Source organism: Acinetobacter celticus (genome assembly GCF_001707755.1).
GTDB lineage: Bacteria > Pseudomonadota > Gammaproteobacteria > Pseudomonadales > Moraxellaceae > Acinetobacter > Acinetobacter celticus.
In genome coordinates this window covers 1-57671 of record NZ_MBDL01000008.1, presented here as the reverse complement: position 1 = coordinate 57671, position 57671 = coordinate 1, and the positions used below count along the sequence as shown (strand labels likewise).

Sequence of the window (57671 nt, the reverse complement as noted above, 5' to 3'; positions counted from 1 at the left end):
TGGATCAAATGAATTCAGTGTTATAGATGATCGTGATTTTGCATCTTTAGTGTTTAAGGTTAATTTTTAACTTCAATAGGCTTTGGTGCACAAATAGGCTTATTCAGTAATATAATTACAACATGAATAAGCCTACACCTAAAGTCTACCGTACAACGAATTGGTCCTCTTATAACCGAGCATTAATAAATTGAGGAAATATTTCCATTTGGTTTGATCCAAAGACTCAGTGCTATGCTCACCCACAAGGCAAACACGAACGAAATCAAACTTATTCTGACGTAGCCATCCTTGGTTAGAGCTCTAGGCTTTTCTATAATTTATTTTTTAGGAAATCAGCTATATTATCATTTAGTGCAATTAACCAATCATGTAATTCAATTAAATCTAAACGTCTTTCCAAATTTTCTACTTTTGCTATATATGATTGATGCTTTTTCAAAGACGTAGCAAGTTGTACCTGAGTAATATCTTTAGACTCACGTAGTTTAGTTAATTCGTTAATAATTGTCCTATATCTAGGATCGTGTATTGAGCTCATGTCTCAAAATGTTGTACTATTTCTTCAAATATCCCAAAATGGGATATTTTTTATGGAAATTTAGCGGTGGAATTTATGTCTTTAAATCATGAGCTTAATTATAGTTTGATAGTTTATTTGTCAAATATTGAGCTTAAAAATAGTGAGTTTAAAATAATATATAAAGGTTTTACAACAGCTTATCCTAGTTTTTCAACTGATGTCTATTATCAGTATATCTATCGTACTGTAAGAAATTTAGCCGATTGTGGATTATTAATTATTCAACAGTTCGACTATTTTTGTAAATATACTTCAAATTATAGTAGTGAGGAACTTTATAATTTTTTGTTAAGGAAAGGTATAAAATTGAATTTCGCAACGGAATTAAATAATGAGGCGAATAAACTTCATATTAATCTTGAAAAAATGCGTTTAGAAATAATATTTTTTGATAAATACATAAAAGAATTTCCATTACTCAAAGATACTATTTTAAAAGTTAAAGAAAATAGTGAACAACAATTAGTTTATTTGGAATCTCAAATTAATGTGCTTAACAAAATTAGGTCGCAAGTGTAAGTCTCTCTCAAGAAGTTACCTTAAGTTTGAAAGTGCTTATCAAATCTGCTACTTATCATTGAATATAGTATAACGTCAAAGGGTAATACTATCGGTAAATAATTGAGCTTAAAAGTAAGAAAATCGAATAACCCTTATCCATTGTGTTAAAGGCGAAACACATGAAGCGACTATGCTAATTTCAAATCCTACGCATAGTGGTGATGGTACGCACCAGATTAAAGAAATACTGTGTAATGGGATTTCTTCCATTTTCTTTTAACTATTTCATCAATTTACGGTATGGAGATCGGTTTTTACAAGAGAGTGCCAAAGGCATCAAATGCTATTACTTTGGGGCATTCATTCATACAATTTTAAGATCAATATTAAAGTTTATTTTGATTTAATGATCAACGGCATCTAAACACACACAAATGTCGCATCTCATTAAACATTACTTAAAAGATAGATATTTTTTTAGAAGATGTGGAGCTAATAAATGATCAACCTTCAAATTGGTTCGTAACTTTACTTCCTCGATAATATCGATAAGAGTTTCAGTATTTTGATGAAGTTGTGATTCTAGTTCATCAATTTGAGTGCGTAAATTTTTATTGGTATTAGTAAGAGCCTGTCTTGTTTTTTTATTCACGTAAAGCTGCTGTTCTTTGGCCTTTAGGTTCAATGGTAAAATTTGCTCTGCCATATAAAGACTAATTAATTTTTTGCGTTCAGAAGAGCTTAAGGTACTCAATCCACCAGATATATAACCTTTGGCTGTTAATCGATCATGTAAAGTCTTATGAGAGGGTAAAATGTCACAGAATCCGATGATTGTTGATTTAACAACGCATGGACATCAGAACAAAGACATTGTTTTAATGACTCAAGACCCTGAGCGATTAAACAAGGGTATTCGCAAGCTCGTTGAAAAAATGTATCTCGTTAAGCGTCCGATTCAAAAACCGCCTTTTGCTACGATCTATGAGTTTGAGCGTTGGCTTCGTGATCCGTGGCAAGCTGCTGCTTCAACTCGTTCTGTTAACTATCAAGATAGTTATAAATTCTTTTATAAGAAAAAATGGCAAGACATGTATACCAGTGCGTCTGCACATACATCAGTTAACTTTAAGATTCAAAGAAAGTTTATCTATGCAATTATTGCAATTGTTTGTTTGATGTCGCTGAGTTACTTCTTATTTATGAAATCAGGTGGCGATAAACTAGCACGTACAGCGGTTGGTGGTTTAACAGGTCAAAAACCTGAAAGCCAAGCATCTGAACAGCCACAAGAAACCGCTACTGGAGACATTACACCGATTCAAAATTTAGATGTAGAGTGTAGAAAAGGTGCAAATGTTGAAAAGCCTGAATGTGTAAAATGGTTCAATGAGCTATCGAAAAGCAATGGCTCTGTAAAATCAACAGATAGAATGCAAACGGTTGCATATAACCCAAATAGTCCATTTGATGATGCTGATATCGTTCAAAACTTGTCTTATGAAGTCAGTGCTAAACCTGTATTTTCGGGTTGCACACATTTCAATGGTCAATATACGGCATACACACAGCAGGGCACACGCTTAAAAGTGTCTGCATCAGACTGTAAACGCTTGATTAGTGATGCTGATCGACCATTTAACTACTTTGCCAAAGAACAGCCCAGTAAAGAGCCTACAAAGCCTGAAACAGACAAAGACGAAGAATCCAGTGAATACAAAAAAGCATTCCGTGAAAATCGCGCCAGAATTGATGCAGAAAAAATGTATCTTGCTCAACATGCACAGGTTAAACCTGAACCATTTGAAACCAATCATGTTGAAACGAAGTATTTAGATTCTGTGAATAGGTTTTAAGTCTGCAATAATTTCAGCTTGGCTTGGAACTTTTGCATATTTGATCAGTTGTTTAGTTTTAATCGTTATAGGTAGTTTGTTGATTTCAAGGCTTTTTATGAGTGAACCTTTTTTACTTAAACTACTAATTTCATAAATTAAAATTTGATTTCCACGTTTGATTACATGTTTTTCGAGTAATGCATTTTTAGCGTGTTTGTACAATAAATTAGTATTTGATATATATCTGTTTTTGTTGAATAGATTTTCTAGCATTGTTAGCTCCCCAGTAACTGTGCTTTTGAATCGAGATCGATGTTTTTTGTTAACTAGCAACGTCTGTTAACTAAAAATATGGATCATTTGAGGCATTAGATTAGTAATTGGTCTTTTTGTAAAGTTGAAAGTTCTGCTTTTGCTTTTGATGTTGCGGAATTGGAGTTTTTAAAGATCAGTCATATTTTAGGAAATTAGTTAAATGTCAATATCATATCTCTGATATGTTATTGTTATTTAATCTGATTTTCGTTAATAAATATGTCTTAGCTCTTAAAAACAGATAGATAGGCATGAATAAGATGCCGGTAAAGATTAGGTGATATATGTCAGCATTAGCAGATTTTGTACTTCAAAACACTTGTGCACAATATGTTTCAATTCCTGTTTTTATGATTGGCTCTTATTTGCTTATGAAAATTGGTTCAAATGAAGAATAGACACATCTACAGCACCACCAGTTACGACCGAAAAAAGGGTTCATTAAACAAAGATGATTATGTGTATATGCGCGATCTACTGGAGACCGTGCTAGTGCAGTTGCAAGAATCGAATTTAGATCGTGATGAAGAAATCACAAAGTTAAAAATATTGTTCATACGATTAGATCATCACATTGATAGAATCCGCGCGTAGATTTCGGCATAACGTATATTATGTTACTTCACGGTAATCAGCATCGTGAATGATACTGGCGCAGATTCACGATGCTGATCTGTGGCAACAACTGAGGTTGTATAGGCCACAGCCTTTGGTATCGGATTTAACATAATATACATTATGCGAAATTGGTATAATTAAGATTTTAAACCTACAGGCTTTTTTGTAATTTGCAATTGTTTACCATCACCAGTTGTCTTGTAGAAAATATTCATACCATTCATTTGAGTTGATTGCTCAATCGGAAAATAAATTTCTTTACCCTTATAACAAAGATAAAAATCTTTCATATATAGTGATCCTCAATGACTTTGACGTTTTGTGAACATGGCACCATTTGTTCTAAACCACGGTCATAACGTTGTAATTCAAAGATCAAACACGCATGTTTAAGCCTTTTTCACCCATTACGTTCAAATTAAATTTATTACAGAAAATATTAAATTTGACAATAAATATTGTCATAAATAAGCTAACGCTATATCTCTTTTATATTTTTTGTATATTTAAGTCAAAAATAAGGAATTCATATGGATATAGATGTCCAAAAATCAAAACGAATACATGCATTTACCAACGATGATGTACTCTCAGACTTTGATGCAGTTAAATTATCAGAACTACTTAAAAATAAAGAAATTTCCGTATCAGAAATCGTTCAAGCATCGATTGATCGAGCAAAAAAAGTCAATCCACAATTAAATGCTATTGTTTCAGAATGCTTTGAAAATGCATTAATACAGCCTAAATTTAGTATTAATAGAACATTTTCAGGAATTCCCTTCTTCTTTAAAGATAATATTGACTATGCTGGATTACCCTCTTTACATGGCTCAAAAGCCATTAAACATAATGATATTAATAAAAACCCTAAACTTAGCCAACAATTATTAGATCAGGGTTTTATTGTTCTGGGTAAAAGTACTTTGCCTGAATTTGGCTTAAATGCCAGTACAGAATTTAAGGATGGATTAGCAACAATTAACCCATGGCACAGTGATTATTCATGTGGTGCCTCATCTGGCGGTTCGGCGGCATTGGTTGCAGCAGGCGTAGTTCCAATTGCTCATGCAAATGATGGTGGCGGTTCAATACGTATTCCTGCTGCCTGTTGCGGTTTAGTTGGTTTAAAGCCCAGTCGTGGTCGCACTCTAGATAGTGATGCCTCTAAAGTTTTGCCCATTAATATTATTTCTGAAGGTGTAGTTACGCGAAGTGTTCGTGATACAGCTTACTTTTTTGCAGAAATGGAGAAAAGCTTTAGTAATCCAAAGCTAGCTAAAATTGGTTTAATTAAACATGCATCTAAGCGAAAATTACGGATTGGTTTAGTAACGCAGTCCATTACTGGCACAGTCGATCAAGAAACAACTGAAACGCTGTATCAGACAGCGCAACTTTTAGAAGGTTTAGGTCATCACATTACTGAGTATAAACTTCCCATTAGCACTGGTTTTGTTGATGATTTTAGTCATTATTGGGGCATGTTAGCCTTTATGTTACAACATTTAGGAAAGCAGGCTTTTGGTCAGGGTTTTGATGCAAAAGAATTAGATCATCTGACCTTGGGGCTATCAAACCTGTACAAAAACAATTTTTATAAAACACCTGCATTCTTATATTGCTTGAAAAAAGTCCAAACAGATTACATGAACATTTTTAACCACTATGATGTATTACTCTCACCAGTCGTTGCGCATACGACGCCTAAGCTAGGATATCTATCTCCACAGCTTCCTTTTGATGAACTATTTGAGAGGATACAAAATTTTGTGACGTTTACTCCTATACAAAATATTGCGGGTGCACCTGCTATGTCAATCCCGATGGGGATAACTCAAATTGATGGGCTTCCTATTAGTATGCAAATATCAGCCAATGTAGGCGATGAAAAAACCTTAATTGAATTGGCTTATGCGATTGAAGAGGCTCAACCTTGGCGTAAAATTTATGATTGATGTAACGATTATACGTTAATATTTTTTGAAATTCCGTATGAAAAATCATCTTCTTTATGGCTTTTCATACGAGAAATAATCGAAATATTTTATCTTTAATTACAAGACTTCAAACTCAATTCGTCTATTTTTTTTACGGCCATCTGCTGTTAAATTATCAGCTACAGGCTTTGTCGAGCCTAATCCCTCTGCTGTTAATATTTCTACAGGAATAGTTTTTGAAATTAAATAATTTTTAACTGCTCTAGCACGTTCTTGGCTAAGGGATAAATTTTTATTGGCATCGCCAGAACTATCCGTATGGCCAATAATTTTTATTTTATTCGCATTAACTTTCTGTAAAGCCACAATCATCTCATCCAAAATTTGAATCCCTGATGGTGCTAAGACCGCACTACCTGATTCAAACTCAACAATTCGGTTTTTTAGTGTCGCATCAATTAGCTGTTGCTCGGTCGTATTCACCGATAGTTGTGCATTTAATTTATAGTCTACAGGTAGCAAACTTTGCACCTTATTTGTTGTGATTTGGATGTCTTCTTGCTTTGGAACCTTTCCTCTCAAATCTACCTGCATACCTTTTATTGAGAGTTTCCCCTGCTTTATGCTTTTTAAATCTTCAGAAATCACATGATTAACCGCCGTACTCCAACCGTTCGGTGCAGTCACTGCGCGTATTTGAATTTTATCAATAACATTCGTTTGCCCATAAGTGACATATAATTTATTCAAAATATCTTGTTTCGTTGCCACATTGGGCACCATGCCTTCAACGACAATAGGCTGTTGTGCAAAAGAATTAGCACACAACACCATAACAGCTGAAAATATGAAGGTATAAGATAAGGTTTTTTTTAATATATTTTTCATTTTTCTTCTATAAAAGTTTGTCGAAAGAGTTTAATCGCTTGCATCAGACTCATCTGACGCTCACTCAAAGCTTGTTCTAAGGTTGCTAAACCCGCATTTTGCTCCAAATATGGGTTAATCCAATGTGCATCAATCAAAGATACCCAGTGTTCACTCTGCATATCTTGTGTAAAAATTTTACTTAATGCGGTGATATCTGCTCCCTGAAAGCCAAAGAGCAATATTGGTGAATCTTCATGTAAAATCCCAATCAATAATTCTGCATTTTGATGTTCTACAAAATGACTGATTAAATTCACCCAAAAAGTAGCAATTTCATAACAATAGCTAATATTATGAGTGGGCAATATAAGTACTTTATTTAAACGCGACGTTCCTTGCCGAATGATTGGTTGTAACAGCAGACCTAGGCCAATCATGCTTTGTGCGAATTGATAAGGGGTGAAATTTAGTAATTTGGCAAATGAGTGGACGGTATGTTGCTCATAAAAAGTTATCGTTTCTTCTGTAGCAAAAATTTGAATTTCATTTGGTAATTTACTTAATTTATCTAGAAGAATTTCTGGGTTCTGAATCGAATGTATAATTCGATTCCTTTGATAAAGATCGATAAAAACTTGTTTATACCGATATGGTGCATACAATATATTCTCGAACGGATCATCCAATTCCAGTAAATGACACAAAATCATTGGAAATGGTCGACCCGAGCTATCTTCACTGCTGATTAAATTAGCCACTAAAAATCGCTTATCTTGTGGACTCGCAATAACAAAATCTAAAGCAGCTAAAGTTGAATACGCTTCTTTAAAGTGTGTGACTTGCATTGCGAACTCTAAAGCCTCTGTTATCCATTGGTCAATGAGCTGAATTAATGCATATTCGCCATGCGTTCTTAAAAAATCGCCTCGTGCTGGACACTTACCATAATAAATTGGCGTGGTTTTTATTTTGTACATAAAGGCCCCTTTAACATAAGCTGATATCGACTGAATATCATTATGGAAGCACTCCGGTATTGAGCTGCTGTTGGCCAGCTAAAGCGGACGTTTCTGGTTTAAGCTGGTTTAATGACACAGCTTGTGCAGCGACAATCCGAGCTACTTTATTCATGACTACTTGATTGCTTAAAAGTAGACCTTTATAACTAGGATTAGCACCAATTCCTCCTCCAGTATTACCACTCACTAATCTAAAATTAACTTTCACCAAAACATTGGCATCTTGTGGGCTACGCCAAATCATTTCAAATAAACTATCTTTTTGAGTGCGCTGAGCACCTTCAACAAGACGATTAATACCGTATTCGCCTGGTTCATCCAAAATCGTATGTGTTTTTCCTTCTAAATCGACTGCCGTAATTCGAGCGCCTGGAATAGCACCTTTATTTGGCCAAATAAAGCTAACCCATTGCTGTACACCATTTTCAAAGACCATACGTTGTCCATCAATATCAATGGTATAAGACTGTAGATTCGGGTTTTCGAGGGGGAAAAATTGAAAATTAGACTGTCCAGATACCGAAGTCGTAGCAGGTTGATTCAATTCACCAGTGGCCACTCCATTGCTTGGTGCAACATAATTTTGAAAATTTGCCAAAAATTGTGGATTAAGCCCCACCCCTAAATTCTGCCAAGTTTTAGATGTTAAGGTATAGCCACGACGGATGACGAATGGATCAAGATAATCTTTGACAAAGCGTGCAATGCTGCCACTTTCACCAAAAATTTGATTAATTTCAGTACTCGTAGCTTGTAAGGATGCATTGGTATTAAATGGATATTTATTTGATAAATTTGCACTATAAGGTTGATATGCCTGCATCATCCATAACTTATTAATTTCATCCTGTGCAGGTGTCAGTAAAACCTCAAAAGACTGTGTAATTGGATGAATCAGTAATTTTTGTAAAAGCTGATGATCCGCTTCTTTTAAACCAACAGCCATTTTTTCATCCACAAATTTCTGGGTCATATTAAACACAGAATTTTGGTCAGTGATGGTCTGTTTGGCTAATGCCATACTTGCAGGCCCAACATCGCCTGCACTTCGTAAGTCATTTAATTTACTTCTAATTTGGCTTATAGATTGCATATATTCATCTAACAATGATTTATTTTGCTGATCATCTCGCTTACGCACAATTTGATAAAAGATATGAAATTCTTTTGCAATGACACCTTGCGTGACAGTAGATACATTCTGCTGTGCAAATAAATCATCATGACGTTTTAAAAATTTTCGCTTAAACCATGCCACAAAACCCTTTTTCGGTGTTTCTAATTCTGCTTGAATAATAGGATTATCCCAGTTGGTTTCTTGCGCAACGCGGTTAAACACAGCTCTTATTGGCGAATTTTCTGGTTCTCCTAAACTGTCAATGTATTTTGTTTGCTGTTTAAAATCAGGGCTTTTAGCATAGTGAATACCGTTTAAAAATTTTCGCCATTCAACAATATATTCTTGTTTATATAAGTCGGTGAGTTGCTTACGAATTTGCTCTGGGCTACCGCTAAATGTTAAATCTTCAGATTGATTTAGATTCAGCACCCAATCTTTACTATCCGTTGGATGATTGGCTGCCTGTGCGATGGCATCTTTTACATATTCATTCCATGCCTGATAACTAAAGATTCCTGATAAAGCATAACTACCTAACATACTGTTTTGATTCGACTCTCCAACTATTTGTTTGACAGTCAATGTAGGAAACCGAACTGATGCACGCATTTTTATTTCATTATAAACGCGGTCACGTGCAGGAATACCTGTAGTAATTGTGTTTAAAATCTGACGGGTTTGTTCGACTAAATTCGAATCCGCTTCTATTCGTGGAAATTTAGGATCATTTGCTAAAGTCATGGTGTAAGAAAGCAATTGTTCTGCTTTCGAAAGCATATCATTGCGTGGCATTTCTCCTCGATTCGCATCTAACCATGAACGCCAAAATCGCGTTACTTGGTCGCCTAAATGACTGGCGTCCATATATTGTGGATTACTCAACATTAAATAGGCTTTTAGCGTATTGTAAGCATCTTGAGGATTACTCTCGACAGGCTCTGAATAAGGTTGATTTGAACGATTTTTTTGATTTAACTTCACATTAATATGATTGTCTTTTAAGACCGATTCATTATTTTTTACTCGTTGTAAATATTGCGCCATATTCTGCTGTGTGGGTTGTAATATTATTTTTTGAATGCCTTTTAAATATTCAGTTTTCAGCTTTTCACGAATTTCATTTCCATGGTAAAGACCAAAACGATATTTTAATGGCCGATCCTGATCAAAATGATCCAATTGTTGTAAGTGACCTTGTAAAATAAGCAAAGCATCAAATTGAGTCGATAGCTCATTGCCAGAACGCGCTTCCATTTGTACCACTTTGTTTAAATCAGCCTGTACTTCTGCGATCAATTGCTGATTATTTCGATAAGACCAAACCCACAAACTTAAAATTACCGCGACCAGACATAAAGTTGTAATAAACAATAAAAACCGTTGGCGCTTACGTGCAGGATTAATATGTTGTTTAACCAAATTTTTATCTTTTAAAATCACACTGGAAAATAATCCTTTGAGAAAATAACCGTGATCTTGTGAAATAGAATGTGTTGGAATACCGAAATGACTATCAGGACTTTTAACTAAATGAAAATCCTCAGCAATCTGCTCAGTCATTGGACTTTCAATGCTACCTTCCTGCAAAGCACTGGTAAAATAAAAGCCCCGAAAAACAGGTTTAAATTGATATGGGTTATCTTGAAATAATGTACCAATAAAGGTTTTTAATACCGGTTTTAAACTTTTGAACTCGAGTGGAAATGTCATTACACTCGGTGAAATATTCTGTGAATGTCGACGACTAAGATGAGTTGTACTTACACTTTTCAAACCATCGTATAAAAGACCATAATGCTTTTCGAATAGTTCTACCGAATTTTCAGAGGAATGAGGATCATATGGCAATGTTGCTCCCCAGACTTGATCAAATTCATCATGATCGTAACACTCAAAAAACTCTGTAAAACCTGCAATCAAATCCATTTTAGAAAAGACTAAATAAATAGGTGGGAAAATTTCCAAACGTTCTGTTAAATCTTGAATACGAGCACGTAAATTTTTAGCCAATTTAATAGATTTTTCAGGACTTTGGCTGACCAATTCAGCCACACTGACAATGACGATTAAGCCATTAATTGGGGCTTTTGATCGACTCTTTTTTAAAATTTTTAAAAAACTTAACCATTCAGAATGATCTTCTGCATAGACCGAATAACGGCCCGCCGTATCTAATAAAATACCATCTGTAGAAAAAAACCAGTCACAACTTCGTGTACCGCTTAAGCCAGCAGACACCATTTTTTGATGCGTTTCCTCAAAGGGAAAACGTAGTCCAGAATTATAAATTGCAGAACTTTTTCCTGCTGCAGGATTACCAATGACCATGTACCAAGGCAATTCATATAATGCGATACTGCCCTTTTTATCACCTAGTTTAGATTTTCGTAGTAACTGAATGGAGTCTTTCATTTGTTGATTAATTAAGTGAAGCTCTTCTTTATTTTTCTGCTTTCCGTATTCTGCAACAGTGTCCTTTGTTATCGCTTCGGCTAATATTTCACCTTGTTGCTCTTGGCGATAACGTTGTACAAACTCATATATACCCCAGGCCATTAAGCCTAAAATATAAACTGAAACAATAATCCAGAAAACTTTATTTGGCACGGTATTGTGCATAGCCAAAATTGCTACAAAAAATGATAAAGCCATAATAGCTTTCGGATTTGTCACATATTGCCAAATATAGCCCAGCATCGTATAAAATAATGTATTCACTTTTTTCTCTTATTTATGTTTTATTACAATCAATTCAACAAATTTTTATTTATATTTTCAGCTAAATATTGTTCAAAATAGACATATACTGAATCTTGATCAGTGCTATAAACCATGGCCATCAAATCATTTGGTAAATGTGCTCCTAACATAAATGTAAAAATTTTGGCAACCTGTTGTGTATGTCCAAAATTCTGTTTTAAATATAAAAAATGATGTGGTTCTATTTTGATTTCAGTAAATATCTGTTGTACTTTTTTTGATTTTTTAATATCGGTAATATCATCCAAGATGAATAGAAACGGATCCTCTTGTTCAAACTGGGCCAATTGATTCAACTTATTTTTTTGTAAAAATTGTGTGGCGTGAGGCTCATCAATATTAATATTTACCGTTTGCTGAGGTGTTAAATCAATCACCTCTGTAGAATTATTCGCGATGCACCAGCTAGAGGTAAATTCTGCAGCAATATAAGCTTCAGATTGCCAATTCTTTTCATCAACCCATTCCTGATCAATTTCAGAGTCTGCACTAATAATAAGATTAAATTCATATGATTTTTTTGATATTTCTTCAAGTAAATTTAGCCATGTTGTATAAGCTTGTTCTTGATTAATAAAATAATATTCAATAGAAATCTGTAGTGGTAATATTGAATAATTCTCTACAAACTGGTCAAGTATTTTTTCGCGAGTTGATTCATTCCATTGATGAATTAAATGTTCAGGCAATAAAATGTACAGATTTAGTTGATTTAATCTCGGTACAAAATCAACGATAGGTAACTCTTCTTCAATAGTTTCATTGTTATTTTGATTTAAGTCTAACCATGCAGGATGCATACGATATTGGTATGCCAACTCACTGTCATAGTGCATTGCCGACTGTTTTAAATGATTTGCAACCTGAAATAAAACTTCTGAATGTTGTTCAATTTGATGTGTAATCAGTTGCTTAATACGTTTTTCACGTATTGTGAAGCGAATATCCTCTTCATCTCCAGTGGCGAGTAACTCATCTAATTTTTGAATGCGAAATGATAAAATTGGAAGTCCATAGGTATTACATAAATGAGTATCTAGTTCCGGACTTTTAAATTGCTTACTTTTCTCAATAATTTCTTCATTTTCACCAAAATTATGCCAAGCTGTTGATGAATAAATATTTAATTTAAATGCTTGACTATTTTTAGGTACTCTATTTTCCTTCTTTTCAGTTACTTGAATAGCCTGCCTGTTAGCCACTTCATCTTGATTTTCTAATTGGCTTTTTTTGTGTTTTTGCATTATTTTATAAATAAAATAAGGAGATAAAATAGAAAAAGTGAGGACAACTGGAAGACCCAAAAAATATTGAATAATATCCTTTTCTGTTGGATTATAAAATGTATCGCGCCAATAAAAAGTAATGCTAATAAAGATAATAGTTGCTAAGGTTATAAATACTCCAATAATGATTTTAATCATTGATATTCCCCATTAACGTATAACAGGTTTCATCATTATTCACGGTTAGGTTAGGTTGTAGAAAAACACCTTGTGATAAGCCATATTTTTTATTCTCACATAAAGACATGGGGGTTATTTCTTCTTTTTTTAATATTAAACGAATATCAATCATAAGCGTTGGGCTACACCACGTTTTTAGCATTTTTTTTAGCTTTTCACTCATCATATGATGAGGCAAAAAACTAGAATATTCTTGATAATTTAAAGGCCCAATCACAATTTCAATTTTTTCAGTAATTTGTCTAATCGTTTGACCACAAAAGGTATCCGCGCCTAAAGAGTGAGAGCCACCTAAGTAAGTTTGTTGTTTCGGTTCCAATTTAAATTTTTCAGGTAAAAATTCCCGAATTTCAAACGATGTTTTAAAAATACAGCCCAACATCGTTTTCAGTGCATAAACAGTATTGGTCTGCCCCTGCATCAGACCCGAAAATTCAGCAAAATAATCATCTAGCTCAGGTTGTTGATATTGATTTTTGACATAACCATTTAAGGCATGAATAATATTTAAGTAGCTATTTTCATCTTCTATTTCATAACGAAGTGGTAAGTCGTAATTCAGAGTTGCATCAACATACTGCGAGGTCAGTTTATTATTAAATAAATTCAGAAACTGTATTGTTTCAACACATTGTTGTCGGTTACTCAATTTAATTTTATTTGTATAGCTATAGGGTAAAACCCCTTGCATCCCAGTTAGACCAACAACTAAATTGGTCAAGTGTATTTGCTCATTCTCTAAATGCAATGACTCAATTTCATTAAGTGGAAAATTTAAATTAACCGAACTACTAAAATGAAAGTATGTAGACCATTGCCTATTATTTTTAGGGATATGTCGAAGTAATCTTGTCGCCTGAATAAAATCATAAGAGGTCGGATTTTCTAATAAATTGTCAATTACAGAAGTTTCTTGCCACCAACGTTTTGTACGCATTGGTATAACTCCTGCTTTGTTTTAATATCATATACAATCACATCTACATAACTATTCATTTGAACTTTTAAGTTGAAAATTCGTGTCAAAAGTTGGCTAAATATATAAATGCTTTGCCCTCGAAAACCATCTGGATTTAGACCAAGCTGAATACTTATACCTCGAACGAATAATGGATAAGGTTTGCCATTAATTATTTTTTGGGCAGGTGTAAAATCAATTTTTTTGATTGAATCGATAATCATTTGATTTTCTTTAGACTTGGGTAAATTATAAAGTTCAAGTAATTCTTTAATGTGTGAAACTGTTTCTCCTTGCATTAAAGACATATTATTTAAAGAAAGGTGAGAAATAATCCGCCATTGCTCTGTTTTATTCTGTTCAAAATAATACGGAATATTCGGTCTTTTTAGCATCAATGCGCGACGAACCAAGCTACTGTCATTTAAAGTGAGTGTATTTTGATCTTTATTATAACTTTCATATGGCAAGTCTTTATTTGAACATAATAGTTCAGTGCTAATAAAATCAGATTTCGTGCTTTGTGGTTCTAAATGCTTTGAAATTAAAGAATAACTTAGTTCCTGTGTTTTATTATTTAACTGTGATGCATTGAGACGATAAAAGAAATTAACTTGATTATCATTATAATGGCTCATAGCAAAAAATGGCAAAACTGGGTGGAAAATTTGATCTTGATTACTTTTTTCGCGTACCATATTCATGTTTAAAATAGAATATGCTTGATAATATTTAGGGTGATGTATATCTGTTATTAATTGATATTCCATACGCTTGTGATTTATTTTTTGCGGTTCTGCCTGCTTTTTAAATAAATTGACAATAGGTGTTGCAAACAATTTAAAATTTGCAGTATTTAATTCGGAATAATTCCGAATACTGACTTGATCATTTAAATTGAGTTTAAAATGTATCTGTAATTCAAATATTCCACCAGATAAACTTATTTTTTTTAAACAGTCCAAATTTAATTGTAAAAAATTATACTTTTCTGGAAAACAAAAATATTCCATCAGCAATCGATAAGCTTGATGTGTATGTTGGTCAATAGGTAACACACTTTCTTGTTCATTAAATCCAATTAATTCAAAAGGATTTTCAATATCAAAGGTCTGCTGATCGGACTGAATAGAAAACCGCGTCTCGGTATTAAAAATATTGTCTAGAACCTGTAATGGAAAATTAGAAATAGCATCTAAATAAATAGGTAGTTTTTCTGTCATTAATATCGAGGTTTTTTGATTAAAAATTTCAAAACCTAAGCTTAATGTTGCATTCTGATTTAAATGTAAATGGGTTGCTGAATGTGCTTTAAAATCTATATGTCTAATACAAATAGGAAGTAAGTGTACATCTTGTACAGTTGAAAACTCACACTGTACACCATGTATACTTTTCGCTTTTAAAGCTGTACTACGTGGAATTTTATAAACATTTGTTAATTGTCTAATTTTATTGATGTCTTCAAATGAAACAATAGAACATGCTGGAAACGGTTTTAGATATTGAGGAAACATCACCTCAAAAATAGAACGCGTAAATACGTCATAACTGTCTGCGAGCTTCTTATCAATACGTGCAGCAACTAAAGAGAATGCTTGAATGAGGCGTTCAATATGAGGATCGTCAATTTGCTCCTGATTCAGTGACAAACGCTGCGCAATTTTTGGATATTTATGAGCAAATTCACGAGATTGATGCCCAAACTCCTGCAATTGTTTTTCATAGTATGGTAGCAGTTCTTCAATCACAAATCGTCTACTCAAGTTCTTGTTGATATTATATATTGTTGTGTTGTTGGTTTTAATAAAGCATCAAAAATGACAGGCTCATACAACGGATGTATATTTAAATAAGCATGAATGCTTAAACATAGTGCGCCTGTATTATGATCATCTACTAGCATTTCAACTTTTATCTGTTTTAAACGCGGTTCATGAGTGGCAATTGACTGTTCAATTGATTGGCAAATTTTGTCACAGTCTGTGGGATTTGCTGTAGATAAGCCCACAAAATCAATAATTCCAAATTGTAAAATAGAGCGCTTTACTAAAGGAAAATCATCAATGATTCCATTTAAATTCGCGACTCTACTATTCAGTAGGTCTTCTAAATCCAAGGCAACAGATTGCCGCAATTCCTGTAAAGATAAACCATTCTTTGCATGTTGATCATTCGGCAACATGCGGTCAAATAATGTGGTTTTAAAACCATAAGGATATAACTGATCTAAATTCATATTTTAATTTTTAATATTATTGTATAAGTGGAGTAGAGGCCAATAAATAGTAGCCTCTACTAATCTATAATTCTAAATTATGCTGCATAAGATGCAGTGTTATTCGAAAGAGACCATTTTTTCGTCACTGCACCCTTTTGTGTCCCATTAATATCCTGTTGATTATAAGTCCATTCAACAGCCGCATATTTCAAACCAAAAGTTTCAAGAGGTACGCCCTCTTCATTTACATTTGGCGTTACGCTTGAAACAAGGACATGTTTTAACTTAATTTGCAGATATTTAATTCGTTTGTCGCCATTTGCACGATAAAAATCGATTTGAACCTCATCAAAGGTATAACCAGCAGAACATGCTTCCCAAAGTTTTGGACTGGTTGCGTCTAAGTCTTTGATAAAAATCATATCAGAATGTTCAACACGTTCAGCTGTATGGCCACCCACACTTGAAGAGGTTGCCGATTTTGGCTGACGAATATTATGTGACCATGAGTTTACTTCTAGCCAACTTTTATGTTCTGAATCACGGGATTCACCATCGACTTTATATTTTCCGCGAAACTGTACGTAAATATCTTTCATTATTATGATTTTCCTAATTTTATTTTAACATTATTATATGTTGCCTCATTAATTTGAGGACTGAGGAAGCTCAGTAACAAGTCTCAAAGACACTGATAACTCATCCAACTGGAAATGTGGCCTTAAAAAAACCACAGACTTGTAGTGCCCAGGTTGAGCTGGATTTTCTACAACTTTTACTGATGCTTCACGAAGTGGGTATTGAGCTTTTGCCTCTTGCGAAGCGCCGTCATCTAATAAGACATATTGTGAAAGCCAGTCATTCAAAAAGGCTTCGACATTTCCAGCTGAAGCAAAACTTCCGACTTTGTCACGCATCATTGCTTTTAAGTAGTGCGCAATTCTTGAAACCGCCATAATATATTGAATTTGACTAGATAAAGAAGAATTCGCATTCGCTGTATCACTATCATATTTTTTTGGTTTTTGAGTCGATTGTGCCCCAAAAAAAGCAGCATAATCTGTATTTTTACAATGAACTAAAGGAATAAAACCTAAGTCATTCAGCTCCTTTTCACGACGATCAGTAATTGCTATTTCAGTCGGGCATTTAAATACGACTTCACCATCATTGGTTTTGAAAGTGTGGACAGGTAAGCCTTCAACTAAACCGCCACCTTCTACTCCCCGAATAGCAGCGCACCAACCATGTGTATCAAAGGCATTCGTTAAGCGTGTTGCAAAGGCATAAGCTGCATTCATCCATAAATATTCTTGATGATTTTTACCTGAAACTTCTTCTACATAATTAAAACCTTCAGTCGCAGTCCCTTCTTTCGGGTGATAAGGTAAACGCCCTAATACCCGTGGCATTGTGAGAGCTACATAGCGCGCATCATCACTTTCACGGAATGAACGCCACTGTACATATTCAGCAGTTTCAAAAATTTTAGATACATCTCTAGGTCTGTCAATATCTGTAAAAGACTCCAAACCAAACATTTCTGGATTGGCCGCTGAAATAAATGGTGCATGTGCGGCGGCAGCAACATGTGATATTTGCTCTAACAAGTACATGTCAGATGCAGTACGATCAAACTCAAAATCGCCAATTAATGTTGCATAAGGTGCCCCGCCAAATGAACCATATTCTTCTTCATAAATTTTCTTAAACAGTGTACTTTGATCAAAATCCGTTGCACCTTGAAAATCTTTAATTAATTCCTTTTTTGTCGTATTCAGCATGCGAATCTTAATTAAGGAATTTGATGGGGTTTCCTGACAAAAGTAATATAAACCACGCCAAGTCGATTCAATTTTTTGAAATTCAGCATGATGCATAATTTGGCTGAGCTGTGAAGAAATTAAGGCATCAAGTTCTGCAATCCGTTTATCAATCGACAAGGTCATATTTTCTGAGATTGTGATTGTTCCAGCCATAACTTCTTTGGCTAATTCGCCAATTAAACTTTTAGCACGATCATGCTCATTATGTGTCCGAGCCACCCGACTTTGTTCAACAATGGAATCAAGCAGTGAATATTCACCAGTAACCATATGAGGTGTAGAGTTCGTTGCTAAACTACTCATGTTCTACCTCCGCACTTAATTTACGTACTTGATCTGTATTTTGTAGAATCTCATCCAGTAAGTCCTCTAAACGCTCATTATTTGAAATTTTATTGCGTAAATCGGTTAGACGCTCACGAGCAATTACCAATTTTTTTAATGGTTCTACCTGTTGAGCAACATTTTCAGGACGAAAATCGTCCATAGATTTAAAGGTCAAATCTATGGACATATTGCCACTCTCTTCAGTTAAGGTGTTTTTGACTTGAAAATTTGCCCGTGGCGCTAATGATTCAATCACTTCATCAATATTTTCTAAATCGACATTAATAAATTTTTTGTCTTTAAGTTTGGCTTTTTCTAATTTTGAGGCAGCGGAAAAATCGCCTAAGATACCGACAACAAAAGGCAATTCTTTAATTTCTTTGCCATCGCCAACTTCTACGTCATAAGTTAACTGGACACGTGGTGGCCGAATTCGTTGCAATTTTTTTTGCACACTTTCACGCTTTGCCATATTTTTTTCCTTTCTTATTTTTTATTTAATGTATCGAATGGAGATGCACTTGAAGAAGATGTCGTTTTAGCAATGACATGGTCTTTAGAAACTGTTGTTTTACTTGGTTTAGAACTCTTTTGCCCACTGGCTTTTACCATGCTGGTATTTTTTATTTTTTTGAAATCACTGTTTTTTGCAGTTGATCTATTGAATATTTTGGGTTTGTTTGCATTCTCAGCTTTTTTCATTGAATAATTTTCAACGGTGGGCTGAGCAAATCGAATCGTTTCAGTTAATTGCTTCGCAGGTACATAAGTGGTTTCTGTTAAAGCACGTAATTCAGTAGTACGCATTTGATTTAATGCATTTTGTGAAATTGCAATGCTCGCTAAAAAAGTAATATCCGTCATTTCTTGGCTATCTATATTTCTTTTACGAAGTGAGTCGACCAATTGTAAAGCCTTTAAATTTTGGCCTAATGTTTGATACTTTTGTGCAATTTGAATACTTAATTGAGTAATCATCTCTTGATTTTTATATTTTTTTTTATCACATATTTGGCTATACAAGTCTATCAACTCTGGATCAGTATCACCAATAGCCAAAGGATTATTTTTAAGACACGCCTTTTTTAATTCAAGTGGCGCTTCTTTAGCAAAAATAGTCTGCGCCGTAAATGTAGTTACGATCAGTGATATAAATAGAACACCATTTTTAAAAATTTGCATCTAAAATTTTCTCGAAATATGTAGTCATTATTATGAAAGATAAGCACTGAGTTTTATTGTTTGTGTTTTCTTTCTTTTGTTTTTTATTTTTACGTTGCAGATTTAACAAAAAATACGACCTAAAAGTCAATACAAAAAAGTTAATTAATACTTTTATTTTATTCCATAGCTCTAAAAAATTTAAATTAACTGTTAATTTTTTAAAAAAATATGTAGAATGCGCTACTACTTTGAAATAAAAATAAAACAAAGTATTGATTTTTAATAATTTAAAAAATAATTTCAATAATATACAAACTTTAAAAATTGAGAAATATATGAATAATTTAAAGATTTTGATTACAAAATTATCTACAAATTCACGTGTATCTTTAGAAGAATCTGCCAATACGTGTATTTCTCAACAGAATTACGAAATTGAAGTTGAACATTTTTTGTTAGAATTATTGTTACAACATGATAAAAATGATCTTCAAATTTTAGCTGAAAAATATAAAATTTCTAAAAATACTCTTGAAAATGATTTAAAACATAGTATTTCTCAACTTCCAAAAGGCAATACGAGAACCCCCATTTTTGCGAAGTCGATTGTTCGCTTATTAGAACAAGCATGGTTACTCGCCTCTGCTGAACAAGATCCAATGATTCGCAGTGGCCATCTGGTGGTTGCATTACTCACTGCGCATGACTTACAACAAATTGCGATACGGATGTCATCACTTTTTGAACTTTTCCCTATTGATACGATGAAGCATAAATTTCTAGACTTATGTACCAATAGCATTGAAAGCAAAAATCAATTTTCTGGCCCAGAACAGATCCTACAAGAGAGTCATTTTTTACAACCGACCAACACACCAGCTTTGAATCAGTTCGCAACTAATTTAACTGAAAAAGCACTAAAAGGAGAAATTGATCCTGTTATTGGTCGAGAATTTGAAATTCGCTTGATGCTTGATATTTTAATGCGCCGTCGCCAAAACAACCCAATTCTTGTTGGTGAACCTGGTGTTGGAAAGACTGCGGTGGTTGAAGGTCTAGCCCTTAAAATCTCAAAAAATGAAGTTCCAGATATCCTAAAAAATGTTCAAATTCATGTTCTAGATATAGGTTTATTACAGGCTGGTGCCAGTGTTAAAGGTGAATTTGAAAATCGCCTACAACTGGTTATTAATGAAGTAAAATCATCGCCCCACCCAATTATTTTATTTATTGATGAAGCACATACCCTTATTGGTGCTGGAGGCCAAGCAGGACAAAATGATGCTGCTAATTTATTAAAGCCTGCATTGGCCCGTGGGGAGTTACGTACCATTGCCGCCACAACTTGGGCTGAATATAAACAATATTTTGAAAAAGATGCTGCACTTAGCCGTCGCTTTCAAATGCTTAAAGTTGAAGAACCAACTGAGGATGTTGCGATTGCTATGCTTCGCGCCGTGGTTCCTGTAATGATGAAGCATTTTAATTTACAGATAGATGATGAGGCGATTATGACAGCCGTTCACTCTTCACATCGTTATATTATTGGCAGACAATTACCAGACAATTACCAGACAAAGCAATAAGTATCTTGGATACAGCAACAGCACGAGTTGCACTCACCCAAAATACTATGCCTGTAAAATTAGCTCAAATGTTTGCTCAATTACATAATTTAAATTTAGAATATCAGCTTTTAGCCAATGAAAATAAGAATTTACCTATTCATCATGAACGCTTAGCGTTACTCCAAACCAATATTGAGTCCTTAGAAAAAACTATTGTAGACGTTGAAACTCAATGGAAATTAGAGCTGAAATTAGTTCAAAATATTCAGCAATTACAATTAGAAAATAGGCAATGTGCAGAAATTCTTAATTTAAGACAAAAATTAACGCATCTTCAGGGAGAATCACCACTGGTTTTTGAGCGAGTAGATGCCCGAATTATCAATGAGATTATCTCTGATTGGACAGGAATTCCGGTTGGAAAAATGATGAAGGATGAAATTCAACAAATATTGAAACTCGAACAAAAATTGTCACAACGCGTTATGGGACAAGATTATGCAGTACAACAGCTCGTACAAGGGATTAAAACATCCAAGGCAAAATTAGAGGATCCGAATAAACCGCAAGGTGTATTTATGTTATTCGGCCCAAGTGGGGTTGGAAAAACCGAAACCGCCCTTGCCCTTGCTCATGAATTATATGGTGGTGAATCACATCTGATTACAATTAATATGTCTGAATATCAAGAAGCACATACAGTTTCATCCTTGAAAGGTGCTCCGCCAGGTTATGTTGGCTATGGTCAAGGAGGAGTCTTAACAGAAGCTGTACGTCGTAATCCATATAGTGTAGTGCTTTTAGATGAGATTGAAAAAGCACATAGCGATGTACAAGAGTTGTTTTACCAAGTTTTTGATAAAGGTACGCTAGAAGATGGTGAAGGTCGTATTATTGATTTTAAAAATACGACTATTCTTCTCACATCGAATACAGGATCAAGTGCCATTATGCGGGCATGTATAAATCATCCTATGGAAAATTGGCCAAGCGCACCAGAATTAATAGATCAACTTAAACCGCATTTATATCAACAATTTAAGCCTGCATTCTTGGGTCGACTGCGCTTGATACCTTATTTTCCATTACATGACGATCTACTTTTTCGAATTATCCATTCGAAATTAGAGAAAATAACAACTCGAATTGAAAAACAATATCAGACTCAGATTGTCTATACACAAGATTTGATTGAATTACTTTTAAGCCGTTGTACAGAAGTTGATAGTGGTGCGCGTAATGTAGATAACATTCTGAATTCGACGGTTTTACCGGCACTGGCAACCAAAATTCTGGTGGCAATGAGTGAGCAAAAAATTCCAAAGAGAATTGAAATTACTGTTAAAAATGAGCAAATTTATTATGTATTAGATCCAAATACCAAAACAGTTAAAAAAACGAAAACTAAAAAACCAACAACAACTTAAAACTTATTAAGGCAAACTATGAGTTTAGAACTGACTTGTTTATTACAGCCTATTGCTGAAGACCATCCATGTGGTATCGACTGCTCATTTTCTCATGATTTTCATGCAATTAAAAAAGCAAAAATTCAGGATGATCCGTTATTAGAGCAAGGCGATTGGATTTCGGAATCGAAACAAGCTGACTGGGCCTTTATTCAGAATAAATCTATTGAACTTTTAACTGAAAAGACCAAAGATATTCGTTTGTATACTTGGCTTTTAGAAGCTTGGACACATTTATATGGTTTTGAAGGCATTGCAAAAGCCCTTGAACTCACACAGCAAAGTTTAAGTCATTATTGGGAACACCTACATCCTGAAATTGAAGAAAATGATTTAGATCAAAGAATTGGTTTATTACAGGGCTTAATTAATTTAATTCCTCTTTCACTCAAAGCTGTAAATATAGTGAGTGGTTCTCTTACTTATACGCTCTCGGATTATGAGTATTTACTTCATCAGCAGAATCAAAAATTAAAAACGTATCAGGAGGATAGTCCAAGCGAAACACCCAATAATACTCAGGAACAATTTGAGCAGGCGCTGTTTAAAACCTCTAAATCAATCCAATATCAGAAATATCAACAATTTTTGGATATTGGTAATCAGTGGCAACAGCTAAAAGACGTTTTGGATCATTTAATGCATTTAGATGCGCCAAGTTTTGCATCGATTGATTCACAAATTGAAACGATCCATCTGACCTTAAAAAAAATATATAAAATAGATGCTGTTAATCATATGCAACCTGAGCACGCAATGACGGCTGATATAGAAATGTCAACAGAATCTATGCCGTCTCATCATCTACAAAAAAATATTTCAATACAGCCAAACTTTCAGCCTCAACAGCAAGGTCATCTCGCGAACCGTGAACAAGCCATGCATGTACTTCAAAATATTGCTGATTATTTCCAAGAAAATGAACCACATAGCCCTGTAAGTTATATGCTACAAAAAACCATTAAATGGAGTCAGATGCCATTACATGAATGGTTATCGCAAGTACTCAAAAATGAAAACCCATTAGAAACTGTACATGAATTATTAGGTGTACAAATAAATACCCGTGATATAAATAATGATGGATAAGGTCTATGTTTAAAGCAGAAAAATTTTATGGGGTGAAGGCTTATTTTTACGTCCGCAGCATTTTCAACTACAAGATGCCTATCATGAGCAACGCCTGAATTATACTGTACGTGCGACCATTCCTTTTGCATATGGTATCCAAGTTCTTCAATTTGATGAATCTTTACTTAATACTAATATTTTGGCTTTAAGTAAAATCAATATGATTTGGCAAGATGGTGAAATTTATCAAGCCCCTGCTCAAGATTTACTACCTGAACCAATTTTACTAGACATACTGAATTTAAAAGGTGAAATGCAGATTTATTTGGCCTTACCGATTTTACAAGCGAATAAAAAGAACGTTAATTTTGAGGCCAATAGCCAATCTAGTCGTTACCATTCACATTTAACGGAAACACATGATCTATTTACCGATGCTAACGCTGCCGACATTACGTTATTGCGACGCCGTGCTGAATTTAAGCTGTTCGAGCTTAGCTATGAGCCACAACAATTAGATGGTTATTTATATTTGTCTATTGGTCGCATTAAACGTCAAAGTTCAGGAAACTTTGTTTTAGATGATAAGTTTATTCCACCTGTTCTGCATATTGATTCGTGTGAAGCAGTCAGTTCTAACTTGAAACGAACCTTAAATATTATTAAAGCCAAAATTAAAGCCATCCAAGCAAATAACCGTGAAAATGAGCAAAAGTTGATTGAGTTTCGTTCTGGCGATATTGTTTCTTTTTGGTTGGTCAATGCCTTAAATACAGCACATGCAACCTTAAGTCACCTATTGCAATATCCACATATTCATCCTGAACGGCTCTTTTTTGAATTACTCAGATTAACAGGATCTTTACTGACCTTCTCTACAGCTTATGAAATAGACCAACTTCCCCAATATAAGCACAACAATTTAGAAGAAAGTTTTGTACAACTGGATAGTATTTTGCGTGATTTACTCGATACGATTATTTCTAATCGATATATCAGTATTTCCCTCAAAGAGACTCGACCATCATATTGGATGGGGAGTTTAGAATCAGACAAAATTAGCCGAACGACCCGACTATACTTAGCTGTTTCTAGCGTGGCCATGCCAATGCATGATCTTATTTCGTATGTACCTTTACGTTTTAAAGTTGGTAGCACCATCGATGTAGAACAACGCGTTGTGGCAGCCTTACCTGCAATAGCGATACAACATTTAGTGCAAGTGCCGACGGCTATTCCTGTGCGCTCGGGTGTCAGTTATTTTGAAATTGAACCGAATAGTGACTTATATCAACGAATGTTGGATTCAGAAACGCTTTGTGTCTATATCCCAAGTGGTTTCCAAGACATTGCTATTGAATTAATTGCAGTTATCAATGGATAATTTTTGATGAATATGAATACTCATGCGCCGTCACTTTTTGATGATGGTCAAATTGGTCAGTTGGCAATACCGACGATTGACCATAAAAACGTGCATACAACCAACTTGGTCGATTTAATGCATGATGGTTTCTACATTGTATTTTTATTAAAAAACCAATATGTGCCATCGAATGTAGAAAATTTTCGGGAAAAAATTTTAAATCTTCTTAACCGTTTTGAAAGTCAGGCGCGTAAATTGCAATTTAATTATGATGATATTCAAGATGCTAAATATGCTTATTGCGCTTTACTCGATGAAACGATCATAACGCAACAAGATGCCCGTTTTTTCGATTTACAAAATAATTGGATGATGTGCCCTTTACAACTTAGCCTATTTGGTTCGCAACTAGCGGGTTACCGTTTTTTTGAAACAATGGATGAAATTCGTAGTAAAGGAAAAGAGCGACTGATGGCTTTAGAAGTTTATCATTATTGTATGTTATTAGGCTTTCATGGTAAATATCGCTTAGATTCTATTGAAAATTTAAATGTACTGGCGACAAGAGTCGGTGATGAAATTGATTTTCTAAAAGGAAAGAAAGCTTCTTTTTCGCCATTTGCATCATTACCAGATCAAATTAAACATATTATTCATCGTGAATTACCTTTTTTCTGGATTTTAATTTTTTGGTTTGTCTTTGCCTTAGCCACTTTTGTTGGTTTGAAATATATGATTTTGCATCAAGGAAGTAGCAGTTTAGAAAAATACCAAAATGTTATTTCTGCACCAGCAGAGCAAGCGTATATCACGATTCATTTACCATAAGACAAAAATAAAATGGCAAATGAAAAACAAAATACTGTTCGCATACTGCAATTAACTAAAAAAAATAATCTCTCTCCAGTTATTCATAGTGGCCTAGGTTTTCTTGGAGGCGTTGTTTTTATGAGTTTTTTAGGCATTGTATCTTTAAATTTTGCAACATATAAACAAAATAGCATTCAACATACAGTGTCCTCTGAGCATAAAAATACACAAGTAGAGCCTGAAATTCAGCTAGATCAAGCTACAAAAAATTCTGACGTAGATAGAAGAGATGGTACACACCTCAATGTAATTGAAAACCATCAAAATTTTGAACAGGATTTGGTTAATGCGTTTAAACACCAGAAATCTGATACGCCTACCACTAAACAAAATTTAGCAGTAGCAGAAACTGTCATTGCGAAAAATTTAGAAAAATCATCTCCACCAAGCGCTAAACCAAAGCCTAATACCGCCGTAAAACAACCACAAGTTCTTGCACAAGCTCATGCGACTAAAGAATCGAATCAAATAACTGTTGTGCAAAAGCCTGAAATTGAAAGCCCACAAGGCTCTGTACAAATAACGGTGACAAAAACGGAATTGCCCGTTAAAGATACTGTTATCACACCATGATTTTTGCTATAGCGTGTGGTTTTATTATTTTGACATTTGTCATGGGATTGTTGGTGTCCTATGAATTTAGAAATAAATTACTGAACGCAACCGAAAATTTTATTCCATATTGTAAGAAAAAGTTGTTTTTATTTAAGCAATTTGCATATCAATTGAATCTTGCAGCTTCGTCCAATCAAATTCAATCACACTGGCATGTGCAACAGTGGTGGGTTTTAATTGCAGGACTTTTACTCTTTTCTAGTCTGTTGCTTTATGCATTTACGCGTCCAATTACAGCATCTACAATAGAAGCCGATTATCTGAAAAAAGCTGATCCACAAATTTATGCAATGTTAGATGGACAAGTACTCGATGTTCCGCCTGAAGTGGATGAAGTACTGATTCAAAATGCAATTTATGATGCTATGTCGTTAGAAACTTCTGTAGCAACTATAACTGCTGCTCAAATTGGCCCTACATTTGAACAAGACTCTCAAGATGAGCATATTTTTGCTTATGACTTAAGTAATGTGACATCTGCAGACCGTAAATGGAATAAAATTAATCCGCGCTATAAACAACGTTTACTGATGGTTTTTAAAATGATGCGTGAGCAACATGGCTATGAAATGGTTCTATTAGAGGGTTATCGTAGTCCAGATCGTCAAAATGCTTTGGCCACAAATATTAATACAACTCGTGCTCGGGGTTTTCAAAGTTACCATCAATTCGGATTAGCCGCAGATGTTGCGTTTAAACGAAATGGTAAAGTCGTCATTTCCGAACGTGACCCATGGGCCATGCGTGGCTATCAATTATATGGTCAAGTTGCTGAATCTGTAGGTTTAACTTGGGGGGGACGTTGGACATCTATTCAAGATTATGGTCATACTGAATATAGAATGCCCGGTTTGAAAAAAACACCTGAAATGGCGAAGCAACTGACCTCTGAAGGTCAGCTACAAACTGAGAGTTTTTTAGCATCCAAATAATATATTTAAGCGTTTAAATAGTGTTGTAACTGCTCTAAAACTTCAACCGTTTTTTCAGCATGAAGCCAATGCCCTGCACCACCTATATCAACAATTTTTGCATATGGAAATTGTTGATAAATTGCATCAACATATTCAGGTTGACCAATATAAGGTGAGGCCGTACCACGTAAAAATAATGCAGGTTCTTGCCATTCGGACTGCATATTCCAGCCAATAATATCTACATAATGGTCATACAATGCTTGTACATTGAACAGCCACTGACCTTTTGAAAAAGATTTTAATAAAAATTGAATGACCATCTCTTCAGACAAATATTGTTTCATGACTTCAATGGCTTGTTGTCGCGTTTGTATGGTTGCCTGTTCTACGGCAAATAATGCTTTAAAAATTTGATCATGATGATTTTGCTGATAAGCAAATGGTGCAATATCTAAAACAGCTAAATGTTGAATACGATCTGGTGCTAAGTTTGCGACACGCATAGCAATCTTCCCGCCCATAGAATGCCCAATGAGGCTAACATGCGATAAACCTAATTCGTCCAATGTTTCGAGTACATCTTGTGCCATAAGATCATAATTCATTTCTGATGACTGAGCAGATTTTCCGTGATTACGCACATCTAGCTGAACCACAGTATGTGTGTCTAAAAATTCACGTGCCAACATACTTAAATTACTTAAGCTACCAAATAGCCCGTGAATAAAAACAATAGGAAATTTTTGTGAATTTTGATTTTTATGAATGTCGTAATTGAGGATCATTTTTAAAGTGGCTGAATACATATTTAGATAACTAAATAATGGAGTCATGGTGTTATTTAATCAATTGCTATTTATTAAAAATAATTTAGTTGCTTAGGCTATTTAAAGCAAACTAAAAATAGACAGCTCTTTATTTTTTAAAATAATTTAAAGGTAGTTTTAAATATCGAATACCATTTTCTTCGGGTGCTGGCATTCGACCTGCATCCATATTAATTTGAATAGCAGGCAGAATCAGTTTTGGCATACCAAGTGATGCATCACGGCTATTACGCATTTTGACAAAATCCTCTTTTTCTATTCCGTAATGAATATGAATATTATTCTGTTTCTGCGCTTGGATTGTGGTTTTATAATGATACTGCTGACGCCCTTCTGGCAAATAGTCATGACATAAGTAAACATGGGTTTGTTCAGGCAATCTATATAAGCGCTGTACCGAATCGAATAAAATAGTTGCACTCCCCTTTGGAAAATCACAACGGGCTGTTCCATAGTCAGGCATAAACAATGTATCGCCAACAAAGACTGCGTTGCCGATGACATAACTCAAACAGGCAGGCGTATGCCCTGGAGTTGGAATGTTGTATGCATTCATTTCTCCAATTTTAAAATTTTCATAATCATCAAATAAATAATCAAAAACTTGATGTGAATTAAAATACTTCATATCTAAATTATAAATTGCGCTAAATATTTGTTGCACAATGCTAATTTTACGGCTGATGGCTATTTTTCCGCCCGCTTGTTCTTTGATATATTGTGATGCAGTTAAGTGATCGGCATGGACGTGTGTTTCTAAAATCCATTCTATGCTTAGGCTATTTTGATGAATGAAATTAAGAATTTGATCTGCATGCTGTGTTGAAGTTGTTGCAGAAGCCACATCATAATCCAATACGCTATCAATCACGGCGCATCTTTTAGTTTGTCTATCTGCAACTACATAACTGAATGTATTGCTATTTTCATCAAAAAATTCTTGAACCCACGGTTGCTTATTCATTTTACACTTTAGTCCATAAACGATGTAGCCAAACGCCAATAAACATTGCTACTAAAAAATAACTGGCTTGATAGTACCCTAACCCAATTAAAGTAAAACTTGGCGCAGGGCAAATTCCTGCAATCCCCCAACCTATACCAAATAAACAGCTTCCCATTATTAACTTAACATCTAACTGGTTATTTTGTGGTAAATCAATCACATTACCATCAAATGTTTTAAGGTCAGAACGACGTACGGCGTATTGAAATGGAATAAATGCAACACAGATTGCACCTGCCATCACAAAGGCCAAGCTAGGGTCCCATTGTCCAGTAATATCTAAAAAGTTTAATACTTTTTCTGGGTTCGCCATTCCTGAAAGCATTAGACCAACAGAAAATATTCCACCAAAAACAAAAGAAAGGAAATTTTTCATAACGATACTCCCCCGACATGACGCATGATAAATACCGTTATTATACCTGCCAACATAAACACGCCAGTTGCAACGATAGAACGTTTAGATAGCCGACTTATTCCACAAATACCATGACCACTGGTACAACCTGAACCTAAGCGTGTTCCAAATCCCACCAATAAACCTGCAACTATCATCATCCATGGGCTGGCGTTTAAGGTAATTTTAGGCTGTACAAAAAAGCCATAAACAAAAGGCACAATAAATAAACCCAATAAAAACCAGACCGCAGGATGTTGCATCCATTGATTCATATTAAACATTTGACCAACTAAACCGCTAATACCCGCAATTTTTCCATGCACATATAAGTACCCCACTGCTGATACGCCCAGCAATGCGCCACCTAAAAAGGCCAAGATAAAATCATGCATAGTCATTTACCCACAAAACAATATATGTTTTTATAATATGTTATTTAAATTAGAACTCAAGTCTTATTTTTAACAACTTTTTTTAGGGATGCATAAGGTAAAGCTACTTCCAATTTTCTTCAAAATTTTGATTCAATATAAGTATGAAACTGAATGATTCATGAAAAAAATGCAACTATACTACAAGGAATTATTTAAATAAATTTAATAATATTGAAAATAGTGTGAATATATCCCCGATGATTTTTTAACTCTGGGTATTTTTTGATAAGTTAAACTTAACAACTAATAAAGATGTTAGGATTTAAAATTCTTCTTCAAATTTTGAAACAGTGATTTGCCTATATTCCATTTTTAGGCTTCAAAATCTTTTAAAACTTTTTCAGCAAACCATTTAGGTAATATTTTTAAGCTATGATTAAGCTTTAAAATTTCGGCTGATTCAATTTCTGCAATAAAAGAAGCAATTTGACCATCGGCAGAATTATCAAAAATATAAGTTCGATCTGTCGCTTCTACAGCGGACATTAACAAATCCATACTGCGGTGGTATCGGTCTATAATTTTTTGTTCAGGCACATTATGTCCGCCAGTTTTCACCCGATACTGCACACGTGCAATGTTAATCATCGGGTCAACCGTCGAAACAAAATACAAATATGTCCGATAACCCTGTTGTTTCGCTTCTTTCAAAAATTCAACTTTAGAGACATGTGACATAACCGTTTCAAAGGTGAAACTGACTTTTAAATCAAGGAAAGTGAGGCGAATATAATCAATAATTCTGGCACATAAATAGGAATCGATTTCACTAATATCAAACTGAATTTCCCACTCATTTAATAACAGTGGTTCTTTAGACAGCAGAGCTAAATATTCCCCTGCTTTGGGACGCTTTTTCTGCTTTAAAAACTCAATTAAGTCCTGAGCTTTTAACTTAGAATGATAAAGGCTTAAATTGATACATTGTGTTTGATAGAGTTGCTGTTCTAATTCGTCCGCATTTAAATATGCCCCAATATGATGGGGCAATAAATATTCCTTAACAGTGCTCTTTCCTGAGCCATTTGGACCTGCAAACATCCTAATACGGGGTTGTCGAGGCATTTTTTATATTGTTCGCTCTAGTTTCTTTTTACGCTTCAATACTTTGGGTAAATGACCTACAGCAATATAAGCTTGTGATAAGTCTTTGACTGCAGTTTCTTGACCGTTTTGAGCACGGCGTATAAGTTGTTGATTTTTAGCATAGACAACTTCAGACGATGCGCACGCACGCTCAAAGGCATGCCGAAATGCATGAATTGCAAGTTTTGGAATCATATCATCCTCATACTTGCCTGCTTTGATTACTGAGGTATAAGCCGTCATTCAACAACTCCTAAGATAGAACACACTGTGCTTTTGATATACTAACATACTGGCTAGATTTGTCTATTTATCCAACAAATACATTTCATTCGAAATAAAAGTACACGTGCAGAAATTTGAATATTACTTTAAGTTTTGACATAAAAAAAGCCACTTTGCAGTGGCCATAACATCTATTCGATGTATTAAAGAAGACAGACCCCACCAAGATATAGGTCTTATACATCCTCTAACACTGTCTATCATAATATAAGAAGGTTATCATGATAGGTCATTTTCTTATCATTTCCTGACAATGTGTCTTTCAAAAAATGATATTTAAAAATCCTTAGGCTATTTTATTTTTCCTGCACAAAAGACGTTGGTACTCATACCCGACTTGGTCAGACTTTTTTGCTGTTTATTCAAGTAGGTTTGAGCAACCATTAACATCATGGGTGCAAGTTCTAGCTGTGAATTCTCTTTAGAAAGCTGGGCAATCTGTTCATAAGCATTTAAACGGTCACACAGTGCCTGACTCTGCATTTTTGCATCTGCTTTCGAGTCTGGATCATCCAAAATGACTTTAGTTTGTTTAATGACTTGTGTGTAATGCTCAATGTGTTGATCGTATTCCTGTTGTGTTATGGCTTCTGCATGCGCAAAACCAATACTTGCAACATATAACAATAAGACCAGTTTAAGCTTCATCGCCTTCTTTCCAAACATCTTCATAATCATCTGAATCGATCATAAAGCGATAGCCCGTATCTAAAGCTAAATATGGCAATGCATTGGGAAATTCTTTTTCAAGTGCCTTGACGGTAATGATTTCAAAAAAATCTTCGCCACCATCTAGCTCGCCACCATAAATAAACCAAGAAGCATTACTGTCATCTGCGACCTTACGCAAACCCACAATAGGCTCTTTATTTAATGTATGTAGTGCAATGGCTACAACATCTGTTTCTTTAACAGGCAGATATGCAGAACCAAATTCTTCACATACCAGTTTTTGTTCTTCAATTAGCTCTTGATCCATAGTTCTCAGGCATTCATCATTTATATGAAAGATCATTGTAGCTGATGAATGCTACAGAATGTATCTGACTAAACATAATTTTTTGCAAAGTTATACCCGTTTCAAGCATTCTTTTACACAAAATAAAAAAGCACAATATTGTGCTTTTTTATCATTCAGAATGACTTATTTATACACTGACTTAAACTGCTGATAAAGTAATGACTCTTTCCCATCTTTTAAGACATAACGGGTAATCGTGCCTTTATCTGTTTCTAGGCTCATCATAATTTTCTGACCTGGTTTTTGTCCATCTAGGTCAGCCATAAGCCGTACAGGAACAATCACTGAATTTCTTGAACGGTGCATACCAAACACAACTTCGTGTTCTGTGGCTGTTATTGGGTCAAAACCAAATGTTTTTTGACCATTACTAAAACTGACATGTTTAATATCAAATTCGTTATTAACACTATTTAAGTTGATTTGGACATCTAGAACATCTTTTTTCTGTTCATTCCAACTAACCATCACTGAAGGACATAATTCGTTGGCTTCGCAAAGCAATAAGCCACGAGTAGCCACTTTATCAGTTTCAGGTAATGTCGTCGCGCACCCCGATATAAGTATCGTACCAAGCAAAAGACCGGTTAATTTTTTCATTCTTCCCTCTATTTCAAATATCGAGTCTGTTCTGAATCTACTGTCATTTTAACGGACTTTTACTAAAAAGAAATTATTATGTCTTTTACGGCGCCTAAACATCCTGCTAAAGATTTTCTATGCTTAGAGAAAATATTTCATCAGTGTAATGACAAATGGTGCAAATAAAACCATGATGATTCCTGAAATAATCATTGAAAGGCTTGCAATTACACCTTCTAAGGAATGACGTTGCCTTGCCCGTGCAATTCCCATCGCATGCGCCGCATTGCCTAAAGCAGCTCCCTGCGCAATACGATTTTTATATCTCATCCATAACAAAATCAAGTCACCCAATAACATACCGACCAGCCCCGTAATAACTGTAAACAATGGAATGAGGCTAATTGAACCGCCAATTTTTTCGGTCAATACCAATGCAAATGGAATAGAAATTGAGCGTGCTAATAAACTATTTTTTAAAATATCATCAAAATTAAATAAACTGGCTAAGAACCAAACACTTAAAATACCCACAAGCATTGCCATACAAGAACTGAGTATTAGCACTTTAAAATGCTGTTTAATCATATCTTTATAACGAAATACAGGAATGGCGAAAGCCACCGTAATTGGCCCCAACATAGCAACCAAATATTGGGTAAAACGGTAATAGTCTTGGAAGTGATGTTGTAATAGTAAAATTAAAACAATACTTAAAAATGGCACCATAATAATGGGCGATAGATAAATGATTTGCGTTCGAATATAGAGGTTCTTTGCTAAAAAATAACAACCTACAGTCCAAACCAAATAGAAAATGCCCCAAAACACACTCATTCAACATCATCCTGTGGTAGAAAAAAACTCACCATCCAGACCGAGGTCATCATGACCATGGCTGTACTGATGATAATGACGAACAGTATTTTCCAACCACTTGCAATCAATAATTCCTGATACTGAATAATGCCAACGACAGGTGGAATAAAAAATAGTAATAACTCCCCCAATAGCACATCTGCACCCTGCTCTACATTTTCTAGTTTTAACCTCTGTGTATGTAACAATATTAACAGTAAAAAAAAGCCAATTACGCCCGATGCAATAGGCAAATTCAGAAGATTTTGTAGCACAGAGGCAATGGCCCAAACGGCTAAAATCAGTAGAATTTGCGAACCTGCAATTGTTAATTTATTTCCTTTAGATACGGTATTCATCACTTCAACTTACATCCAGACATATCGGTATGGGTTTAATCATCAAATGGATGAAATAGTATTATTTCCTGTATAACCATGCTGTAAACAGGTTTGTATATACTCTGCATAAACCGATAGTTTTTCATAAATATGCTCTGTGTAGAACATATCCTCTATAAGATGAGTAGCTTGCTGTTGGTTATAAAGACCGTAGCACAAAAGAAGTTGGGCATTTAGCGTCGAAAATTTTTCACACAAGGCAACATATTGATCATTCTTATTTTTAAATAATAATTGACGTATATTGAATTCAGCACTGCTGATGATCTTGTCTTGTGGATTTGTGGCAATACAGTGAATCTTCACTTTAAAAAATTGCTCAATTTCTGCAAGTCTTTTGACATTTATGTCTAAATTCGTGATTAAAAATAGTTGTGACACATCTGCGCGACACAAGGCCTGAATGAATGAAAAATAGCAGAATTCAGTCTCATTCAGAGTATTCTCAGGTAAATCTAAATAAACATTTAATGCAGACAAAACATCATCAATTTTTAAGTTATGTTTTTTATCTGCTTGATAGTAGTGGTTTAAAATATTTAAAATCGCTGGTGTTGCAGGACTGTTATAAATAACAACCTGATTTAAATTTGCCAAAATAAACGGCGCAAATAAAAATGCAATATTGGCTTGTTCGTCTTGAATTTTAGACTGCACAATATATTGAACTTTAGCTGTTGAAAATTCGCGCAATACTTTGGCGCGCAGTAGCATTGCTTCTAAATGAATATATTTCTGTGCAAGCACATCCTGTAATTTTTCTGAAAGACCTTGGTCTTCAATTATTTCAAAAATATTATTCAATTGTTCTGTTACAAACATTGCGTCACCATAACAATCATCATCCTTTTATTACTTGGATTTTTACCTAATTTACGCAAAATAAGTAGCTACAGTAAGATTGGAAAAAAATATAACAGAGTTTAGTTTTTTAAATTTCTGTTATATTTTTTATCTCAGTTTTTTGTACCTACTTCTTCATCAAGTTTTAGATCAACATCCTAATAATTATTTTAAATAGGTAGTTTTTATGGAACGATCTATGTTTTTTTTACACCAATTAAAGTGCAAAATTTTGTTAATTCAATCCTCTGATCAAACTTGGGGACTATTATGAGCCTAGGTTTAACGGCGTTAGAATTAGCACGAATACAATTTGCGTTCACTGTATCTTTCCATATTATCTTTCCAGCAACTTCAATAGGCTTAGCCTGTTTCCTTGCACTATTAGAATGGAAATGGCTACGTACACAAAATCCTGTTTATAAAGATTTATTCAAATATTGGATTAAAATTTTTGCAGTTGCTTTTGGTATGGGTGTGGTTTCAGGCGTCGTGATGAGCTATCAGTTCGGAACCAACTGGAGCGAGTTCTCTCGTATTGCTGGTGCTGTGACAGGACCATTGCTTACCTATGAAGTGCTAAGCGCCTTTTTCCTTGAAGCAGGTTTCCTTGGAATTATGCTCTTTGGATGGGGCCGTGTAAGCCCCAAAGCACACTTTTTTGCCACCTTAATGGTTGCCATTGGCACCTGCATTTCCATGTTCTGGATTTTATCTTCAAACAGTTGGATGCAGACACCCCAAGGTTTTGCCATAGAAAATGGCATTATTGTACCAACCGATTGGTGGGCGATTGTCTTTAACCCTTCATTCCCTTACCGCTTTGCACATATGGCGGCTGCGGCATTTTTAGTTTCCTCTTTATTGGTAGTCGGCACAGCTGCGTGGCATTTACTTAAAGGTCGCCGTGATGAATTGGTTAAAAAATCATTTTCTATGGGCCTTTGGATGGTTCTAGTGACCTCGTGTTTACAAATCTTTATTGGTGATAATCACGGTTTAAATACGTTAAAGCATCAACCTGTAAAATTGGCTGCTATTGAAGGACATTGGAACACTAACCATGATCATGGGATGCCCTTATTATTATTTGCCTTACCAGATATGGAAAATGAGCGTAATAATGCCGAAATTGGTATTCCTTATCTGGGTAGTTTGATTCTGACTCACTCTAAAGAAGGTCAAGTGACAGGTTTAAAAGACTTTGCTAAAGAAGATCGTCCAAATGTGCCTATTGTATTTTGGAGCTTTCGCATTATGGTCGGTTTAGGTATATCAATGGTCTTGCTATCCCTGACAGCATTGTGGCTACGCAAAAAAGGAAAACTGTATAGCACTTCATGGTTTCATAAATGTGCAATAGTTATGGGGCCAACGGGCTATATTGCGCTACTTGCAGGTTGGATCACAACTGAAGTAGGCCGTCAACCTTGGGTTGTGTATGGTGTGCTACGTACAAAAGATGGTTTATCCCATACTGTTACTGCCGATCAAGTTGGCCTAAGTTTGATTCTCTTTGTATTGGTTTATACCCTAGTTTTTGGTAGTGGCATTTACTACATGCTGAAATTGATTAAAACTGGCCCAACGTTTATTGATAGTACTTCTGAATCTGAAATAACCGGTCTGGGACATTTTAAAACACCTTTACGTCCACTCAGCGCTGTAGAAGATAGTTTTGATGACACCACTCAGAATCCAATAACACCTGCCAATCATAATAAGGAGAATAATCATGATTGATCTTACCTTAGTTTGGGTCGGTATTATTGGTTTAAGTGTGTTGATTTACGTGATTATGGATGGTTTTGATTTGGGGATTGGCATTCTCTTTCCTTTCATTCAAAATCATCAAGAACGTGATGTCATGATGAATACCGTCGCACCCGTCTGGGATGGCAATGAAACATGGATGGTTTTGGGTGGTGCAGGCTTGTTTGCAGCCTTTCCTTTGGTCTATTCAACTGTTCTGTCTGCATTATATTTGCCCATTGTTTTTATGGTCGTCGCACTCATTTTCCGCGGTGTTGCCTTTGAATTTCGGTTTAAAGCTTTTCGTACCAAATATCTATGGGATCAAGCTTTTATTTGGGGTTCAATTTTATCCAGTTTTTTTCAAGGTGTAATCTTAGGTGCCTATATTCAAGGCATTGAAACCACACAAGGTATTTATAGTGGTGGTGTCTGGGATTGGCTCACGCCATTTTCAATTTTCTCTGGTTTTGGCGTTTTGGTGATGTATGCAACTTTGGGCTGTGGTTGGTTAATCCTTAAAACAGATTCTAGGCTACAGGTACATATGTATAAGCTTATGCCAAAATTATTAATCACTCTATTCATGATTTTTGTAGGTGTGAGTTTATATACGCCACTCACCCACCCTGAAATTGCAATGCGTTGGTTCTCTTTACCCAATGTATTTTACTTTAGTCCTGTACCTATTTTAGTTTTACTGTTTGTTGGGCTAATTTTTCGGGCATGCAAAAACAAAAATGAGGTCAAACCTTTTATTTACACACTGGTATTGGTTTTCTTGGCATTTACGGGTTTTGTGATTAGTTTATGGCCCAATATCATTCCACCCTCTGTCAGTATTTGGCAAGCAGCTGCACCTGAATCTAGCTTAAAGTTTACCTTGGTTGGTGCTGTAATTTTAATTCCAATTATTATTGCCTATACCTTTTTATCTTATTGGGTTTTCCGTGACAAAGTTCGTATTGGTGATAAAGGTTATCACTAAAACCCTTGCATGTTTATAGCTATTGGCTAAGCAAAAATTTAGCCAATAGCATTTCTCTTAAACAACGTGTTCTGGAGTATCTAAAATGGATAAAATCATTTCTAAAATGAATTCTACCCAGTGGTTTATTTGCTTATGGTTAGTCGGCTTTATTAGCTTGGCCATCATTGCAGGATTATTTCGTTTTATGCTGTATTTTGCCTATCCTTAGGTTAAGGAGTAGATAAAATACTTTCAAACTTAAGACAGTTTTTTGTTTTCAAACCTCAAAAAAGGCTAAAATATAAGTAGCACGGTCTATCCATATTTTCTTAGCGAATCACTTGAGTCATCACTTATGTATAAATCGGAACAGCTTGCTCTCAGTTTAAAACATCTTATTGAAAGCGGTGTCTGGAAACCCAATGAAAAGTTGCCTTCTTTGCGTCAGCAAGCTGAAACTTCGGGGTTTAGTCTGATTACAGTCATGAATGCTTATCAAGAATTAGAAGCGCAAGGACTGATTTATTCTAAAGAAAAATTGGGATACTTTATGACCGAAGACCCCAATACTATAAAAATAGCTAAAACCGTCATTTTGAATGAAAAAATAGAAATTAACTCGACGATTTTCCGCTATTTAAAATCGATTCAATCGGAAGATATTATTCCATTCGGAATTGCGTTTCCAGACAGCCAACTTTTATATTCACCCAAGTTAATGCAAACCTTAGGGCAACGCGCAAAACACCGCTTAAGCTACGAACAAATGCCTAGCCTGCCACCAGGTAATTTAGACCTCAGAAAGCTGATTGCGCAGCGTTATTGCATGCAAGGCATTCCTACAGATCCATCTGATATTGTCATTACTTCTGGTGGTTTGGATGCACTCAACCTATCCCTACAAACTTTGACCAAACCTGGCGATTATATTCTTTTACAGGAAACGGTTTTTTATGGTGCGTGGCAAGCAACAGAACATTTAGGCTTAAAGGTCATTACCATTCCTGTTCACCCAGAACATGGATTAGATTTAGACGCATTTAAAAATGCCATTACTCATTATCCTATTAAAGTCTGTTTACTGATGCTCAATAGCCAAAACCCAATTGGTTTTACTGTCAGTGATGCAATTAAATTACAATTGGCAAAATTACTACAGGAACATCAAATTTATTTGATTGAAGATGATGTTTATGAAGAATTGTACTTTGGGCATAAAAAACCACTATCAATGAAGTATTTTGATCAACAAAACCGTGTTCTACATTGCTCTTCCTTTTCTAAAACTTTGGGCGCTGGTTTTCGCGTCGGTTGGGTTTATGCAGGAAAATTTTCAGAAAGTATTCAACATTTACAATTAATGAGTACATTATCGGTCAACTCATTTATTCAGAACGCTTTAGCAGAATATTTGTCTCATCGTTATTATGAAAAGCATTTAAAAACCTTACGCAACACCTTAAAACGCTTAAAAAATCAATATTATCAATATTTAATAAAAAATCTGCCTGACAATTGTCAGGTGCATTACTATCCATCGGGCTATTTTTTATGGATCACCTTGCCAGCATATATCGATGGTAATCGGGTTTATCATCATATGTTGGAACATAAAGTGAGCATTGCACCAGGCTCATTGTTTTACCGTTCAGAAAAAATACCGCATCATATTCGCATTAACTGTTCATTTGAATTGAATGACAAGACACAAAATGCATTAGATTTACTGACGCAATATATTGCGCATTATGAAAGTAATCCCTAAATAAAAGACTTGGCTGTGCATAATGCGAAAAAAGCCAAACCACTAAATGCGGTTTGGCTTTTATTACAACTGTAAAAGGCGAATTTATTCTTTCGTTAAATTTAGCTCATACAAATGCGCAAATGATGATAAAAATCTTAAAGAATCATCTGCATCATTGATGTGTATATTTTGTGCTTGGATTTGAATCACCCACTCAGCCACAAAATAAGCCAACACTTGATCTATTTCTAGCAACAGTTGTTCTTCTGTCCACTTTAAAAAAAATTGCTTTTTAATTTCTGGATAAACCTGTAAAGCGCTTTCTTTTAATGCGTCAATGGTCAAGTCAGAATTGTCATTAGCCAGTTGTGCTTTTAAAATATTTGCAATTAATGCAGGTAAAATAAAGGTATGCAGAATATTATTACTAAAGTATTTCAATAAAGCGTCTTGCTTTTCACAGACTTTGATCCAGCGCTCATTGTCATGTTCAACAAATTCAATTTGCTTCAATTGAATTGCATATTGAATAATTTCATGATTAGACAATTCCGTTATTTTCATGCGCGTATCATAGCAATGTTGCTTTAAATAGCCACGGAACTGCTCTAAACGTTGCAAGACATCACGCTCGGCTAAAGCGTGTGTCGGTGCATTCAGCAAGACCAACGAAATTAAACTAATTGGGTTAATAACCACTGCTTTATTGATATTTTCTAAAATATCTTCAGCCACTGCATTAACAACCTGTTTGACAGTATCTGGAAGTTCATCCTGCAAGCCCACATGTTCTGGTGCATGATTTTCTTTCAGCAAATGAGCTAAAAAGACTGGTTCACCAAAATTTACATGAACTTTACCAAACACTTTTTCAATTTTTTGAATCGATTTCAATAAGCCAAATAATGATTCGGCCTGCTTTTTCTGACCACCCAATTCTTTAATATAAGAAGAACCTTCAAGCAGTTTTTCATAGCCAAAATAAGTTGGAATAAAAACGATAGGCTTACTGTTTCCACGTAAATGGCTTTGAATTGTCATCGCCAACATACCTTTTTTCGCAGGTAACAATAACCCAGTACGTGAACGACCACCTTCGACAAAATACTCTAACGGTGTATTACGACTTAATAAGCTATGCACATATTCTTTAAATACCGCCGTATACAGTGCATTTCCGCTAAAGCTTCTACGAATAAAATACGCACCTGCACCACGCATGATCTGTCCGACGACAGGCATATTTAAGTTAATGCCCGCGGCAATATGTGGCACCATTAATCCACGTTTATGAATGACAAAAGACAATAACAAATAGTCGATATGACTACGATGACACGGCGTATAAACCAATTCATAGTCTTTTGATAGTTCACGTACCATATCAAAGTTATGGACTTCAATGCCGTCATACAACTGTGTCCAAAGCTTCGTTAATGCAATATCAGCAAAACGAATCGTTGAGTATGAATAGTCTGAAACAATCTCATCTAAATACTTTTTAGCTAGGTTTTCCGCTTGGCCCACACTGATTTTTTTGTGAATACTTTCTGTCAAAATCGCTGCTTTTACCGTATCAGTCATCATCAACTTATTAATAACATTACGACGGTCAGATAAATCGGGGCCTAAAATCGCTTCTTTATATTGATTAAACTGTGTATTTAATTCTGTCACTACATAGTGCGCAGGTGAAAAGTTTGGGCTCATTTCCAAAGCTTGTTGGATTAACCCTTGTAGCGAAACAGGTTGATGAAACTCAATATAGTTTTCACGACCATAGAGTGTAATATTTAAAGCCTGCTTAATGCCAGTGGGTTTTGTCCATGCATCTGCCATCAGCGCTTTATACCAACTGTCCTCATTTTCAGGAGAACGCCCCCATAAAACCGTTACAGGAACTAATAACACATCATTTTCAGGGTGTTTTAATAGGTATTCCACCAAACGAATGAGTTTGTCTGGATAGAACGATGATGCATTTTTTTTCGTCGCTTCAAGGGTTAGAAATGAATCATCTTCCTGATATTCCCCTAAGTTTAAGGGCGCAAATGCCGAACTAAATTGACGCTTTTCAGTTTCATTATCAATCAACACTTGATTAGACGTTGAATCATCCTGAATGACATAGCAAACTGGAAACTGATGTTCGTTTTCTATATTAATTTTATTTTCAAGTGCTTCTGTATCGCCCAGAACTTGTGGGCTAACTATTTTATCTAAAATTTTCTTTGTGAATTTTCTATAAAAATTTTGATAAGGATTCGTCGCCATGTTGTTCCCAGCAGTTCTTCTATAAAAGATATGTTCTACTAGAAATCATACATCTACTCAATACAAAATTGGAGATAAATTATTTATATATATTCTGATGTTGGCAATTTGAAGTCGTTTTACGTTTTTATAGCCAACTCAATGTGCCTAATCTTTAGCAAGGAAGATGACCATTCAACTTATTCAAATGCTATTTAAGCCCAAATAACCAAAATAGCGGCAATCACCACCAAACACAGCCCCCAATGATCAGTTCTGGCTAATTTTTCTTTAAAGAAATAGGCAGAAATGAGCAGGCTAAACAAAATTTCAATTTGCCCAAGTGTTTTAACAATCGCCACCGATTGCATAGTCATAGCGGTAAACCAACCCAATGATGCCACAAAACTGCAAACGCTCACTTTAAACGTCAATCCAATGCGTTGCCACATAGTTTTTAGGGTTTTTCGACTAAATACACATAAATACAGCAACAAACTGATGCACTGAAAAGCAATGACACACAGCAACACCCAAGATGCGCGATGTAAAAAAGGTAACTCGCTCAGTTCAAGACTGGCTTCGCGTACCAAAAGTGAAGTGATTGCAAAGCTTAATCCGCTACCGATACCAATCATTAAGGTGGGTAAAGAAAGTTGCTGAAGTTGACCGCCTTTACTTAAAAGGAAAACTGCCCCGCCACCGATGGCAACACCGACCCACCCCAATAGACTTAAATGATCTTGTAAAAAAATAACTGCAACTAAAGCCGCTAAAATTGCTTCACTTTTTGCAAGTCCCACACCCACTGCATAATTTTTTTGTTTAAAAAGCATCACCATTAAAATAGTGGCTAGAATTTGGCTACAACCTGCAATAAAGATATAAACCCAAAACCTTGTTGTAAAACTGACATGCGTCTGAATAGGATGCGACTGATACAGCCAAAACATATATAAAACAGCCAGAGGCAAAGCAAACAAAAAGCGCGCTAAAGTCACACCATAGACATCAACCGTTGTACTTAATTGCTTTTGAAAGGCATTACGCCATGACTGCATAAAAGCAGCCATCAAAGTAAAGAGAATCCAGCTGGAAAACATAGGTTGCCTAAATTGCAGTCGCTTAAAACGCGTAGTTGCAATGTACGCCACTTCAGTTCTAATTACGAGAAGGCTACCTCAATAAAAACATTGAACTTTTTTATGTTTAAGCGAAGAATTTTTTATATATTTAATGGTATAAAGGGCTATCAAGCATATAAAAAGCCCAATTTTTTAGGATTGAGCTTTCTAAAGTCTACATGATTAAGTGGCTGAATTAGCTATTCAACAGCACATTTCCATATAATTCCCGCAAATCTTTTTTCAACATTTTGCCTGTACCACTTAAAGGAATACTGTTTACAAAAATCACTTTATCGGGTATCTGCCATTTTGCGACTTTGTCGGCATAATAATCTAAAAGTTCAGCTTCAGATAGATCAGTTTCTGCTTTTTTAATGGCAATCAAAATTGGTCGCTCATCCCATTTCGGATGTATGGCGGCAATAACCGCGGCCATGGCAATTTTAGGATGCCCCATGGCTAAATTTTCCAATTCAACCGATGAAATCCACTCACCACCTGACTTAATTAAGTCCTTCGAGCGATCACTAATTTTTAAATAGCCATCTGCGTCAAGGGTTGCAATATCACCTGTATCAAACCATCCATCTGAGGTTAAAGCAGATTCGGCCTTACCAAAGTAATTTTGAATGATCCAATGACCTTTAATTTGTAAATTACCGGACGCGTGCCCATCACGTTCTAGCTCATGTGTTCCCTTTTCTTCATCTGTCAGCCGTAAATCTACACCGAAAGGCGGACGGCCTTGTGATAGGCGAATTTTCAGTTTTTCTTCATCAGATAAAGATTGATGTTTGGCTTTAAATTGGCAAGATGAACCCAGTGGACTGGTCTCTGTCATTCCCCATGCATGAATGGTTTCACAATCAAATTTTTCTTTAAATATTTGAAGCATTGCAGGTGGGCACGCAGAACCACCGACTACATTTCGTTTTAGGCTCTCTAAGGTTGTTCCTGTTTGCAGTGCTGCATTAATCAGCCCTTGCCAAATGGTTGGAACACCCAAAGCTACCGACACTTTAAAGGTATCAATTAAATGCACTAAACTTGCACCATCAAGCCCAGGCCCCGGCAAAACCAAAGTACAACCGACCATAGCAGCGGCATATGGTGTACCCCATGCATTGACATGGAACATTGGTACGACAGGAAGCATAATATCTCGGGCTGAAATATTTAACGAATCTGGCATACAAATGGCATAACTGTGCAGGACTGTAGAGCGATGACTATAAAGCACGCCTTTAGGGTTGCCTGTAGTACCTGATGTATAACATAAAGAACTGGCACTCAACTCATCTAAGACTGGCCATGTATACTGTGTCGATTGCTGTGCAATCACATCATCATAAAATAAGACATCTGGCAATTGTTCGGTGACCGCACTGTCTGGCGCGTCTAAACAAATATAATGTTCTACACATTTCAGCATTGGCTTTACAGCTTTTACCAAAGGTAAGAATGTCTTATCAAATAATAGAACTTTGTCATCGGCGTCATTAATAATAAAAACCAGTTGTTCTGGGAACAAACGTGGGTTAATGGTATGACAAACCATGCCACTGCCAGAAATAGCGTACCAAGACTCTAAATGTCGATGATTATTCCATGCAATGGTGGCAATACGGTCACCTTGAACAGCACCCAAAGCTTGCAACGCATTCGCAAAACGCTTTGAGTTTTCGTGTACTTGCCCCCAAGTGGTTTCGGTAATGCTTAAATCTGTATTTTTAGAAATAACCAAACTATCTGCATGATAGCGTCCTGCATGTTCAATCATGTTACTAATTAATAGGGGTTGAAACATCATATTGCCCAGCATTCTCTACTCCTTATGTCTTTTATCCATTTTTGCCAAATTGGCTATTTCTACTGTAATCTTTTTATTGAGGATGTATAAAAGTCATACATCAAATCGATTTATCTGTTTTAACCTACAACGCCTGCTTTTTCTACTCTTTTCTTTGACCTGTATAGCCTGCTTTAGTCGAAAATGAAATATATATAAATTTAGGCATAAAAAAATCGCCCAGAACATCAGGCGATTCAAGCTAAATTTAGTGATGCGTTCGTAATCTGAATAAATTAAGCCATATTAATTTTATCGGCATTGATTGCAATTATTACTCCGATACAAAATAACCCTGCATATAAGGCAAACCACAAGAGCATGTTTTTGAAAGCTTTATCGGAAAGGTTACTGTCTGCATATTTAGGAGCGCGGTTGTCTTGGTTTTGCTGTTTCATTCCATTCACCTGTTCACTTTTGAGATTCTATAAATATTATCTAAAAAATAGCGACACACGTGTAGACACAAAATAACCATAAAAAAATATAACAGAGAGATAGGTTTTGAGTATTACTGTTATAGTGACTGGACTCTTTATAGATGCTGTTTGATCCTCAGAAGTGATGCGATCGCTTAATCTGAAGGGTTTTTACAACATGTAGGTAATAGATTAAAAACCTATATAAATATGGCTGTATTTTATTTTTGGTTTTACATTCAGCAAATAAAAACCCCAATAACATTATTGGGGTTTTTATTTATGCATTTGTTCAATAATACTGGAGGTAAATGCCTAATTAAAACTTCATGGTATATGTCGTAAATACACGGTTTTCTTGGAAAGAGTTTCCATGTTCAACATCATAGTTTATATATAACCATCTGAACGATAAACCTTTTAGCTTTGGATTTTGCATATCATAAGCAAGCATCACGTTTGTTTCAGACTCATGGTTATCACGGCCCAGAGCATCTTTAAAGTCTGTACCATATACATATTTAACGGCTGCATTTAAGCCTGGTGCGTAGTCTTTGAAGTTATATCCATAAATCAAATGTACTGACTTTTCATCTTTTTTAAAGAATCCTGTGGCGTTCCAGTTAATAAAATACAACTCTGGTAAAAAGCCATCAGGTAAAGGATACGCCGTGTCACCAAATAACTGTTGGTAACCTAAACCCAACGTATGGTTCCCTGCAAAAACTGTTTCTAACAAACCAATGTTATGGTTATCAATTTCGCCTGCTTTAGCAGCACCTGAATCTTCAGATCTAAAATATTTCAATTGAGTTTTAGACTTTAGATGCTCATTTTTCCACGAATATTCAAAACCTAGATAGTGCTTATCGTATAAATCCTCTAAGTCTCCATAGTAGTATTCAGCCTTTAAGTTGGGTGAAACATTATATTTAAAATCCAAATAATTTAAGCCATCTGAGTAATGTTTTACACCTTTGCTGGTGACTGAAAATTCGTGAAAACCTTCTTCATAACGTGGTGAAACTTGAGTAATACGGCCAAGTTCAAGTTGTAAGTTATCTGTCAGTTTAGACTTTAGTTGCCCACCCCAATACGAACTGATCAATTGACGACTGGTATCGACTGCCGTAATTGGCAAATCTAAGAACAATTCACCAACTTTCAATTCTGTCGTATCGTATTTTACTTTAAATGTACCGCCATACTTTAAAAAGTGACGTTCCTGACTTTGCGTGTTTTTATCAAATGGTAAGATCGTATCATCAATATGACGGTCATCACTTAAACGCAGTGCATATTGTAAAGAAGCATCAACGCCTAATTCTATTGGCTTATCTGCAATACTTAAAACAGTAGGAATATACTTAGACTGATAAAACCCTGAAATACCTTGTGACCAACTACCTGGGTCCTTAATGTTATCATTATCAAAGTTGCGTTCAATGAATGCATTTTTTAATACAACTTTAAATTGATTTTCATTACTTTCAGCATGTGCAACAGCGCAAAGTGCCATGTTACTAATAATCAGTGCGACAAGTGGTTTTAATTTAATATCCATAATATTCCCTTAAATTGGTATAAATCCATAACAGGCTAAAGTGTTTTAGCCTGTTTTTATGATGTGTTATTGCGCTACATTTTTAACAAAAGATTCTTGTTTTAAATCTTTTTTAGCTTGCTGAACGCCTTCTACAGACACTTTTAAGTTCACCATAAAGATTGCAAATGCTGCAATCACACCAGGAATAGCAATTACTAAGAAGTTCATTTGGTGAGGTAATTCAAAAGTTAACAATGCGCCAGTCAATACAGGCCCTACAATTGCACCGATTCGTCCAATACCTGAAGCCCAACCCATACCTGTAGAACGTACAGCAGTTGGATAGAACTGTGCGACGAAAGTATAAAGTAGGATTTGTGAACCAATAGTTGCAGCCCCAGCTATCGCAATTAAGAAATACAGCACTGCTTGCGGACTATTAAAGCCAAGTAAAATTAGGGCAATGGCACCAACAGCGAACATGATGGTTAACACAGGTTTTAAATGGAAACGGTCTGCAAGTGCACCACCACCAATCGCGCCGACCATGCCACCAATATTCAAGGCAAATAAGAAAATCATACTTGCGCCTAAAGAATATCCTGCTTGAATCATCAGTTTTGGTAACCAGCTACCCAATGCATATACCATTAATAAGCACATGAAGAATGCAAGCCAGAACATCATGGTGCTAAAGGTACGACCTTGTTGGAATAAAGCTTTTAGTGGTGCTTCATCGCCTGCTGTTGGCTCATTTAATTTAAATTGAGCTTGAGGCGAAATTTTTTGTTCAGGTGCAATTTTTTGTACAATCGCTCTAACTTGATCCATTTCACCTTTCTTAGTGAGGAACATTAACGATTCTGGCAAAAATTTCCAAATGAGTGGTAAAGCAAGGAATGGAATACCTGCTAGAAGGAACATGATTTTCCAACCATAATCCGTCACTAACCATGCACCCAATAAAGCTGAAGTCATACCACCAATAGCATAACCACTAAACATTAATGCCACTAAAGTACTACGGCTACGTTTTGGTGAGTATTCCGTCATGAGTGCAACAACGTTCGGCATCACACCGCCAATACCTAAACCAGCTAAAAAGCGTAAAATACCAAATTCAACGGGTGTCGATGCAAATGCGCCACAAAATGTAAAGCCACTAAAAATAGCCACACAGATCATAATGGTTTTTTTACGACCTAATTTGTCTGACAGCGTACCAAAAGACATGGCACCAAACATCATACCAAATAATGCGGTACTGGCCAGTAAGCCTGCCTGAACAGCAGAAAGTCCCCATTCCTGCATTAATAATGGTAATGCCACGCCGTAAATAACGAGGTCATAGCCATCAAAAATAATAATCAGTAAACACCAAATTAACACTCCCCAATGGAATGGTCTAAATTTTGCTTCATCTACGATATTGTTAATATTGATCTGTTCTGTATTCATGATAAGCCTCCTGCTTATGGACAATTCCAATTTGTACGAACAATGAGGCAATTATCATTTTAAGTCCAAAACCGATTAGCTCTAAATTTATACCTTAAAAGTCGGTTTAATAAATTAATGATGAATAAACAAAAACTTAAATAGTACGAATCTTACTAAAGTAGAGCGATTTATTTTTCTAAAATATAGGTCTTTTTTTCAGAGTCAAAAGGATTTTACGTTGCTGTAAATGGTCATAAAAATTAATAGCCTTTAATCATTTTTTCACTTTTACTTTATGATTTTAAATAATATTTATTATTTTTAAGTCATCGTTAAATCTAGAGTACCGATAACAACCTCACTAAATAAAAGATTTAAAAATATAGGCAAATAAAAAAAGCAAATTCACTTATGGTTGGTGAATTTGCTTTCAATAAAAGTATTGTTTATATCTTTTTCGTATAAAGAGATTTTTTTATGCACTGAGTTAGTTTTATTTAAATGACAGCCCTATCATAATTAATTGCTTCTAAATCATACACTTGATAAATACAATCGAATAGTGACCGAATATGATCACTTTCATCCATAGAACGAATGGCCAAAAAGATTGGACTTTTTGCAGAATCGTCTAACACTGGAATATAGTGCAAATGTGGAAGCTGAATGGTTCTTGCACTCTCAGGTACAATACAAATTCCTTCACCAGCCGCTACCAACCCCAAAGCAAGCTGAATCTCTCGGACTTCTTTTAAGTTTCTCGGGTCTAATCCGTGTTCGGAAAATAAATGTCGAACTTGCGTGGAAAAATTAGGTTTGGGATGGCTTGGATATAAAAATTGATTTTCATCAACAATATCCGCTAAATACACACCTTCTTTCTGCTGAGCCAATGGATGACTTGCATGTACCGCAACCATGAGTGGCTCATCACGTAAAAGAACCCGACGAACAGCAGGGTCCGAAATACGTAATCGGCCAAAACCAACATCTATACGCCCTTCTTTTAAGGCCATAATTTGGTCTTTGGTACTCATTTCAATCAGTTCAATTTTTAAATATGGATGCTGTTGACGGAACAAATACACAATTTTGGGCAGTAAGCCATATAGAAGTGAACCCACAAACCCCATAGTGACTGTTTTTTCCACTAAGCCAATACGCTGCGTCATGGCTTTAATCTCTTCAGCATTAGACAAAAGTTTAATGGCATGCTGATAGAAGAAATAACCCGCTTCTGTGGTCTTTAAAGGTCGGCTACCGCGTTCAAAGAGTTGAACCCCCAATTCTGCTTCAAGGTTCTGAATCTGCCTGCTGAGCGGAGGCTGGGCAATAAAAAGCTTTTCAGCAGCTTTAGTAAAGCTTTGTTCTTCTACGACAGCTGCATAATAGCGAAGGTGTCTGAGTTCCATGACCAATACCTTTAAGATATATAAAAATGCAAATTTGATCTTAGACAGTCAAATATTATTCTTTTAAGGTATATCACATCAGGTACACAACGCAAGGTTGCGAAGAGTCAAAGATGTATAAATCCGTTGAAACACTGCTTGTCGAAATTCCAACAATCCGTCCACATAAGATGGCTGTTGCGACAATGCAAACACAAACATTAGTTTTGGTTAAAGTAACAACCGACGATGGGTTTATCGGCTGGGGCGAAGCGACCACTATTGGTGGTTTAGGCTATGGAGACGAAAGCCCAGAAAGCATTAAAACCAATATTGAAACTTATTTCGCACCACTTTTAAAAACATTGCCTGGTTTAAACGTTGCAAAAATCATGCAAGTGATTAAACGTAATATCAATGGCAACCGTTTTGCAAAATGTGCAATTCAAACCGCATTACTTGATATTCAGGCACAGCGTCTAGGTTTACCACTGAGTGAACTATTAGGTGGCCGTTTACGCGATGGTGTTCCTGTTCTTTGGGTTTTAGCTTCTGGCAATACAGAAAAAGATATTGCTGAAGCACAGAAGATGATTGAAGCAAAACGCCACAACATTTTCAAACTAAAAATTGGTTCACGCCCTGTTGAAGCAGACGTTGAACATGTTTTAGCAATTAAAAAAGCTCTAGGTTCAGAAATTTCAATTCGTGTCGATGTGAACCGTGCTTGGTCTGAACTTGAAGCTGTTAAAGGCATTCAATTACTACAAGATGGTGGTGTAGACCTCATTGAACAACCTTGTGCAATTGATAATATTGACGCTATGGAACGTCTTACTCGTAGATTCGATATTGCCATTATGGCAGATGAGTCGTTGATGGGACCGCATAGCGCCTACCACTTGGCAAAACGTAATGCATCTTCTGTATTTGCAGTCAAAATTGCGCAGTCTGGTGGCCTAGTTGAAGGCTGTGAAGTTGCCAAAATTGCCAAGCTTGCAGGGATTGATCTGTATGGCGGAACAATGTTGGAAGGCCCTGTCGGCACCATTGCTTCTGCACATGCATTTACAACTTTTGAAAATTTAGCATATGGCACTGAGCTATTCGGTCCATTGTTATTGACTGAAGATATTTTAAAAACGCCACTTCAATACCAGAACTTTGAACTGACTGTTCCAAAAACAGCAGGCTTAGGTATTGAGTTAGATGAAGATAAAATTGACAACTTGCGTCGTCAATAATTTTAGACAGGAGCTTCTCATGCTTTTCCAAGTGCGCATGGATGTTAATATCCCTCGTGATCTACCAGCTGAACAAGTAAACGAAATTAAGGCTGTTGAAAAAGCCTATTCACAAGACTTACAGCAGCAAGGCAAATGGCGTCATATTTGGCGTATTACAGGCCAATATTCAAACATCAGTATTTTTGATGTGGACAGCAATGAAGAACTGCACAATATTTTGCAAGGTCTTCCGCTTTATCCTTACATGAATATTGAAGTAATGGCAATGAACCGCCACCCGTCATCAGTACGTGATGACGATAGTTAATTCAAAATATACGTTGTAGTTTTTATACAAACAAAAGTTAATGAAACAAGGATCGTGGTAGCCAACGCTTTTAAATAAATAAAGCTAGCCACCACACAACAAACATACTTCAGGAGCACTAGTATGAACCGTCAAGAAATCGACCAATTAGTAAAACAAATGAACGTTGACACCGCTACTGGTGAAGTAGATACACGTGTACAACAAATTGTCGTCCGCTTAGTGGGTGATTTATTCCAAGCCATTGAAGACTTAGATATTTCTCAAACTGAGCTTTGGAAAGGTCTTGAGTACTTTACAGATGCGGGTCAAGCGAACGAATTAGGTCTTTTGGCTGCTGGTTTAGGTCTTGAACATTATTTAGATTTACGTGCAGATGAAGCAGATGCCAAAGCAGGCATTACAGGCGGAACGCCACGTACCATTGAAGGCCCATTATACGTTGCTGGCGCACCTGAAACAGTTGGCTTTACTCGTATGGATGATGGTTCTGAAACAGATAAAATTCCTACACTATTCATTGAAGGAACTGTAACTGACACTGAAGGCAATATCATTCCAAATGCAAAAGTTGAAATTTGGCATGCAAACAGCCTAGGCAACTATTCATTCTTTGATAAGTCACAGTCAGATTTCAACCTTCGTCGTACTGTTTTAAGCAATACTGACGGTTCTTATACTGCACAAACGACTATGCCTGTTGGCTATGGTTGCCCACCAGAAGGCACAACACAGTTTGTTCTAAACAAACTAGGCCGTCATGGTAACCGCCCTTCTCATGTGCATTATTTTGTATCTGCACCGGGCTACCGTAAGTTAACAACTCAGTTTAATATCGAAGGTGACAAATACCTTTGGGATGACTTTGCATTTGCTACACGTGATGGCCTTGTTGCTACAGCAATGGATGTTACGGATGCTACTGAAATTGAACGCCGTGGCGTTAAAGAAGCATTCAAACACATTCAATTTAATGTGAAACTGGTAAAAGATGCTGCAACAGCACCTTCTACTGAAGTAGACCGCCGTCGCGTTAGCGCTTAATCATTTAACAATAGAGACCAAGATAGCTTCACTGGTATCTTGGTCACTTCCTCACATTGGAAAGTTGGAGAACGGACATGCCACGTATTCCTGTTATCAATACTAGTCATCTAGATCGAATTGATGAATTACTTGTAGACAATTTTGAAACGGGTGAATTTAAACTTCACCGTTCAGTTTTTACTGACCAAGCCCTTTTTGACCTAGAGATGAAGTATATCTTTGAAGGTAACTGGGTCTACTTGGCACATGAAAGTCAAATTCCAAATAATAACGATTTTTACACCACATACATTGGTCGCCAACCGATTATTATTGCGCGTAACCGCACTGGCGAACTCAATGCGATGATTAATGCATGTTCACACCGTGGCGCGCAGATTTGTCGTAATAAACGTGGTAATAAAGCAACGTATACTTGCCCATTCCACGGCTGGACATTCAACAACTCTGGTAAATTACTAAAAGTAAAAGATCCAGCAGATGCGGGATATTCAGATTGCTTTAACCAAGAAGGTTCACACGACCTTAAAAAAGTTGCACGTTTTGAAAGCTACAAAGGTTTCTTGTTTGGTAGCTTAAACCCTGACGTACCAACACTTGAAGAATTCTTGGGCGAAACGACCAAAATCATTGATATGATTGTCGATCAGTCTGAACAAGGCTTAGAAATTTTACGTGGTTCTTCAACCTATACTTACGATGGTAACTGGAAACTGACTGCTGAAAATGGTGCAGATGGTTATCACGTTTCTGCCGTACATTGGAACTATGCAGCAACTACTCAACAGCGTAAAGAAAAAGAAGCTGCGGATAATGTTCGTGCTATGAGCGCAGGTTCATGGGGCAAACAAGGCGGTGGTTCTTACGGTTTTGAACATGGTCACATGCTGTTATGGACACAATGGGCAAACCCAGAAGACCGTCCAAACTTCCCGAAAGCTGACGAATATACCGAAAAATTCGGTGCTCCGATGTCAAAATGGATGATCGAACGTTCACGTAACCTGTGCTTGTATCCAAACGTTTATTTCATGGATCAGTTCGGTTCACAAATTCGTGTCCTGCGCCCTATTTCAGTGAATAAAACTGAAGTCACTATTTATTGTATCGCCCCAATTGGTGAAGATAAAGAATCGCGTACACGTCGTATTCGTCAATATGAAGACTTCTTCAATGCTTCAGGTATGGCAACGCCAGACGACTTAGAAGAATTCCGTGCATGCCAAGCAGGCTATGCAGGTATTGAACTTGAATGGAACGACATGTGCCGTGGTTCTAAGCATTGGGTTCATGGCCCAGATGAAGCAGCAGATGAAATTGGTTTAAAACCATTACTTTCATGTATTAAAACTGAAGATGAAGGTTTATATCTAGCTCAACATCAATATTGGCTCAAAACCATGAAACATGCGATTGCATCTGAAAAAGAATTGGCTACAACTGAGGGAGAAAGCGCATGAATACAGTAGCAACTTCAGATAAAGCCTCTTTAGAAAATATTGCGCAATTTCTTTATAAAGAAGCACGTTTTCTAGATGATGAACAATGGGATGACTGGTTACAGTGCTATGCACCAACTGCATCATTTTGGATGCCAGCTTGGGATGATAATGACACCTTAGTAGAAGATCCTGAGACAGAAATCTCTCTCATTTACTATCCAAATCGTCAAGGTTTAGAAGACCGTATATTCCGTATTAAAACAGAACGCTCTTCTGCAACCATGCCTGACACACGTACTAGCCACAATATTTCTAATATTGAAGCAATTGAACGTAATGGCGATCAAGTGACAGTGCGTTTTAACTGGCACACCTTAAGTTTCCGTTACAAAATCAGCTATAGCTATTTTGGTATGTCACGTTACGTTATCGATTTTTCTGGTGATCAGCCTAAAATTATCAGTAAATATGTAGTACTCAAAAATGATTATATCAACCAAGTGATTGATATTTACCACCTCTAATTTAGCTACTCTCTCAGCAGAACACTTTTTTGCTGAGAGATTCAAAAATTAATTTTGAAAGGATTTCTCCCATGTCTAGTCATAACATTGCACTACAATTTGAAGATGGCGTTACTCGTTTTATTTCTGTTGCTCAAAACGAAACTTTATCTGATGCTGCCTACCGTCAAAAAATTAATATTCCGCTAGATTGCCGTGATGGTGCATGTGGGACTTGCCGTGCATTTTGCGAATCTGGTACCTACGACATGCCAGAAGAAAACTATATTGAAGATGCGTTAACCCCAGAAGAAGCTGCTGAAGGTTATATTTTAGCGTGCCAATGTAAACCAACCTCTGATGCTGTGTTTAAAATTCAAGCGTCTTCTGAAGTATGTAAAACTGAAATTCATCAGTTCCAAGGTACATTATCACGCGTTGAAAATTTATCTGAATCAACCATTACCTTTGATATTCAATTAAATGATGGTCAACCAGATATCCACTTCCTTGCAGGTCAATACGTAAACGTTGCAATTCCAGGAACAACTGAAACACGCTCTTACTCTTTCAGCTCTAAACCGGGCAACCGCTTAACAGGTTTTGTGGTTCGTAATGTTCCAAATGGCAAAATGAGTGAGTTTTTAAGCAAAACCGTTCAAGCTGGCGATCAGATGAGCTTTACTGGCCCATTTGGTAGCTTCTATTTACGTAATGTTGTACGTCCTGTGGTCATGCTTGCGGGCGGTACAGGGATTGCGCCATTTATGTCAATGTTACAAGTCCTTGAGGAAAAAGGCTCTGAACATCCAGTGCGCTTAGTTTTTGGTGTAACCAATGACTTTGACTTGGTTGCAATTGAAAAACTCAATGAACTTCAAGCGAAATTCCCTTGGTTCGAATACCGCACAGTGGTTGCAAGCCCAGATTCTGTACATGAACGTAAAGGTTACGTCACAGGTCATATTGATAATGAATGGCTCAATGCTGGCGATGTCGATGTTTACTTATGTGGTCCAGTACCAATGGTCGATGCAGTCCGCGGTTGGTTAGATAGCGAAGGCGTGAAACCAGCAAACTTCCTATTTGAAAAATTCTCTGCAAACTAAGTCGGAGACAAACATGTCAGATCGTCAAAGATTTCAAAATAAAGTCGTCATTGTGACTGGTGCTGCGCAAGGAATTGGTCGTGGTGTGGCACTGCAAGTGGCAGCTGAAGGTGGTTTCGTCGTCATGGCAGACTACTCAGACTTTGTTCAAGATGTGCTTGCCGAAATTCAAGCTCAAAATGGTCAAGCCATGGTCGTTCAAGCTGACCTCGAAACATTTGCAGGCGCGGAAGCTGTTGTACAAGCGGCTATAGAGAACTATGGTCGCGTAGACATTTTAATCAACAATGTCGGTGGTGCAATCTGGATGAAACCCTTCCATGAATTCACCCCTGCTGAAATTGAAAAAGAAGTCAGTCGTTCATTATTCCCCACACTTTGGTGCTGCCGAGCGGTATTGCCTGAAATGATTAAAAATCAATCTGGCGTGATTGTGAACGTATCGTCAATCGCCACTTGTGGTATCAACCGTATTCCTTATTCAGCATCTAAAGGTGGGGTCAATGCCCTCACTCGCTCTTTAGCTTTTGCACATGCCAAAGATGGGATTCGTGTCAATGCCGTAGCAACGGGTGGTACAGAAGCCCCACCACGTAAGATCCCACGTAACAGCAAGCCATTAACTGAACAAGATCAGGCATGGATGCAAGAAGTGGTTGATCAAACCATCGATAGTACATTTTTAGGTCGCTATGGCACCATCCAAGAACAAGTGAATGCCATTGTGTTCCTTGCTTCAGATGAGTCGTCATATATGACAGGTACGGTTGTTCCTGTCGGAGGTGGAGATCAAGGTTAAACCTTGATCTTTTTTTATCATATAACAGGATCATTGCGCATGGAGGCCTTCAATGGCACACCTGTTTAAAACATTAAAACAAGATTGGTCAATATCAGCAACGGTTGCAGGATTTTTAGCCGTGCTGATTTCTTATGCCGGCCCAATGATTATCTTTTTCCAAGCAGCACAACAAGCCGATGTTTCTTCAAGCATGATGGCATCATGGATTTGGGGAAGTTCAATTGGTGCCGCCATCACGGGTATTTTCTTATCCATCAAATTTAAAGTCCCGATTATTACCGCGTGGTCTGCACCCGGTACAGCCTTATTGGTCGCATTATTTCCGAACATTTCACTGAATGAAGTGGTTGCTGCTTATATCACTTCCGCCGTGATTATTTTGTTCATTGGCATGACCGGTTCTTTCGATAAATTACTGAAATGGATTCCACAAGGTATTGCCGCTGGCATGATGGCAGGCATTTTATTTCAGTTTGGTGTGGGCCTGTTTAAAGCCACAGACAGTATGCCTTATGTGGTTTTTGGCATGTTGGCTTGTTTCTTATTGGCAAAACGCTTTTCACCACGTTATGCCATTATTTGGGTACTCATTTCTGGTATTACACTAAGTTTAATTTTTGGCAAAATGAATCCTGTCGCAATGAGTTTTTCTTTAGCGATTCCAGAGTTTATTACGCCTGAATGGTCATGGTCTTCTACCCTTAACTTCGCAATTCCTTTGACTATTGTCAGTCTGACTGGGCAATTTTTACCGGGTATGGCGATTATAAAATTAAGTGGTTACGACACCTCAGCCAAACCCATTTTAAGTGTTGCCAGTATCGTATCGCTTGCTGTTGCTTTTGTGGGTGGCATCACCATTGTTTTGGCTGCCATTACTGCCGCACTATGCACAGGAAAAGACTCACACGAATTAAAAGAAAAGCGTTATATCGCTGGTATTGCTAACGGTATTTTCTACATTTTAGGCGGTTTATTTGCTGGCAGTATTGTCATGCTCTTTAGTCTATTGCCTAAAGAATTGGTTGCGGCATTGGCTGGTCTTGCATTGCTAGGCGCAATTGCAACCAACATAAGTGTAGCCATGAAAGATGAATCTCAACGAGATGCAGCTCTGATTACATTTCTTGCCACAGTTTCTGGCATGCATTTTTTAGGGCTCAGCTCAGTATTTTGGGGTATTTGTATCGGAATGATCGCGCATTTGGTTTTAACCAAGCGTCAACCGGCCACAACTACTCAGCCTTCAACCCAAAGTCCTACTCAGGGTTAGTTTAGGCAAAACGTTTGATGAGGAAACAACATGATTGATAAAAGCACATCATCTTTAACAGAAGCACTTTCCCAAATTAAGGATGGCTCGACCATCATGATTGGTGGCTTCGGAACAGCTGGTCAACCCGCTGAACTCATTGACGGGCTGATTGAATTAGGCGTCAAAGACTTAGTTATCATTAACAATAACGCTGGTAATGGTGATTATGGTTTGGCCAAACTGCTTAAAACAGGTGCAGTACGTAAAATCATTTGCTCTTTCCCACGTCAATCCGACTCTTGGGTTTTTGATGAATTGTT

The 57671-nt window shown here is 36.1% G+C and carries 54 protein-coding genes and 4 pseudogenes (1 of these 58 running past the window's edge); 24 read left to right on the top strand and 34 right to left on the bottom strand.

What is annotated here, in order from left to right:
• Window positions 1-70, top strand: the end of a protein-coding gene (locus BBP83_RS04495; RefSeq protein WP_245669711.1) for a DUF1302 domain-containing protein. 1730 nt of this gene lie to the left of the window's left edge; only the last 70 of its 1800 coding nucleotides appear in the window; the start codon falls outside the window, past its left edge; the stop codon is at window positions 68-70.
• Window positions 71-122: 52 nt separating this feature from the next.
• Window positions 123-290 (top strand): annotated as a pseudogene (locus BBP83_RS14920) (IS5/IS1182 family transposase); the annotation flags it as partial.
• Window positions 291-313: 23 nt separating this feature from the next.
• Here the strand turns inward: BBP83_RS14920 and BBP83_RS04490 are convergent.
• On the bottom strand, window positions 314-541 hold the full coding sequence (locus BBP83_RS04490; protein ID WP_068886218.1) for a helix-turn-helix domain-containing protein: 228 nt from the start codon (window positions 539-541) through the stop codon (window positions 314-316).
• Window positions 542-616: 75 nt separating this feature from the next.
• Here BBP83_RS04490 and BBP83_RS04485 point away from each other — a divergent pair, with 75 nt between their 5' ends.
• The gene (locus BBP83_RS04485) at window positions 617-1102 is read left to right on the top strand and encodes a hypothetical protein (RefSeq protein ID WP_068886217.1); all 486 of its coding nucleotides are present in this window, start codon (window positions 617-619) and stop codon (window positions 1100-1102) included.
• Between the two features lie 436 nt (window positions 1103-1538).
• Here BBP83_RS04485 and BBP83_RS04480 read toward each other — a convergent pair.
• Window positions 1539-1892, bottom strand: a pseudogene (locus BBP83_RS04480) (hypothetical protein); the annotation flags it as partial.
• Between the two features lie 7 nt (window positions 1893-1899).
• Here BBP83_RS04480 and BBP83_RS04475 point away from each other — a divergent pair.
• Entirely contained in the window at window positions 1900-2940 is a 1041-nt protein-coding gene (locus BBP83_RS04475; protein WP_078055399.1) for a zonular occludens toxin domain-containing protein, read from the top strand.
• Here the strand turns inward: BBP83_RS04475 and BBP83_RS04470 are convergent.
• Both BBP83_RS04470 and BBP83_RS15430 read right to left on the bottom strand, forming a co-directional pair.
• On the bottom strand, window positions 2917-3195 hold the full coding sequence (locus BBP83_RS04470; RefSeq protein ID WP_068886215.1) for a hypothetical protein: 279 nt from the start codon (window positions 3193-3195) through the stop codon (window positions 2917-2919). The two genes, BBP83_RS04475 and BBP83_RS04470, sit on opposite strands and share 24 nt — an antisense overlap.
• 797 nt (window positions 3196-3992) lie before the next feature.
• Entirely contained in the window at window positions 3993-4145 is a 153-nt protein-coding gene (locus tag BBP83_RS15430) for a hypothetical protein (RefSeq protein ID WP_245669710.1), read from the bottom strand.
• A gap of 240 nt (window positions 4146-4385) precedes the next feature.
• Here BBP83_RS15430 and BBP83_RS04460 point away from each other — a divergent pair, with 240 nt between their 5' ends.
• Entirely contained in the window at window positions 4386-5813 is a 1428-nt protein-coding gene (locus BBP83_RS04460; RefSeq protein WP_171258035.1) for an amidase, read from the top strand.
• A gap of 99 nt (window positions 5814-5912) precedes the next feature.
• Here the strand turns inward: BBP83_RS04460 and BBP83_RS04455 are convergent, their stop codons facing one another.
• The 11 genes from BBP83_RS04455 to BBP83_RS04405 form a co-directional block, all read right to left on the bottom strand.
• Window positions 5913-6683 carry an OmpA family protein gene (locus BBP83_RS04455; RefSeq protein WP_078055397.1) on the bottom strand — a complete coding sequence of 257 codons (771 nt, stop codon included), beginning with the start codon at window positions 6681-6683 and terminating at the stop codon, window positions 5913-5915.
• Window positions 6680-7642, bottom strand: a complete 963-nt coding sequence (gene tagF, locus BBP83_RS04450) for a type VI secretion system-associated protein TagF (RefSeq protein ID WP_068886214.1) — start codon at window positions 7640-7642, stop codon at window positions 6680-6682. Before tagF ends, BBP83_RS04455 begins: the two co-directional genes overlap by 4 nt.
• A gap of 40 nt (window positions 7643-7682) precedes the next feature.
• A complete protein-coding gene (gene tssM, locus BBP83_RS04445; protein ID WP_068886213.1) occupies window positions 7683-11522 on the bottom strand; it encodes a type VI secretion system membrane subunit TssM in 3840 nt (1279 codons plus the stop codon).
• Window positions 11523-11551: 29 nt separating this feature from the next.
• Complete coding sequence (locus BBP83_RS04440; RefSeq protein ID WP_068886212.1) at window positions 11552-12988, bottom strand: hypothetical protein; 1437 nt, start codon at window positions 12986-12988, stop codon at window positions 11552-11554.
• Window positions 12981-13967 carry a type VI secretion system baseplate subunit TssG gene (gene tssG, locus BBP83_RS04435; RefSeq protein ID WP_068886211.1) on the bottom strand — a complete coding sequence of 329 codons (987 nt, stop codon included), beginning with the start codon at window positions 13965-13967 and terminating at the stop codon, window positions 12981-12983. Before tssG ends, BBP83_RS04440 begins: the two co-directional genes overlap by 8 nt.
• A complete protein-coding gene (tssF, locus tag BBP83_RS04430; RefSeq protein ID WP_068886210.1) occupies window positions 13931-15739 on the bottom strand; it encodes a type VI secretion system baseplate subunit TssF in 1809 nt (602 codons plus the stop codon). Before tssF ends, tssG begins: the two co-directional genes overlap by 37 nt.
• Window positions 15740-15750: 11 nt before the next feature.
• Window positions 15751-16227: a type VI secretion system baseplate subunit TssE gene (gene tssE, locus BBP83_RS04425; RefSeq protein ID WP_068886209.1), complete on the bottom strand. Its 477-nt coding sequence runs from the start codon at window positions 16225-16227 to the stop codon at window positions 15751-15753.
• A 77-nt stretch (window positions 16228-16304) separates the two neighbouring features.
• Window positions 16305-16808, bottom strand: coding sequence for an Hcp family type VI secretion system effector (locus BBP83_RS04420; RefSeq protein WP_068886208.1), 504 nt, complete (start codon window positions 16806-16808; stop codon window positions 16305-16307).
• 48 nt (window positions 16809-16856) lie between these two features.
• Window positions 16857-18338, bottom strand: coding sequence for a type VI secretion system contractile sheath large subunit (gene tssC, locus BBP83_RS04415; RefSeq protein WP_068886207.1), 1482 nt, complete (start codon window positions 18336-18338; stop codon window positions 16857-16859).
• On the bottom strand, window positions 18331-18834 hold the full coding sequence (tssB, locus tag BBP83_RS04410; protein WP_068886206.1) for a type VI secretion system contractile sheath small subunit: 504 nt from the start codon (window positions 18832-18834) through the stop codon (window positions 18331-18333). Before tssB ends, tssC begins: the two co-directional genes overlap by 8 nt.
• Before the next feature lie 14 nt (window positions 18835-18848).
• Window positions 18849-19544 carry a hypothetical protein gene (locus BBP83_RS04405; RefSeq protein ID WP_068886205.1) on the bottom strand — a complete coding sequence of 232 codons (696 nt, stop codon included), beginning with the start codon at window positions 19542-19544 and terminating at the stop codon, window positions 18849-18851.
• A 317-nt stretch (window positions 19545-19861) separates the two neighbouring features.
• Between BBP83_RS04405 and tssH the strand changes: the two are divergent.
• The 6 genes and pseudogenes from tssH (at window position 19862) to BBP83_RS04370 (ending at window position 27417) form a co-directional block, all read left to right on the top strand.
• Window positions 19862-22521 (top strand): annotated as a pseudogene (gene tssH, locus BBP83_RS04395) (type VI secretion system ATPase TssH).
• A gap of 18 nt (window positions 22522-22539) precedes the next feature.
• Window positions 22540-23652: a type VI secretion system protein TssA gene (tssA, locus tag BBP83_RS04390; protein WP_068886203.1), complete on the top strand. Its 1113-nt coding sequence runs from the start codon at window positions 22540-22542 to the stop codon at window positions 23650-23652.
• Between the two features lie 5 nt (window positions 23653-23657).
• Window positions 23658-25018, top strand: a pseudogene (gene tssK, locus BBP83_RS04385) (type VI secretion system baseplate subunit TssK).
• A 6-nt stretch (window positions 25019-25024) separates the two neighbouring features.
• The gene (icmH, locus tag BBP83_RS04380; protein ID WP_068886201.1) at window positions 25025-25828 is read left to right on the top strand and encodes a type IVB secretion system protein IcmH/DotU; all 804 of its coding nucleotides are present in this window, start codon (window positions 25025-25027) and stop codon (window positions 25826-25828) included.
• Window positions 25829-25840: 12 nt separating this feature from the next.
• Window positions 25841-26443: a hypothetical protein gene (locus BBP83_RS04375; protein ID WP_068886200.1), complete on the top strand. Its 603-nt coding sequence runs from the start codon at window positions 25841-25843 to the stop codon at window positions 26441-26443.
• A complete protein-coding gene (locus tag BBP83_RS04370) occupies window positions 26440-27417 on the top strand; it encodes a M15 family metallopeptidase (RefSeq protein ID WP_068886199.1) in 978 nt (325 codons plus the stop codon). Before BBP83_RS04375 ends, BBP83_RS04370 begins: the two co-directional genes overlap by 4 nt.
• A gap of 5 nt (window positions 27418-27422) precedes the next feature.
• Here the strand turns inward: BBP83_RS04370 and BBP83_RS04365 are convergent, their stop codons facing one another.
• From BBP83_RS04365 to BBP83_RS04310, 12 genes are all read right to left on the bottom strand, one after another.
• Window positions 27423-28187: an alpha/beta fold hydrolase gene (locus tag BBP83_RS04365; protein WP_068886751.1), complete on the bottom strand. Its 765-nt coding sequence runs from the start codon at window positions 28185-28187 to the stop codon at window positions 27423-27425.
• 130 nt (window positions 28188-28317) lie between these two features.
• Window positions 28318-29193 carry an MBL fold metallo-hydrolase gene (locus BBP83_RS04360; RefSeq protein WP_068886198.1) on the bottom strand — a complete coding sequence of 292 codons (876 nt, stop codon included), beginning with the start codon at window positions 29191-29193 and terminating at the stop codon, window positions 28318-28320.
• Window position 29194: 1 nt separating this feature from the next.
• Window positions 29195-29611, bottom strand: coding sequence for a DUF6691 family protein (locus BBP83_RS04355; RefSeq protein WP_068886197.1), 417 nt, complete (start codon window positions 29609-29611; stop codon window positions 29195-29197).
• Window positions 29608-30027 (bottom strand): YeeE/YedE family protein, encoded by a 420-nt coding sequence (locus tag BBP83_RS04350; protein WP_068886196.1) that lies wholly within the window; start codon window positions 30025-30027, stop codon window positions 29608-29610. Before BBP83_RS04350 ends, BBP83_RS04355 begins: the two co-directional genes overlap by 4 nt.
• Window positions 30028-30381: 354 nt before the next feature.
• Window positions 30382-31134, bottom strand: a complete 753-nt coding sequence (locus BBP83_RS04345; protein ID WP_068886195.1) for an ATPase — start codon at window positions 31132-31134, stop codon at window positions 30382-30384.
• A gap of 3 nt (window positions 31135-31137) precedes the next feature.
• Complete coding sequence (locus BBP83_RS04340) at window positions 31138-31398, bottom strand: hypothetical protein (RefSeq protein ID WP_068886194.1); 261 nt, start codon at window positions 31396-31398, stop codon at window positions 31138-31140.
• A 333-nt stretch (window positions 31399-31731) separates the two neighbouring features.
• Window positions 31732-32088, bottom strand: coding sequence for a hypothetical protein (locus BBP83_RS04335; protein WP_068886193.1), 357 nt, complete (start codon window positions 32086-32088; stop codon window positions 31732-31734).
• Window positions 32078-32419, bottom strand: a complete 342-nt coding sequence (locus BBP83_RS04330; RefSeq protein ID WP_068886192.1) for an immunity protein Imm33 domain-containing protein — start codon at window positions 32417-32419, stop codon at window positions 32078-32080. The genes BBP83_RS04335 and BBP83_RS04330 overlap by 11 nt, the downstream gene beginning before the upstream one ends.
• A gap of 165 nt (window positions 32420-32584) precedes the next feature.
• Entirely contained in the window at window positions 32585-33061 is a 477-nt protein-coding gene (locus BBP83_RS04325; protein ID WP_068886191.1) for a hypothetical protein, read from the bottom strand.
• A 123-nt stretch (window positions 33062-33184) separates the two neighbouring features.
• Window positions 33185-33880: an LrgB family protein gene (locus BBP83_RS04320; RefSeq protein ID WP_068886190.1), complete on the bottom strand. Its 696-nt coding sequence runs from the start codon at window positions 33878-33880 to the stop codon at window positions 33185-33187.
• Window positions 33877-34263 (bottom strand): CidA/LrgA family protein, encoded by a 387-nt coding sequence (locus tag BBP83_RS04315; protein ID WP_068886189.1) that lies wholly within the window; start codon window positions 34261-34263, stop codon window positions 33877-33879. The genes BBP83_RS04320 and BBP83_RS04315 overlap by 4 nt, the downstream gene beginning before the upstream one ends.
• A gap of 39 nt (window positions 34264-34302) precedes the next feature.
• A complete protein-coding gene (locus BBP83_RS04310; RefSeq protein ID WP_068886188.1) occupies window positions 34303-35124 on the bottom strand; it encodes a hypothetical protein in 822 nt (273 codons plus the stop codon).
• A 291-nt stretch (window positions 35125-35415) separates the two neighbouring features.
• On the opposite strand from BBP83_RS04310, the gene BBP83_RS04305 reads away from it, so the two are divergent.
• The 4 genes from BBP83_RS04305 (at window position 35416) to BBP83_RS04295 (ending at window position 39632) form a co-directional block, all read left to right on the top strand.
• On the top strand, window positions 35416-36888 hold the full coding sequence (locus BBP83_RS04305) for a cytochrome ubiquinol oxidase subunit I (protein ID WP_068886187.1): 1473 nt from the start codon (window positions 35416-35418) through the stop codon (window positions 36886-36888).
• Entirely contained in the window at window positions 36881-37885 is a 1005-nt protein-coding gene (gene cydB / locus BBP83_RS04300; RefSeq protein ID WP_068886186.1) for a cytochrome d ubiquinol oxidase subunit II, read from the top strand. Before BBP83_RS04305 ends, cydB begins: the two co-directional genes overlap by 8 nt.
• 85 nt (window positions 37886-37970) lie before the next feature.
• Window positions 37971-38096 (top strand): DUF2474 domain-containing protein, encoded by a 126-nt coding sequence (locus tag BBP83_RS15135; protein WP_141689952.1) that lies wholly within the window; start codon window positions 37971-37973, stop codon window positions 38094-38096.
• 126 nt (window positions 38097-38222) lie between these two features.
• Window positions 38223-39632 (top strand): aminotransferase-like domain-containing protein, encoded by a 1410-nt coding sequence (locus BBP83_RS04295; protein ID WP_068886185.1) that lies wholly within the window; start codon window positions 38223-38225, stop codon window positions 39630-39632.
• Between the two features lie 84 nt (window positions 39633-39716).
• Here the strand turns inward: BBP83_RS04295 and plsB are convergent, their stop codons facing one another.
• From plsB to BBP83_RS04265, 7 genes are all read right to left on the bottom strand, one after another.
• Window positions 39717-41888, bottom strand: a complete 2172-nt coding sequence (gene plsB / locus BBP83_RS04290) for a glycerol-3-phosphate 1-O-acyltransferase PlsB (protein WP_068886184.1) — start codon at window positions 41886-41888, stop codon at window positions 39717-39719.
• A 194-nt stretch (window positions 41889-42082) separates the two neighbouring features.
• Window positions 42083-42970, bottom strand: coding sequence for a DMT family transporter (locus BBP83_RS04285; protein WP_068886183.1), 888 nt, complete (start codon window positions 42968-42970; stop codon window positions 42083-42085).
• A gap of 217 nt (window positions 42971-43187) precedes the next feature.
• On the bottom strand, window positions 43188-44816 hold the full coding sequence (locus BBP83_RS04280; RefSeq protein ID WP_068886182.1) for a long-chain-fatty-acid--CoA ligase: 1629 nt from the start codon (window positions 44814-44816) through the stop codon (window positions 43188-43190).
• A 263-nt stretch (window positions 44817-45079) separates the two neighbouring features.
• Entirely contained in the window at window positions 45080-45241 is a 162-nt protein-coding gene (locus BBP83_RS15235; RefSeq protein ID WP_171258034.1) for a hypothetical protein, read from the bottom strand.
• Window positions 45242-45581: 340 nt separating this feature from the next.
• Entirely contained in the window at window positions 45582-46781 is a 1200-nt protein-coding gene (locus BBP83_RS04275; RefSeq protein ID WP_245669718.1) for an OprD family outer membrane porin, read from the bottom strand.
• A gap of 111 nt (window positions 46782-46892) precedes the next feature.
• Window positions 46893-48266 (bottom strand): MFS transporter, encoded by a 1374-nt coding sequence (locus tag BBP83_RS04270; protein ID WP_068886180.1) that lies wholly within the window; start codon window positions 48264-48266, stop codon window positions 46893-46895.
• A 479-nt stretch (window positions 48267-48745) separates the two neighbouring features.
• Window positions 48746-49660 carry a LysR family transcriptional regulator gene (locus BBP83_RS04265; protein WP_068886179.1) on the bottom strand — a complete coding sequence of 305 codons (915 nt, stop codon included), beginning with the start codon at window positions 49658-49660 and terminating at the stop codon, window positions 48746-48748.
• A gap of 113 nt (window positions 49661-49773) precedes the next feature.
• On the opposite strand from BBP83_RS04265, the gene BBP83_RS04260 reads away from it, so the two are divergent.
• The 9 genes from BBP83_RS04260 to BBP83_RS04220 all read left to right on the top strand — a co-directional run.
• Window positions 49774-50883 carry a muconate/chloromuconate family cycloisomerase gene (locus BBP83_RS04260; protein WP_068886178.1) on the top strand — a complete coding sequence of 370 codons (1110 nt, stop codon included), beginning with the start codon at window positions 49774-49776 and terminating at the stop codon, window positions 50881-50883.
• Between the two features lie 19 nt (window positions 50884-50902).
• Window positions 50903-51193 carry a muconolactone Delta-isomerase gene (gene catC / locus BBP83_RS04255; RefSeq protein WP_068886177.1) on the top strand — a complete coding sequence of 97 codons (291 nt, stop codon included), beginning with the start codon at window positions 50903-50905 and terminating at the stop codon, window positions 51191-51193.
• A gap of 123 nt (window positions 51194-51316) precedes the next feature.
• Window positions 51317-52237: a catechol 1,2-dioxygenase gene (gene catA / locus BBP83_RS04250; protein WP_068886176.1), complete on the top strand. Its 921-nt coding sequence runs from the start codon at window positions 51317-51319 to the stop codon at window positions 52235-52237.
• A gap of 77 nt (window positions 52238-52314) precedes the next feature.
• Complete coding sequence (benA, locus tag BBP83_RS04245) at window positions 52315-53700, top strand: benzoate 1,2-dioxygenase large subunit (RefSeq protein ID WP_068886175.1); 1386 nt, start codon at window positions 52315-52317, stop codon at window positions 53698-53700.
• On the top strand, window positions 53697-54206 hold the full coding sequence (benB, locus tag BBP83_RS04240; RefSeq protein ID WP_068886174.1) for a benzoate 1,2-dioxygenase small subunit: 510 nt from the start codon (window positions 53697-53699) through the stop codon (window positions 54204-54206). The genes benA and benB overlap by 4 nt, the downstream gene beginning before the upstream one ends.
• 71 nt (window positions 54207-54277) lie before the next feature.
• Complete coding sequence (gene benC / locus BBP83_RS04235) at window positions 54278-55294, top strand: benzoate 1,2-dioxygenase electron transfer component BenC (RefSeq protein ID WP_068886173.1); 1017 nt, start codon at window positions 54278-54280, stop codon at window positions 55292-55294.
• Between the two features lie 13 nt (window positions 55295-55307).
• Entirely contained in the window at window positions 55308-56093 is a 786-nt protein-coding gene (gene benD / locus BBP83_RS04230) for a benzoate diol dehydrogenase BenD (protein WP_068886172.1), read from the top strand.
• A gap of 52 nt (window positions 56094-56145) precedes the next feature.
• Entirely contained in the window at window positions 56146-57369 is a 1224-nt protein-coding gene (gene benE, locus BBP83_RS04225; RefSeq protein WP_068886171.1) for a benzoate/H(+) symporter BenE, read from the top strand.
• A gap of 30 nt (window positions 57370-57399) precedes the next feature.
• The coding region (locus BBP83_RS04220) for a 3-oxoacid CoA-transferase subunit A (protein ID WP_141689951.1) at window positions 57400-57671 on the top strand (272 nt) is incomplete at its 3' end.

Coding starts and splice junctions, on each gene's coding strand:
- BBP83_RS04490 (WP_068886218.1), bottom strand. CDS start 541: ATGAGCTCAATACACGATCCTAGATATAGGACAATTATTAACGAATTA.
- BBP83_RS04485 (WP_068886217.1), top strand. CDS start 617: ATGTCTTTAAATCATGAGCTTAATTATAGTTTGATAGTTTATTTGTCA.
- BBP83_RS04475 (WP_078055399.1), top strand. CDS start 1,900: ATGTCACAGAATCCGATGATTGTTGATTTAACAACGCATGGACATCAG.
- BBP83_RS04470 (WP_068886215.1), bottom strand. CDS start 3,195: ATGCTAGAAAATCTATTCAACAAAAACAGATATATATCAAATACTAAT.
- BBP83_RS15430 (WP_245669710.1), bottom strand. CDS start 4,145: ATGAAAGATTTTTATCTTTGTTATAAGGGTAAAGAAATTTATTTTCCG.
- BBP83_RS04460 (WP_171258035.1), top strand. CDS start 4,386: ATGGATATAGATGTCCAAAAATCAAAACGAATACATGCATTTACCAAC.
- BBP83_RS04455 (WP_078055397.1), bottom strand. CDS start 6,683: ATGAAAAATATATTAAAAAAAACCTTATCTTATACCTTCATATTTTCA.
- tagF (WP_068886214.1), bottom strand. CDS start 7,642: ATGTACAAAATAAAAACCACGCCAATTTATTATGGTAAGTGTCCAGCA.
- BBP83_RS04440 (WP_068886212.1), bottom strand. CDS start 12,988: ATGATTAAAATCATTATTGGAGTATTTATAACCTTAGCAACTATTATC.
- tssG (WP_068886211.1), bottom strand. CDS start 13,967: ATGCGTACAAAACGTTGGTGGCAAGAAACTTCTGTAATTGACAATTTA.
- tssE (WP_068886209.1), bottom strand. CDS start 16,227: ATGAATTTAGATCAGTTATATCCTTATGGTTTTAAAACCACATTATTT.
- BBP83_RS04420 (WP_068886208.1), bottom strand. CDS start 16,808: ATGAAAGATATTTACGTACAGTTTCGCGGAAAATATAAAGTCGATGGT.
- tssC (WP_068886207.1), bottom strand. CDS start 18,338: ATGAGTAGTTTAGCAACGAACTCTACACCTCATATGGTTACTGGTGAA.
- tssB (WP_068886206.1), bottom strand. CDS start 18,834: ATGGCAAAGCGTGAAAGTGTGCAAAAAAAATTGCAACGAATTCGGCCA.
- BBP83_RS04405 (WP_068886205.1), bottom strand. CDS start 19,544: ATGCAAATTTTTAAAAATGGTGTTCTATTTATATCACTGATCGTAACT.
- tssA (WP_068886203.1), top strand. CDS start 22,540: ATGAGTTTAGAACTGACTTGTTTATTACAGCCTATTGCTGAAGACCAT.
- icmH (WP_068886201.1), top strand. CDS start 25,025: ATGAATATGAATACTCATGCGCCGTCACTTTTTGATGATGGTCAAATT.
- BBP83_RS04375 (WP_068886200.1), top strand. CDS start 25,841: ATGGCAAATGAAAAACAAAATACTGTTCGCATACTGCAATTAACTAAA.
- BBP83_RS04370 (WP_068886199.1), top strand. CDS start 26,440: ATGATTTTTGCTATAGCGTGTGGTTTTATTATTTTGACATTTGTCATG.
- BBP83_RS04365 (WP_068886751.1), bottom strand. CDS start 28,187: ATGATCCTCAATTACGACATTCATAAAAATCAAAATTCACAAAAATTT.
- BBP83_RS04360 (WP_068886198.1), bottom strand. CDS start 29,193: ATGAATAAGCAACCGTGGGTTCAAGAATTTTTTGATGAAAATAGCAAT.
- BBP83_RS04355 (WP_068886197.1), bottom strand. CDS start 29,611: ATGAAAAATTTCCTTTCTTTTGTTTTTGGTGGAATATTTTCTGTTGGT.
- BBP83_RS04350 (WP_068886196.1), bottom strand. CDS start 30,027: ATGCATGATTTTATCTTGGCCTTTTTAGGTGGCGCATTGCTGGGCGTA.
- BBP83_RS04345 (WP_068886195.1), bottom strand. CDS start 31,134: ATGCCTCGACAACCCCGTATTAGGATGTTTGCAGGTCCAAATGGCTCA.
- BBP83_RS04340 (WP_068886194.1), bottom strand. CDS start 31,398: ATGACGGCTTATACCTCAGTAATCAAAGCAGGCAAGTATGAGGATGAT.
- BBP83_RS04335 (WP_068886193.1), bottom strand. CDS start 32,088: ATGAAGCTTAAACTGGTCTTATTGTTATATGTTGCAAGTATTGGTTTT.
- BBP83_RS04330 (WP_068886192.1), bottom strand. CDS start 32,419: ATGGATCAAGAGCTAATTGAAGAACAAAAACTGGTATGTGAAGAATTT.
- BBP83_RS04325 (WP_068886191.1), bottom strand. CDS start 33,061: ATGAAAAAATTAACCGGTCTTTTGCTTGGTACGATACTTATATCGGGG.
- BBP83_RS04320 (WP_068886190.1), bottom strand. CDS start 33,880: ATGAGTGTGTTTTGGGGCATTTTCTATTTGGTTTGGACTGTAGGTTGT.
- BBP83_RS04310 (WP_068886188.1), bottom strand. CDS start 35,124: ATGTTTGTAACAGAACAATTGAATAATATTTTTGAAATAATTGAAGAC.
- BBP83_RS04305 (WP_068886187.1), top strand. CDS start 35,416: ATGAGCCTAGGTTTAACGGCGTTAGAATTAGCACGAATACAATTTGCG.
- cydB (WP_068886186.1), top strand. CDS start 36,881: ATGATTGATCTTACCTTAGTTTGGGTCGGTATTATTGGTTTAAGTGTG.
- BBP83_RS15135 (WP_141689952.1), top strand. CDS start 37,971: ATGGATAAAATCATTTCTAAAATGAATTCTACCCAGTGGTTTATTTGC.
- BBP83_RS04295 (WP_068886185.1), top strand. CDS start 38,223: ATGTATAAATCGGAACAGCTTGCTCTCAGTTTAAAACATCTTATTGAA.
- plsB (WP_068886184.1), bottom strand. CDS start 41,888: ATGGCGACGAATCCTTATCAAAATTTTTATAGAAAATTCACAAAGAAA.
- BBP83_RS04285 (WP_068886183.1), bottom strand. CDS start 42,970: ATGTTTTCCAGCTGGATTCTCTTTACTTTGATGGCTGCTTTTATGCAG.
- BBP83_RS04280 (WP_068886182.1), bottom strand. CDS start 44,816: ATGCTGGGCAATATGATGTTTCAACCCCTATTAATTAGTAACATGATT.
- BBP83_RS15235 (WP_171258034.1), bottom strand. CDS start 45,241: ATGAAACAGCAAAACCAAGACAACCGCGCTCCTAAATATGCAGACAGT.
- BBP83_RS04275 (WP_245669718.1), bottom strand. CDS start 46,781: ATGGCACTTTGCGCTGTTGCACATGCTGAAAGTAATGAAAATCAATTT.
- BBP83_RS04270 (WP_068886180.1), bottom strand. CDS start 48,266: ATGAATACAGAACAGATCAATATTAACAATATCGTAGATGAAGCAAAA.
- BBP83_RS04265 (WP_068886179.1), bottom strand. CDS start 49,660: ATGGAACTCAGACACCTTCGCTATTATGCAGCTGTCGTAGAAGAACAA.
- BBP83_RS04260 (WP_068886178.1), top strand. CDS start 49,774: ATGTATAAATCCGTTGAAACACTGCTTGTCGAAATTCCAACAATCCGT.
- catC (WP_068886177.1), top strand. CDS start 50,903: ATGCTTTTCCAAGTGCGCATGGATGTTAATATCCCTCGTGATCTACCA.
- catA (WP_068886176.1), top strand. CDS start 51,317: ATGAACCGTCAAGAAATCGACCAATTAGTAAAACAAATGAACGTTGAC.
- benA (WP_068886175.1), top strand. CDS start 52,315: ATGCCACGTATTCCTGTTATCAATACTAGTCATCTAGATCGAATTGAT.
- benB (WP_068886174.1), top strand. CDS start 53,697: ATGAATACAGTAGCAACTTCAGATAAAGCCTCTTTAGAAAATATTGCG.
- benC (WP_068886173.1), top strand. CDS start 54,278: ATGTCTAGTCATAACATTGCACTACAATTTGAAGATGGCGTTACTCGT.
- benD (WP_068886172.1), top strand. CDS start 55,308: ATGTCAGATCGTCAAAGATTTCAAAATAAAGTCGTCATTGTGACTGGT.
- benE (WP_068886171.1), top strand. CDS start 56,146: ATGGCACACCTGTTTAAAACATTAAAACAAGATTGGTCAATATCAGCA.